We start from the raw sequence: 40735 nt of genomic DNA on the forward strand, positions 1-40735 counted from the left end.
CCCAGCGCCTCCCCTGGCCTGGAGGCCTTCAGCAGGGGCAAGATCATTACTCCCGGAACGCCGGCGCAACTCGGAGCCTTCGGTTTGTTCCTGCCGGCGAAGTCACAAGAGCGGATCCTTACCCCCACGACGCAACGGCTCACCGTCAAAGCGGCTGACGACATGCTCTGGGTCAGTTTCACGGAATTGTGCGGCGGCCTCATGTCGACGGCCGACTATCTGGCGTTGGCGGAGGACTACGGAACGTGGGTGATCGACGGCGTACCCTCGCCAACGCTCGAGTCGACTGCCGGGTCCGCACCGGCCTGGCAACGGTTCAACAATGTCGTCGATGTCCTGTACGACCAGGACATCACGCTCTTCCTGGTGGGCCACGGCCCCTTGGACTGGGACCTGGCCCAGGATCCGGCCCACCGGACCAGCACCCAGCCCTTTGATCTGGCAAGAATTGCGAGCCGCCTGTCGCTCCTGGGCCGGGTGGAAGACTCGACGCCTTTTGAAGAAGTCGAGGCCGGGGGCAGCTAAGCATGTCTTCCCCGCAAACACTGAGCGAGGCCGATCGTCGCCTCGTCGCAGCTTGGGCCGCGGACTGTGCTGAGCGGGTCCTGATCTTGTTCGAGACGGAGGCCCCGACAGATGGCCGGCCACGTGATGCCATCGCCCGTACTCGGGCGTTTGCTCACGGTAAACTCGACGCCGCCGGCGAGATTCGCCGGCGCTTCGTTGCTGGTCGGGCCGCGAACGCGGTGAGCTCTCCTGCGGCTGTGGCGGCCGCGCGGGCGGCTGGACAAGCCGCCGGCGTCGCACACATGGGCGCGCACGCTCTCGGCGCAGCCGCCTACGCCGCGAAAGCGGCCGGGCTGGCCGCTCGGGATCAGCCCACGGCAATCTCCGACGAGATCTCCTGGCAACTCGAGCACATGAATGCTCAAGTGAGGGCGACGCTTCAGCAGTTGCCGCCACTCGGTGAGGACTCAGCGGGCCCGCTCGGTTCCGGACTTCTCTCGTCGGGCCTTCTTGGGTCAATCATTCGGAAGATCCAGGCCGCTTTGGTCAGCGTCTCGCCACAGGAAGGTGTCCCATAGGCGACCGGCTAACGGGACTGCTCAGCGGCTCTAGGCGCCCGGCCATAAGATTGCGAAATGACCTCCGCCCAGACGGTGGCCGTGACTTCAACTGCGGACCGAACCCTGCACCAAGCACCCGTACTCTCGACGGTCTGGGCTTGCGCGGGAAGACCGTCGGCGGCGCGCCTTGCCTCACGGACGCCCTACGGCGAGAGCTGGGCTGGCCAACCAGGGCTGCGATGACGCCGAACGACAACGCCGGGACCCCCTTGTCACATAAGGAGTCCCGGCGTCGGAGTAAAAGTTCGTTGTTATACGCGTGACCTGCCGCGGATGAAGTGGAAAATCAGAACGACGACGGCAACAACCAAAAGCAGGTGAATGAGCCCGCCGCCGATGCCGCCGATAAAGCCGAGAAGCCAGAGAACGGCGATAATGATGGCTATCCAAAGCAACATGTGAGTCTCCTTCGTTTGTTCGCGTACCCAGGCCGGCGGCCTAGGGCATTCGTTACTAAGTATACTTACCAATGAGGGTAAGTGGGTGGATCAGTGCGGTTTTTCCATTTGGAAGCCGCACCGGGCCAGGACTGCGGCGACGAAGCCCGCTGTTGTGGACAGGACCCGGGCACCGCCGCATTTAGCACAGCTGAAGGCAACGGCGAGGGTTTCGCGGCGGCGGTCCATGATGGTGATGGAGTCCACGACGAGGTGCAGATCGGTGTCGCAGGTTGCGCACCAGGGCTGCTTGCCCCGGGGCTGGTGGGCGTCCAACGGGAGGTAGGTGCTCGAGATGGCGCTCATCGGTTCAGGCCAGGGCCGGGCAGCTTGCCAGAATGTAGTCGGCGGCGGCCGGGCCCGTCATTCGGAGCCCGTTGCCGGCGGGATGGATGCCTCTGGTCCTCAACTCCGCCAAAAAAGCGCTCTCGGGCTGCGGCACGGACTGTTGCAGCAAACACCAGCTCGTATATAGGCCGTAAAAGCGATCCCGCCCGAGAGGAGAATCGGACCGGTCGTTGGTGTTGATGGTAGCTTCTTCAAGGAATTGGTCGAACTGGATACTAGCCGTATTAGCCATGGGGCCCTTTTTGCAGGTGCGTTGTGTGCTGCCATGTGGCTATAGCAGCGAAGCCCCAATGCGTGCACACGGCACCGGAGCGGTCGCCCGGTTCTTTGGAACTCTGCGGTTCGGGCGGTCTGTGCGTTGTGCGCAGTCACGGGCTTCTGAAGCAGTACGCACGGCCCGTGGCCGTGCGCCGAAATCCGCTTCGTAAAACCTGCGTAGGAACTTGTCTACGATGTAGACTTTACGCGTAGACTACAAAGTAAGCAAGGTTTTCCGCAGAAACCAGCGGTAACGCGATCAGATAAGGATGGAAACCCGTGCCGCCCCCAAAGAGTCCGATCAATTCTTCAACTACCGGCGAGAAGACCGTCGGAGAGAAACCCAAGCTGAGCCGCGACCTTGTACTGTCCACCGCCCTGGAATTGGTGGACGCAGAAGGACTCGACGCTCTCACCATGCGCCGTCTGGGGCAGGAACTGGGCCGGGATCCGATGAGTCTCTACCGGTACGCGGCCAATCGTGCTGCGCTCCTGGACGGAGTGACGGAGCTGGTCCTGAAGGAGCTTTCCATCTTCCCGGACCGCCCGGATTGGCAGGCACAGCTCCGGCAGATTGCCCATGACCTGCGCCTGTTGGCGCTGCGGCACCCGAACGTCGTGCCATTGCTCGTGACCCGCCCGCTGTCGACGCCTTTGGGCCTGCGCCCCCTGGGCACGCTGCGCCCGCTTGAGCAGATCCTCTCGTTGCTGATCGACGCCGGGTTCACCCCGGCCGACGCGCTGCACGTCTACCGGGCTTACTATGGGTTCCTCTACGGCCACATCCTCAATGAGCTGCAGGAATTCATCGTGGATCCGGACGAAAACGAAGCACTGCTCCGCCTTGGTCTCCATCGTCTGCCGGCGAAAGAATTTCCCCGCCTCCGCGCGCTTGGCCCGGTTCTTGCGGACTACGACGGCGCGGCCGAACTGGATCAGGGCATCAGCATCCTGCTCGCCGGACTCGCAGCCCCCCTCATCCGCGAGAAGACCACCCCAAAGCAGTGACCAGGACACAGCCGCGGTTCGTTTCGAACCTTCCGGACCTCACCGATCACCGGCGCCCGGTCACACTCGATGCCGAGGACGCGGCGGCCACAGTCTGCGAAACACTGAAGCTCAACAATGTGGAACGAAGGATGGGACACGATGGACCCGTGACCACCCATGACGAGCAGCTCTTCCTGGCCTGAGTTGTTCAAGGACCTGGGAGTCGAAGTCCGCAACGAAGCCCGCGTGCACCTTTGGTACGAAGAGCACTTCGGCGTTCCGGCGATCCCCTTCACCAGCACCACCGATGCGGTGGATCATTTCGCGGCGAAGACCTGCTGCTTCGCCGTCACCTCAGACGAGGCCGGCGCCCTCAGAACGTACGCCCCACATGGCTACGATGACCTGTTCGCCCGGAAGATTGTGCCGAACCCGATACTCGCCCCTCAGGATGTGTACGAGGCGAAGGCCAGACGCTGGAGGACGGAATGGCACACGCTGACGGTGCTCCCGTGGCCGGCATGAGTTGTACGTGCAGAGTGAGGTTCTTTTTATCGGTGGCCGGTTTGGCGTTCGGAAGAGCGCTAAGGCGTCTGGACCGCGTCCGTCATTGCGCGACACCAGGTCGTGTGTTCATCCATTCGGCCCGAAGTATTGAAAATACCTCCTTGTCGTAACGCCTGTCGTCGTAGACCCAGCTACTGCGAAGAACGCCGTCCGAACGCATGCGCAGTCGCTGCGCGACAGCAACGCTACGGTCGTTGTCGGTGCGGCACCGCCATTCAACTCGGGACATCCCCCGCTCTACGAACGCCCACTCCATGAGCAGTTCGACCGACCGGGTGATGAGGCCGCCTCCGACAGCATCGGGTTCGAGCCAGCAGCCGATCTCGCAAATGCCCCAGACGGGGTCAAACATGACAAACATCACGCCTCCAACGATCTTGCCGTCGTCCCAGAGGCCATAGATACGCGCTCCATCATTCGCGGTGGCTGTGGCGTAACGCTGAAGGGTAGCGCGGGCACCCTCGACGGTGTCGGTGACAAAGGTCGGTCCGACCCACGGCCGGATGTGGTCTCGTGCCCTGCTCATATGCTCGGCAAACTCGCCGGCGTGCCATGTCTCGAGAGGCTTCAAGACGACCCCGTCTCGCACGACTGTTTCAAACATAGTTTCTCCAGAGGGTTTTCCCAGGGTTTGGTTGCCACTGGGTGTGGATCATTTCTCGGACGTGTGCGGCTCAGAACAACAAGACCAGCCCGACGCCGGCCGCGGCGGCTCCGACGCAGGCCGCCATAGTGCCCACTCCGTTGAGGAGGGCAAGACCGGTCCGGCCGCTTTGGACAAGCCTGACGGTCTCCAGGCTCGCCGTGCTGAAGGTCGTGTATCCGCCAAGGAAACCGGTGCCGAGAATCAGCTGGAGGGATTCGGGAGCCTGATGTGCCATGACCAATCCCGCGAGGATCCCCATGAGCAGCGACCCGGAGAGGTTGATGAAGATGGTGCCCAGCGGCAGCGCAGTCCTGGCCCGGGAACGGACCACCCCATCCACCACGAAACGGGCGGCCGCGCCTGCGCCGCCGGCGAGCGCTACGAGAAGGAGGGTCATGGCCGGGCCTTCTGCCCCAGTTGGGCGGACTTGTGCCTGAACGCGCCTAGCCAAATTCCCAGGGTGGTGGCCGCGACACCGCCTAATAGGCTGGCTACCAGGTACAACATCGCGTCCATCCCGCGTCCTGCTCCGAAGAGATGCACCGAGTCCAACGCCAAGGTGCTGTAAGTGGTGTACGCCCCGAGGAAACCACTTCCGATGCCCAAGCGGGCAATCCGGCGGAGACCGGCGTCGGGCCCGCTCCGGGCGAGCGCTTCGAGGAGCCAGCCAAGCGCCAGCGCGCCGGACAGATTGATAAGCAGAGTGGGGAGCGGCCACGCATTTGGCGCCGGGAGGGCCATACCGAACCCGTAGCGGCTCAAAGCGCCCAGGATGCCTCCGGCCGCGACGAGCAGAACGAACCGCCCGTGCAGGTGGAGCGGGCGGTGCGGGTTCCGGTCCGGTGGCGCCGTCTGGGCTTTGGCTCCCGGCGGGGCGGTGCTGCTTTCCTTCATTGATCCCTGCTTGGGTCGTGACGGCCCAAGGGAACCATGAGCACGGGGCAGTTTTGGCGATGTGCCAAATGCAAGGCTACCGATCCGGTGACCAGTCCTTCAAACTTCGGGCCGAGGCCGTGCTCCTTGGTTCCCACGACGATCATGGAAGCGTTGATACTCGCCGCATAACGGCCTAGTGACCGGGCGGGCTCTCCGGCGAGGGTCACGAAGGTCCACCGCACGCCTGTCCCGTCGAGTTGATCCGCGATGCGGGATCGGAGCGATTCCGAGATGGCCGCGGCGTCGTCGTCGATTCCGTCGGGATCGATCGGCTGGGCCGCCAGATGCCCATCCCGGTCCCCTGCCGCCGGGAAGCTCGTGACATCAGCGAAGGCCAGGACCAGTTCCAACCCGGTGCTGAGCGCTACTTCCGCGGCTTTCTCGATCACCGCGACGGGCTGGTGCGGAAGCACCCCTGCCAGCACGGGACCGGTCATGCGGGCTGGGCTGCCCTCGGGCGGCCGCGTGTCCTCGCTGCGAGGGTTGCTCATGGGGCCACTCCAAATGTCCGGGTTGTCAGGATGCAGGTTCTTCCGTCTTTGCTCCAGTATGGGCTTCGACGACTGGCGTTGTCCCAAGCGCTAAGCGAGAATGTCGATATGTGCGGTCGGTTCAGTGTCGGTTTCGAAGCAGACTATCTCTCGAGGAAGCTCGGTGCCGTGCTGCGCGGTGATACCGACTACCCCTCGCCGACGCTCCAGATCAACCCGACTGACCCCGTGGTCTTTCTGCAGGGACGGGCCGGGGACGGTTCGGTCGGCCGCGAGCTCGCTGCCGGCCGGTGGGGCTTGGTTCCGACATTCGCCAAGTCCTTCGATTCGAAGGTACCCACCTGGAATGCGCGCTCGGAAACCGCCGGGTCAATCCCCGCTTTCAGGGCGTCCCTGCCCAAGTGGCGGGCTGTCGTTCCGGCCTCTGCCTACTACGAGTGGAAGAAATCGGGTCCCGGCCGCAAGGATCCCAAGCAGCGCTACATCGTCGAACCGAAGGACGAGCTGATTACCTTCGCGGGATTGTTTGCGCCATGGCGCGACGAGAGCATCGAGGACAAGTCCGCGCCCGGCGCATGGCGTTTGTCCTGCTCCATCCTGACCATGGATTCCCCTCCTGAGGGCGTTCACGAGCGACTCCACAATTTGCATGACCGGATTCCGGTTCCGATCTCTGCGGACATGATCGACGATTGGATCGACCCCAAGGAAACCAGGGGCCAGGCCTTGTTGGGCGCCGTGCTGGGCGAGGCGTACGGCTTGTCGTCGGCGTGGACAATGAGGCCCGTGGAACTCGTCGAAGACAACACCAAGTTGGTGGACGTCGCGAACCCGGCTGCCTGACTCAACGCTCGTAGCGCAGTTCTGCCCTCACGTCCGTATCCTTTAGCCACGTCATTCTCGTGGCCGATCCGAAGGGATTCGGCCACCACTGGACCAGGACCTTGCCTTCCGACGTCCGGGTGACCATGGCCGGAACATATTGAAGGTACTTCGGCCAAACGAGCTTGGCGATAACGGGCACCCTTGAAACGGTCGATAACGGTTCTGTTTGCCGCGGAGGCGGGGCGCCGACTGAATTCAACGGCGCGGGGTATTCGGGCTGGTCAGGCATGCCCGAATACTACTGCGAGGCATCGACAATATGGAGGTCAGGAGATTCGAACTCCATAGCTCCATCATTCCGGCCACCGGGCATGCGACGGCCATTCCCCCATGTAGTTGGGAAATAGCCGCCGCTGGCTAAAGCCGCGCTAAAGCCGGGTGTCGAAGGAGTCGCAGAACACGTTCTCGTTGAACGTACCTTGGAACTCGGACTTGCCCTGGATTTTCTGGATGGTAGCCCGAATGGCCTCGCGGGTCCCCGCGTGGGCATTGATGGCCGTCTTGACCATCGGTACATCGATCAAGTGGTTCGGCTGGTTCAGCGAAACGAACACCGTGGGGACTTCCGTGACGTACCACGGGATTTCGGCCGCCATAGGGCTGGACCACTTGATGCGGATCGCCGCCTCTTGGGCAAAGCCCAAGACGCAAGCAAAAACGAACGCGGCATCGTACTTGTCCGCATAATCGCCGGTGGCTTCGTCCGAGATGACGCTCATGAAGTTCACGCCCGACTCCCCCGCAGCCTCACGTTGCTCCGCCGTCTTGAAGAGGTGGACCTCGAAACCGGCGGTTTCAAGTTCCTCCTTGACCGTATCCAAGTAGGCCAGCGGGTCCGCCCGGGTGAAATCGGAACCACCGGAGATGCCGTACAGGCGAATCCGCTTGTGCGTTTCCGGCGTGATGGGCAGGTTGCCGGCGGTGTCCTTGATCAACGTGACGGTCTTGTCGGCGATTTCGGCGGCGACGGCGAGGTGCGCGTCGCTGCCGATCAACCGCAGCGCTTCCGGCGACGGCGTCAATTCTTCCGGTAGTTTTTTGTGCAGCCCCAGGCTTGCCTTCAACCCCAGAATCCGGCGCAGTGCGTCATGCAGGCGCTGATCGGTGATCACGCCGGATTTGTAGCCGTCCATCATGTACTGGAAGTCCTCCGCCGGGTTGCGGAAGAACAGGAACATGTCGCAGCCCGCGGCGATGGTGGCCGGAACAAGGTCCTTGCGCTTCTTGGCCTGGGTGAGGCCGACCATTTGGGATGCGTCAGTCAGGATCAGCCCGTTGAAGCCGAGCTCGCCACGAAGCAGGTCCTGGAGAAGCTCCGGAGCGAGGGTGGCAGGCAGGATGTCCCTGTCCTCCGTTCCCGGACGGAAATGCCGCGTGAGCTCAGGCGCTCCGATGTGTCCGACCATGATGGATTGGACCCCGTGGCCGATCATTTCCCGGTACACGTGGCCGTAGCTCGCATTCCACTCGGCGTACCCTAGCGTGTTGTATGAAGTGACCACGTGCTGGTCGCGTTCGTCCACGCCGTCGCCCGGGAAATGCTTGATGGCACAGACTGTGGGCGATTCGCTGATGCCGTCGAAGTACTCCTTGGCTCGCTCCACCACAATTTCCGGAGTGTTGCCGAACGCCCGGGTGGAGATGACCGTGTTGCGCCAGTTGTAGTGGATATCCACGATCGGCGCGAAGGCCCAATTACAGCCCAAAGCCGCGGTTTCCACACCGGCCACCTGACCCATTTTCCGGGCGATGGACTTGTCCGGGTGGGAACCGGCCTGGAGGTGGGTCGACACGAATGTTCCGTCGTCGCAGCTTCCCGCTCCTCCCATTTCCGGGTTGGAGGCCACCAGAAGCGGGATGCGTGTTTTGGACTGGGCATAGCGGATGTGTTCTTGGACAGCGGCGGACGGGCCCGGCCGGTACCGCATGCCACCAACGTGATAGTTCTCCAGCACACCGTCGAGGTACTCAGGGGAGTAATCGTTGTTGTGATTGATGAAGAGCTGCCCGATTTTTTCCTCGAGGCTCATGCCACGGATGGTGGAATCCACCCACGCAACGGCGTCGTCGTCGAGATTGAACGGCGCCGCTTGGAGGTCGACGTCGAACTGCCGCGCCTGGGTGCCCGCGGTACCGGCGGGGCTGATGCCCGCCTGAGCTTTGGAACCTGCGACGGCCGCAATCCCGGCCAGCGCTTCGGCGACCACCTCGCTGACTGGGACGGCGATGTCCACAACGAACCCGGCCTCGTCGGCGTCGAGCGGTTCCAAGGTGGCGAGCTGCGAATCCAGCAGGGCAGGCGGCATGAAGTGGCCGGAACGCCCTTCTGTCCTTTCCCTAAGCACCTCTTTGCTGCCGTGCAGGTGCAGGAAGACGGTGTCCGGGGCTTTCTCACGAATGGCATCCCGGTAGCTGCGCCGGAGGGCGGAACAGGCGAGAACTAGCCCGCCGTCGCCAGCGTTGGCGAGTTCGGTGCCGACCGTCGCAAGCCATGGCCAGCGGTCTTCATCGGTGAGCGGGGTTCCGGCGGCCATTTTGGCGACGTTTTCCACGGGGTGGAGCGAATCGCCGTCGAGGAACGGAACTCCCAGCGCCCGGGCGACGAGGTCCCCGATGGTTGTCTTGCCGCAACCGGAGACGCCCATCACCACAATGCGGCGTGGCTTTTCCACAGCTGTATTCAGATCGGCTGGCATGGCCACGTTCCTACCAGTCATGGACGGTGCCGTCCACGAGGCGGTTGTAGGGCAGGTAGGCCTGCTGATACGGGAAGGAGTTGGCGGCTTCCTCGTTGAATTCGACGCCGAGACCCGGCTTGTCGCCCGGGTGCAGGTAACCGTCGGTGAAGGTCATGGACTGTTCGAAGACCGTGTTGGTCTTGTCCGAGTGCTGCATGTACTCCTGGATACCGTAGTTGTGGATCGCCAGGCCCACGTGCAGCTGCGCGGCGAAACCGACAGGGGAAATATCGGTCGGGCCGTGGAAACCGGACTTGATCTGGTACTGGGCGGCGAAGTCCATGACCTTTTTCAGTGGCGAGATCCCGCCGAAGTGCGTGGACGCGGCCCGGACGTAGTCGATCAGCTGTTCCTTGATGAGCGTCTGGAAGTCATACACCGTGTTGAAGATTTCGCCGATGGCGAGCGGTGTGGTGGTGTGCTGGCGCACAAGGCGGAGCCCTTCCTGGTTTTCGGCCGGGGTGCAGTCTTCGAGCCAGAACAGGTCGTACGGTTCCAGCGCTTTGCCAAGCTTGGCTGCCTGGATGGGGGTCATGCGGTGGTGACCATCGTGCAGCAGCGGGATTTCCGGGCCGAATTCGTTGCGCACCGCTTCGAAGACGGTGGGCAGGTGGCGCAAGTAGGCGCGGGTGTCCCAGTCCTCTTCCTGCGGGAACGCACCGCGGCCGGCGGGCTCGTAGTCGTAGCGCTCACCCGAAGCCTGCGCCTGGGCGGCCACGCCATAGACGGCCTTGATACCCGGGATGGCGGTCTGGATACGGATCGACTTGTAACCGAGCTCCAGGTGCTCCCGGACCGAGTCGAACAAGGACGGGATGTCCGCGCCCGAGGCGTGGCCGTACGCGCGGAGCCCGTTGCGGGAGGCGCCGCCCAGGAGCTGGTAAACCGGCAGTCCGGCGACCTTGCCCTTGATGTCCCACAGGGCCATGTCGACGGCGGCGATGGCGGCCATGGTGACCGGGCCGCGGCGCCAGTACGAGCTGCGGTACAGGAACTGCCAGGTGTCCTCGATGCGGTGCGGGTCCTTGCCGATCAGCAGCTGCGCAACGTGTTCCTTCAAGTACGCGGCCACCGCGAGTTCACGGCCGTTCAGGGTCGCGTCGCCGATGCCGGTCACGCCGTCCTCGGTGGTGATCCGCAAGGTCACGAAGTTCCGGGTAGGGCTGGTCACGAAGACTTCAGCAGCAATGATTTTCACAGCTGGTCCTTTCAGGGTTGCTGATCGAGGGCTGGCCTGGCCCGGATGCGACGTGCACCACAGGGCGGGTAAAGACGATCTTAGGATGGATGACAATTATTGGCAACCGGTTGCAGTATTATTTCGTCGAGATTTTTTCTGGCCCAGCGATTGCCGCGGCGGTTTCCGCGGCGGCCCGCTCGGCCGGGGTTGCGGCTGCGCACTCCGCGCCAAATGGCTCCTCGCCGGATGTTTCCAGGGAACGGCGCGCCTTGATCTCGCCCAGGATCTGGGCGTGGAACGCGTCGGTCAACTTGTACTTGGCCATGACGACAATCGCGAGGATGGTCATGATGGCGGGCAGCGCGCCTGCGGCAAACTGGATGGCCTGCAGGGATTCGGCGCTGTGCGTAGTGCCGGACTTGTAGCCGCCGGCCGCGAGTGTGTATGCGGCAAGGGCGCCGCCGACGGCTTGGCCGGTCTTGCGGGTGAAGGAGAACAGCGCGTAGGTGATGCCCTCAGTCCGGACACCGGTCTTCCATTCGCCGTATTCCACGGTATCTGCCTCCAGGGCCCACACCACGATGTTGACGGCCATGACGCCAAGCATGCTCAAGAGCAGACCGGAGAATCCAACCCAGACCATGGAGGCCGGAGCAAAGAAGACGATTGCGCCACCGATGATGGCGAGGAAACCGGCAGCCACATAGATGGTCTTCTTGCCGAAGTTTCGGACCAGCCTCGGCATGAGCGGAGCGAGGGCAAAGGTCACCACCAGCTGGACGATGGAGAGGACCGCGTAGAGATCCAGCCGCCCGAGGACGTCGCGCAAGTAATACAGCTGCACCGAAGACAGCGCCATGTAGCCGGTCAGGAAGAGGAAGGAGCTCAGGCACAGCATGAGCAGGGGACGGTTTGTCTTGAGTGTCGCCATGCTTTGCTCGAAGGAAACCTTGGGCACCGCACGGTGGACCCGCTCCTTGGCGGTCAGGAACGTGAAGAAGTACAGCGCTGCGCCGATCGCGACGAAGACCAGAGTGATGATGGTGAACGTGGACTGCAGGTTTGCGCCGGGCTTGATGAGCGGAGCAACGAAGATGCCCAACGCAGAACTGACCAAAAGAGCGCCGACCATGCGGGCTGAGCCCAGCTTGGCTCGCTCCCCCGGTTCTTGTGTCATCGCGCCGGCCAGCGAACCGTACGGGATGTTCACCAGCGAGTAAGCCAGGCCCAGGGCCGCGTATGTCACGTAGGCGTAGAGCAACATCCCCGTTTCGCCGACTTGCGGAATGGAGAAGGCCGCGACGCTCAGAAGCAGCAATGGGATCGAGCCGAACATGATGAACGGGCGGAATTTTCCGAAGCGCTTGCTGTAGGCGCGGTCAACCAGTCGTCCGGCGAAGACATCGGCGAAAGCGTCGAAGATCCTCACGGTAAGCAACAGGGTGCCGGCGGCCGCCGCGGATATGCCCGCGACGTCGGTGTAGTAGACAAGGAGGAACATGGTGGCAGTAGTGAAGGCAAGGTTGTTGGCGGCGTCGCCAGCCCCATAGCCGAGGATGCTGAGTTTGCTGAGCTTGTTCATTGCGGGCTCCTTTACCCTTGCCGGTACCCCATGTTCCGGCTTGCGATGATGGAAAAGCTTCGGCCGAACCAGGCCTGAAATTGTTGAAGCTTGATGTAATTCTAATCACCCTGGCAACCATTCGGCAATCGGTTGCCAAATGTTTCCATATAAACTTTTCAACGCCAGTGCAGTCTCAATGCCCGCTCAGAAGAAGCGAGCGAGCGTCCGTCGAAAATGCCATATAAGCGAGCGAGCGTCGGTCCTTCGCAACGCCCGCTCACCTATGGCGGGTGCCTGGCAAACGCTCGCTCACTTGTCAGGGGCAAAACGACGGCGCCTGCTGCCTTCACAAGGAAGGCAACAGGCGCCGTCGAAACTGCCTGTCGGATTAGCTGAGGTTTCCAGCGACCGCGAAGGTCTCGGCCAAACCCTCAACGAGGTCCACGATCGCCGCGTCGGCAACCAGGTCCGGATCCACGAGCCCTAGCAGAGCTTCGAGCCGGGGACGGGACGGGAGGAGGTTCGCGGCGGCGATTTCTGCCGCTTGCGGGTCCTGGAGACCCGTTGCCGTGGCAGTGTAGGCAGTCCAGGCCGCGATCATCCGAGCAGCCGCTCGGCCGCTGCGGCCCGCGGCGCGCTCGGCGCGGAGCACCGGCAGCGCCCGCATGCGCAGCTTGGTGGTGCCATCCATCGCTATCTGGGCCAGATGGTGGGCGATCCGGGAATTCCCGAAGCGTTCCAGCAGGGCAGCCCTGTACTCGGGGATGCGCAAATCCTCGCCATGCAGGCTGGACGCGGCCTCATCCCAGAAGTCCTCTACCGCCCGTCGGCAGGAATCGTCGGCGAGGGCTTCGGCCACGGTCTTGTGTCCGCGCAGCTGGCCGGCATAGGCGAGGAGCGAGTGTGCGCCGTTGAGGAGCCACAGCTTGCGGTTCTCGTACGGCTCGATCTCGTCCACGAAGACGGCGCCCGCGTCTTCCCAGTGCGGGCGTCCCGCTGGAAAGTCCCCGCTGAGGACCCAGTTGCGGAAGGGCTCGGCGACCACGGGTGATTCGTCGCGGTATCCGCAGGCGGCAGCGACGACGTCGATATCGGCGTCCGTCGTCCGCGGCGTGATGCGGTCAACGGAAGTACTGACGAAACTGACGTTGGCGTCGATCCAGGCGGCGAGTCCGGCGTCGAACGCTTTGGCCATCCCCATCACGGCGCTTCTGGCAACGGTCCCGTTGTTGGAGAGGTTGTCGCAGCAGACGACGGCGAGTGGACCGGCGTCGGCGTCGCGGCGAGCGGCGAGGCCCAGCACCAGGCGGCCCAGCGGCGTCGTCGGCTTGCCGGAAGCAGAGCCGCCAGAGAGCACGGCGAGGTCCGCGACGACGTCGGGCGCCTTGTTGTCCAACTTGCCGTCGGCCCCAAGCCGGTAGGCGGCCTCAGTAATGGTGAGCGTGATGAGCGAAGTCAGCGGCGCTGCGACAACTTCGACAAAACGCTCGACGTCGGCACCGTCGACGGCCTCGACAATGCTGCCGATGACTTCGAATGAATCACCCGCATCCGAACGCTCGACCACGGTGTACAGGCCGTCCTGGGCGGCCAGGACCTCTGCGGCATCCGGGCGGCGGCCGGTGAAGGAGGCAATGCCCCACTCAGCCGCGTCGCCTGAATGCTGGGTGTACCAGGCCTGATGTGATCGGTGAAAGGCTCCCAGTCCCATGTGCACAATGCGCACCGGGGCTTTGCCGATTGGCTTGATGGCACGACTCAAGCGGGGAAGATCCGCAGTCTGCTCGGGTTCGTTGCTCACAGCTTGAAGACCCTTCGGGGTGAGGAGTCGACGACGTCGACGATGATTTCATGGGCTCGGTCTTCGCTGACACGGTGCTCGGCCACGAGGCGGGCGAGGAAGGACGCTTCGATCCGGCGGGAGGCGTCGTGCCGGGCCGGGATGGAGCAAAACGCGCGGGTGTCGTCGATGAAGCCCGAGGACCGGGAGAAGCCGGTTGTCTCGGTAACGGCGGAGCGGAAGCGGAGCATGGCATCCGGTGCATCGAGGAACCACCATGGAGCGCCGAGGTACACGGAGGGGTAGAACCCAGCCAGCGGCGCCAGTTCGCGGGAGAACACCGTCTCGTCCAGGGTGAACAGCACCAGGTGGAAGTCCTTGGCCGTCCCGAAGTCTTGGAGCAGTGGCCGGATGGCTTCGGTGTAGTTGGTGGCAAACGGGATGTCGTGGCCGGTGTCCGCACCGTAGGCGTCGAAGGTGGGCTGGTGGTGGTTGCGGAAGGAACCCGGGTGGATCGTCATGACCAGGCCGTCTTCGACGGACATCCTGGCCATCTGGTACATCATGTGGGCTTCGAACGTGTTGCGGTCCTCGGCCGTGGCCTTGCCGGCGCGCGCAAGCTCGAAGATCCGCTCGGCGTCGCGCCGATCCAGCTTGAGCGTCGCCGGGGTGAGGACGCCGTGGTCCGCGGAGACCGCGCCATGGTCCACGAAATAACGACGGCGGTTTTCCAGGGCCTTGACGTAGCCGGTATAACCGGTTGCGCCGTCGCCGGCGGAATCGACAAGCCGCTCAACGTTGGCACTCCACGCCGGGTGGGCGATGTTCAGGTAGGCATCCGGACGGAAGGTCGGCAGCACGCGGCCGTTGAAGGAGGGGTCCTCGGCGATGGCCTTGTGGCTGGCCAGGCTGTCCAGGGGATCGTCTGTGGTGGCAAGGACTTCGATGTTGAAGTCCTTGAAGAGCTGGCGGGGACGGAAATCAGGCTCGACGAGCTTGGCGGCAATGGCGTCGTAGCTGGCGTCGGCAGGCATCTCGCCAAGGTCCGCGCCGAGCTTGAACACGCTGTCGAATTGCGTACGCAACCAGTACCCGGAGGCAGTGCCTTCGAAGAGGGGCCAGGCCTGAACGAAAGTCCGCCAGATCTCCCGCGATTCGGAGGAGTTGGCGCCTCCCGAGAGCAGCTTACCCATGGGGACTCCGCTGGCGTGGATCAGCCTGGTGACGTAGTGGTCCGGGCTGACCAGGAGCGCGGCCGGATCAGGGAACGGCGTGTTGTGCTCGATGACGGCGGCGTCAACGTGGCCGTGCGGAGAGATGATGGGCAGGTCCTGGACGCGCTCCAGAAGGGAGCGCGCAATGCTGCGCGTCCCGGGATCCGCGGGCAGGAGCCGGTCAGGATTGGCTGCGATCGACTGTGACATAGGTCAATTTTCAGTCGGAAGAATCAATCTGTCAACCGGTTGCCAACTATTGCCATGTCGTTGCAACTCCCCCGGGGATCGCTTGATGCTACGCGATCAGCCGTCCGCTGGAGCCGCGTACCACGAGCTCCGTGTCCACGCGAACTGCTCCCGCGGGCCCATCCTGGCCGAGCAACATGTCCAGCAGGAGGGCGGCAGCGCGGGAACCGCACTCCCGCAACGGCGACCTGACGGTGGTGAGCGCCGGCGTCGTGAAGTCTGCCCCGAAGATGTCGTCGAAACCCACAATGCTGATCTGATCCGGGACGTGTATGCCGGCGGCCTGAAGCTCCTGCATGAGGCCTATGGCGAGGAGATCGTTGTAGGTGATCACCGCCGTCGCACCACTCGCCAGGACGTCGCGCGCTACTTGGCGGCCGCCGTCGACGGTTGGCTTGGAAGATTCCAAGCGGACCGCCCCCAATTTGTACCAATCGCAGGCAGCTTGGACGCCTTCCCAGCGGCGGCGCGACATCCAGGACTGCGGCGGCCCCGCAACATAAGCGAGCTGCTGGTGGCCGTTGGCGGCGAGGCTCCGCACGGCCTGGCTAATCCCCTTGTTGACGTCCGGGACCACGCATGGCACTCCCTCTATTTCGCGGTTGATCACTACCACCGGCTTGTCCGCGGCCAGGGCACGGATCTTTTCGTCGTCCATGCGCGGACTCGCCAAAATGAGGCCGTCCACCGTGCTCAACATCCTGCGGGCCGCAATGAGTTCGGTTTCAGGCGACTCTGCAGACTCGGCCAGCACCAGGGTGTAGTCCCGGGCGGACCCCGTGGTTTCCGCACCGCGGATAATGTCGAAGAACGTCGGGTTGGTGATATCCGCGACGATCAGTCCGATCGTCTGGGTACGGCCGGTGGGAAGTGCCCGGGCGAAAGGGTTCACCTGGTAGTTCAGCTGCTCGGCGGCATCCTCGATGATCTTCTGGGTCTTGGCACTGACCCTGCCCGGTTTGCTCAACGCGCGCGAAACCGTGGATGGGTTGACTCCCGCGAGCCTCGCGATGTCGTAGATGGTGGGCGAGGATTTCTCCCCGCGGCCGCGCTTGGCGGGGAAAGTTGCTGCTCCGGAATTCGTCGCTTCAGTCACGGCTCCATCGTAATCTGGCTTGGCAACAAAAGCAGGACGGTTGCCAAACCATTCGGTCGGCGACCGCCCTGCTTAAATGCCCTGCTTGAGTGCCCCGCTATCTAGGACCGCTCGGCGAACTTGCCTTCTTCGCTGATGCGCTTGTTGAGCTCGCGCATGTACTCGTCCTCGTCGAAGTCCAGGGGGACTTCCCTGCCGGTCCAACTCGACAGGTGGATGGCGTTGGCCAGGCGGACGCCCTTGATGCCGTCCGAGCCGGGCGCCAACAAAGGAGTGCCGTCCAGGATGTTGGCCGCGAAGTTCTCCAGGACGCCCGCGTGCTGTCCGCCCCAGGCCGACTCGAACTCGATGACCTCGGTGGTGTAGTAGTCCTCGGCCTTCAACTCGCCCATGAAGAGCTTGCGGACATCGTCCATGTCCATGCCGTCGCTGAGTTCGCGCTCGGGCTTGACCAGCCGGGTGACCGTGGCGGTCTTGCTGTTTTCCACCACGATCTTGCCCTGATCACCCAGGATCTCGAAGCGGTCGGTGCCCACGAGGTCGTGCGTGGCCGTAACGAAGACGCCGCTGGCGCCGTTGCCGTAGTCCACGACGGCGGTGACCTCGTCTTCGACGGCGATGTCCCGGCGGAATCCGTACGCCACCTTGGAGTAGACGGACTTCGGCACGCCGCAGATCCACTGCCACAGGTCGAGCTGGTGGGGTGCCTGGTTGACCAGGACGCCGCCGCCTTCGCCGCCCCACGTGGCGCGCCATTCGCTGGAATTGTAGTAGCCCTGCGGACGCCACCAGTTGGTGATGATCCAGTTGGTGCGTCGGATGGCACCGATCTCACCGTTGTCGACGATCTCCTTCAGCTTCTTGTAGAGCGGGTTGTTGCGCTGGTTGAACATGATCCCGAAGGAAAGCTCGGGTTTGGAGGCCGCGAACTCATTGAGCTCCTTGACCTGCTTGGTGTAGACACCTGCAGGCTTCTCCACGAGGGCGTGAATGTTGCGATTGAGCGATTCGATGCCCATTTCCGGGTGCAGGTAATGCGGCACGCAAGTGACGATCGCATCGACGTCGCCGCTTTCAAGCATGGCGATGTAGTCGTCATAGAAAGGCGCATCGGGGTACCGGGAGGCTGCCAGTTCCTTCTTTGCGGAATCGGTGTCGCAGATAGCGCCGATCACCATGTTCGGGACCATTCCGTCAGTGATGAACTTGGCGTACGTGCCGCCCTGCTGGCCCAGGCCGATGATGCCAAGGCGTACTTTCTTGCTCATGAGTGGATCTCCGTTGTTGTGGGATTAGAAGAGGTCGGCGTGGCCCATGGCCACCAGGTTGTCGTAGGAAGTCTGCAGTGCTTCCCACACCGTGCGGCCGTAGAGCTCGTCCTGCTCCACGAGCAAGTACTCGGCGCCGGCAGCCTGGGCCGCGGGAATGATGGAGGGGAAGTCAAGGTTGCCTTCCCCTACTTCGGCGAACTGGACCACGTTCTTGAACTCGGCCATGAAACCCGCGATGTCCCCCGTTTCCAGGAGCCCGAAGGCTTGCTCCGGCAACTCGCCGATCCTATAGTCCTTCAGGTGCACCATGGCAGTACGTCCGGCGTATTTGGCAAGGGTCCGGACAGGGTCCAGGCCGCCGCGCTGCACCCAGTGCACGTCGATTTCCATGCCCATGGCCGGGGAGTTTTCGGCAATGATGTCCAGCATGTATTTGCCTTCGAACTTGGCGAACTCGATGTGGTGGTTGTGGTAGTACAAACCGACGCCGTAGTCCCGGAGCCGTTCGGCGTATTCGTTGGCTTGCTTCGCGAAGTCCACCGCGGCGTCGATCGACTTCATGGCCGGGAACGGCATCATGCCAATCCGCAGGAGGTGCGTGTCAAGTCGCTTTGCGTCGTCAACGATCTTGTCGAAGTGGTCCTTGAGGGAGTCCCCCGGCATGCCTTTGGGCGTCTCCATGGCGACCGAAAGCGCCGCGATGTCCATGCCCAGTTCGCTGCGGGAGCGGTCCAGATCGGCAACGTTTTCCGGTGTCATCGGGATCTGGGATATTTCGACGGCGTTGTACCCCATCGCGCTGACCTTGCGAAGCGTTTCAAACGCCCCGGCTTCGGCAAAACTGCCCTTCAGCATCATTGCCTGTACGCCGATTTTTGCCACTTTGTCCTCCGTTAGTTCCGGGCCTTCATGGGCCGGGTGGTTAGCCCACTTGCCCGGAAATCTCCGGGTAGCTTTGCGCGTAGATGTCTTTGACGATCCTGAGTGACTTTTCGGCTTCCGCTGGGCTGATCCAGAACGGCGCAGGATCCCCGAGCTTGGCGTAGAAGTCCTTGATCAGGAGCTCGTGTGATACGCCCCAATACGCGCGCCCACCCGATTCCAAGGACCGTTCCGGGATGGTTTCCACGGTGCCGTCGGCATAGCTGACAAAAAGGTCGCCCCTGAGGCTGAGGGTGGCCTTTTCGGTCACGATTTCCAGCGTCACAGGTGCATTGGTGGCGTTGGCCAGGGTGGCGTAAAAGACGCTAGTAGCACCGTTGGAGTGCCCGGCAATGAATTCCGCAGTGTCCTCCACCTCGATCACGCCGCCCAACGAGCGGGTGGAGGCATGACCCTCCACCTTGGTTACGTCACCTACCAACCACTGGAGCAGGTCTACCGTGTGGATGGCCTGGTTCATCATGAGGCCGCCGCCTCCTTCAGCCCAGGTGCCGCGCCACGGCCTGTCACGGTAATACTCGGCCGTCCGGTGCCACATCACGGTTGCCGAGGCGCCGAGAACCTGACCCAGTCCGCCGTCGTCGAGCAGTCTTCGCATGGCCTGCGACGTCGCGTTGTAGCGGTTCTGGAAACACACGGCGATCTTCGCCGTGCTCCGTTCCGCCGCCTCGACCAGCCGCCGCCCCTCTTCGAGAGTGTGGGCGAGCGGCTTCTCGACAATCACGCTCACCCCGCGCTCAAGGCAGTCTGCAGCCAGTGAGGCATGCAGGTGGTGCGGCGTGCAGATATGCACGACGTCGGGCCTCACCGCATCGAGCATCTCCAGGTGGTCCGTGTACCCGGCCGCGCCGTAGGCGGCGATTGCCGCCTGGAGACGTCCGGCGTCGGTGTCGCAGACCGCCACGAGTTCAACGTCGTCCATCTTGGCGATTGCTCCGAAGTGCACGCTCGACACATCGCCGCAACCGATGACTGCTGCTGTAGGCATTTTTCTCCCTCGAAAGATGTTTTCCTTTGAACCTACAGGCCCTCAGGCGAGGGCAACACCGTTCTTGGCTGCAAGTGCCGCAAAGGCGCGCGCCGCAGCGCCGAAGGCTACGGGTCCGGAGAATCCGCCCAGTTCGTGGGTGCTTGCAAGGTGAGGTTCGAGGGAAAAGAAGCCGGAAAAGCCATCGGCCTGGAGCGCGGCGATGGTGGCGTCCAGTTCGCCGTCGCCTTCGCCGGCAGGCACTACTTCACCGGTACCGGCGACGGCATCCTTGATCTGGAAGTACTCCAGGTAGGGGCGCAGCACGGCATAAGCCTCCGTGTACGGTTTGACGCCTACCTGGACAAAGTTGGCGCTGTCCCAGGCCACGCGCAGCGCGGGTGAAGCGACGGTCTCCATGATGTCCAGGACTCGCTCGGGCGTATCACCGTAGATGCCCTTTTCGTTTTCGTGCAGGAGGACGACGCCGGACGCGGCCGCCTCGTTCGTGAGTGCAGTCAGGCGCTCCATCACTGAGTCGCGGATGTCTTCGTGGCTCTGCCCTTCGGCCCGGTAGAAGGAGAAGATGCGGATGTACTTGGTGTCGAGGACCTTGGCCACTGAAATGATCTGGCGCAGTCGGGCGAGCTCATGTTCCACGGGAACACTGACGTCGATCTTGCCGATGGGGCTCGCGACTGCGGAAACCTTCAGGCCCTTCTCGTCCAGGATGGCCTTGAGCCGCTCGACCGCTTCGGGCTCAAGTTCTGAAACATTGGTGCCCCATGCGCTGCGCACTTCAATATGGCCGGCACCGAGGGCCAGCAATACGGCGGCCTGGACCGCGGGATCGGGATCTACTTCGTCGCCGAAACCGGACAGGCTCCACACGGCATTGGTTTCAGTCACGGAAATCTCCTTTGGATCCGTTCGCCCGCATGGCGGCATATGGCGCCAAGTGGTAGTTCACGGGCATGCGTTCGCCTCGAGTCTAGTCAGCTACGCACCGGATTGACAACCGATTGCCAAATATTGGCAACTTGCGATTTGGATTGGCGAAGACCGGGCCGTTACCGTCATAGGAGTACGTGGTGGCGCCTCCCGGCCGCGTGGAGCAGCTCCCGGCCCTGGAGCCGACCCAGCAGAGTTCGTCGGCGGCGTTGTGCGCGTTGTAGACGGTGTCGGTGGCCGAGCAGGAGGCCACCGTGATTCCGAGGCGCCTTAGGAGAGCCCGGTAGTGACGCGCTATCAGCTGCGAATTCATCTGCCTCCTCCGGATTGTGCGTTCCGTGCAGGCCAGCCTTAGGGGTGGTCTCGATCCACTCCCCACACGCCAGTGTCAAGTATTTTTCCACAATTGAGTGGCAAATGCCGGAAGTTGAGTATGTTAGGAGGTCAAATTGAGTGGTGTAATAGTCCGGAATTGAGTGGTAAGTAATCTCAGTTCATGACACTCCGAAAAGATCCGTTGTCCTGCTATTAAAAGGTCTTGACTAATTCGGCTTTACACGATTAGCTAAGGCACGCGCCGTAAGCAAACACGGCACTTTGCGCAAACGCCATCGGATATCGCCGGCTCGCGACAGGCATTCGGCGTGCATAGCGACAAGGAGTTTGGCATTCGGTTTGAACAAACAAGACAACGGCCTTTTATGTCATCGCATTACTGGGGCGTCAACAAAAAGGGATTCTTGCCATAACTCGATTTCAAATATATTCTAATTACTCAAGCTTTTTACGACATCAATTTAGGGGGAATTTTGTCTGTCAAAAAAATGCTAGCCGCCATGTTTGCATCAGTGGCGATAATATGTATTTCGGCGCCAATGGCGTCGGCCGATTCCGGTTCGGGAAAGGTCAAAGATGCCCAGGTCATCGAAACTCCAATGACCGTCAAGGGTTTCGACCGGGCCGTCGCTGAGGCCAACGGATTCCGTATCGAAACCGGGCCGGATGGCGTTGAAAGGTCCATTCCGGTGACCGCGAAGGCGAAAGCGCTTGCGGAAAAGGCTCGCGAAGCAAAGGCCCAGGCCAAGGGGATAAAGGTCGATCAAGTCATTCCTTATGGTTCAGTGAGCGGGTCCTGCGGCTCGTCGTTTGTCACGGCCGCCAAACTTTCCAATGACATTCTTGCCGTGAATACCGGCTATTCCGTCTACATGGGAGTATGGACGCGCAGCTGGTATGTCAACGCGGTCGGGTGGATTGACTCTGCAAGCTTTAACTTCAGCGGCGGTTCCACAGGCCCTTCGTGGTCAGCTCAAGGTGCCCAAACAGCGGTCGGTCCGGGAGTCGCCGTCGTCCCCATCTCCTCATACGTCATTCTCAATGACGGTTCGGCCTGCTACTCCGGAGGGCCAACTGCCGCCTACGGATAACCAATCACGGCGAAAAGAATGCAGGGAAGCGAAAGCTTCCCTGCATTCTTTTTTCTGGCGAATTTTTAGTTAGCGGAAAAATGATCCAGAGCGCTATCAAATAGCTCGGGCTCAGCGTACGTCGCGAAGTCTATTTCGATTGTGTGGGGGGAAAGCACTCGCGAAACAGGGCTCTCGTAAGGCAAGACGAGAATATTTGTCAGTCCCCTTTCCCAGGCACGTTTCAAGGCGTCAAAGCTCTTCCGTTCGGGTTGTTCGTCCAGCGGGTCGCTATGGAAGCTTCGCAGCCCGGCGCGCCAAATTTCAAAGTCTTCTTCCGGGAACAGGTCACCGTGGAGCACATCGTACCAAATAGGCGGCGCAGCGATCTTTTCGGTGAACTTCTCAATCCCTTTGGTGCTCTTCAAATCTTCCAACTCAAAAAGCCAGGACCTCAGCTCAGACCAGTGTCCGCTCCAATCCTTTGCGAAGGCGGATCTCTGGGCGTCAGTGATCTGAACAGGAGCCGGAGATGGGCCAAGCCCGGGGAGATTCTCAGATGCATCGAGACGCCAAGCATCACGTGCATACAAAAGCCTCAGCAGTTCCGGATTGTGCAGGTCCACTGCGATCCGCATTTCTGTCGGCCATGTACTGCCTTTGTCGGGCTCTGCCTTCCACATGCCAACACAGTAACCCAGATCACGATATGCCACGCCACGGTCTTCGCTATTTTTCGGTGTAGTAGTTGCCATGCCGATTAAAAGCCCATCGGCAAGACCCAGCAAGCACGGCTTCCACACCAACCGCTGACAAACGTAGATCCCGGCGCGCCCGGGTTCCGGCGGCCCGCCGCGTCTTTTCTGTGGACGGCTGGGCGCCGGCGGAGGAGCGCCGACCGGCTAGAAATCGGGTCGACTGGTTTGTTTCGCAAGAGCAGTGTCCGTAGCGTCTCAAACACGGACAGGGGACCTATCATGACTGATCAAATAGAGCGCAGCTCCGCCAAGCTCTGGAATCGCGACTTCAGCACGCTGTGGTGGAGCGAAGCGGTATCGTTCTTCGGAAGCCAGCTCACCCTGTTCGCGATTCCCATCGTGGCACTCCAGATCCTCGATTCTTCCGCCTCGGACGTCGCATGGATCAATACGGCAGCAGGGCTCGGAAGCGTGGTCTTTCTCGGGCTTCTGGGGCCCTGGACTGACAAGGTGCGCAGGACGCAGTTCATGTCCCGGATGTCGGCGCTTCGAGCATTGGTCCTCAGCGCGATGGCAGTTCTGTTCCTCACGGGAAACCTGTCACTGATGGCCCTCGTGATTGCGGCTTTCCTGGTGTCGGGACTGACCGGGCTCTACGACAGCGCCTTTGCAGCTCTCCTCCCGAGTGTCGCCCATCGTTCCAAGCTGACGACGGCGAACAGCTGGGTCGCGGGAATCATTCACCACGGCGATCCAGTCGGTCTATGTCACGCATGCACTGCGGAGTGGATCCATGACACCGGCCGAGATCGGAATCGCCGGAGCTGTCGGTGGAATCATCGGTCTGCTCTCCATGATGGCCGCACCCTGGGTCTGGGACAGGTTTCGGCCTGTCCAGGCACTCATGGCAACTTTCATGCTCCCAGCTCTCGCAGGCCTCGGCATGCTCGTACTCACGCCTGGACAAGTCATCGCGAACGTACTTCTCCTCGGGCTTTCGCTCGGCTTCTGGGCGACTTGCGTGATGGTCAACGTCACCGGAACGGAAACGCTCAAACAGCTTCTTATTCCCCACGAAGCCCTCGGAAGATTCTCATCCGCCAGCAGGGTCCTCACGTGGGGTATCGACCCGATCGGCGCTGCTCTGGCCGGTGTTCTGGCCCTGTTCCTTCCGACCGGTGCCGTACTCGCCGCGGCGAGCTCCGGCGTCGTGATTTCAGCTTGCTGGATTGCCCCCTCCGGTGCCGTTCGAGAATTGCCGCTCCTGTCCGCCAGCAGTGCCCCGAATGAGCCGTCGTCAGGCCGGCACTCCCTCCGTCTGGGCAGTGATCGGGGCAGCTATGTCCTCCAGCGACCGTCTTGCAGCCTCAACTCCGAATACGATCTCGACGACGCCGGCGGCGACCATCAGCACGGCGCCGATGACATAGCCGAAGGCCACGGACGGGATTCCCTCTCCAACGAATCGACCGAACAGGATGGGGCCGATGATGCCGCCAAGACCGGTGCCCACGGCGTAGAAGAACGCGATGGCCATGGCCCGGGTCTCCATTGGGAAGATTTCGCTGACTGTCAGGTAGGCGGAGCTCGCGCCGGCAGAAGCGAAGAAGAAGATAACCATCCAGCAGGCGGTGAGCCAGAAAGCATCAAGCGCTCCGCTTGCGAAGACGAATGCCGTGACGGCAAGCAGGACTCCAGACGCGATGTAGGTACCGGAAATCATCGTGCGGCGCCCGACACTGTCGAAGAAGCGGCCCAGGACGAGCGGGCCAAGGAAATTGCCGACGGCGATCGGGACCAGCGTCCATGGGGCGAGGTCGCTGGGGACGTTCAGCAGTTTCGTCAGCACAAGCGCGTAGGTGAAGAACACCGCATTGTAGAGGAACGCTTGGCCAACGAACAGCGACAGGCCCAAGACGACCCTCTTCGGGTAGCGCTGGACCGCCGTCTTGATGATGACGCCGAAGCCGATCGACTTGCGCTGGCGGACCTTGAGCGTCTCGTGGACCGTTGACAGCTTCTTCCCCGTGGCCTCCTCCACGTCGTCCTCGATCTTGCGGACGAGCTGATCCGCCTCTTTGTCCCGGCCGTGGATGAACATCCAGCGCGGAGATTCAGGCACGTTTCGCCGCACCAGCAGGATCAGCAGGCCGAGAAACGCTCCCAGGCCGAACGCGAGACGCCAACCGATGCCGGGCGCGAAGAAGGCTGGGTTGAGTAGGAGCACCGAAAGTGAGGCGCCGAATGCCGTCCCGAGCCAGAAAGAGCCGTTGATGGCCAAATCCACGACGCCGCGACGAGCGGCCGGGATGAGCTCGTCTATCGCCGAATTGATCGCCGCATACTCGCCGCCAATGCCGGCGCCGGTGAGGAAGCGGCAAATGAAGAACCACATCGGGTTCAGGGAGAACGCAGTGGCCACGGTGGCAAGCAAATACAGCCCGAGGGTGAGCAGGAAGAGCTTCTTCCGGCCGAACCTGTCCGTGAGATGGCCAAAAACGATGGCCCCGACGCAGGCGCCGGATACATAGACCGCGGCAGCCACGCCAATGTCCGCAGTGGTCATGCCGAGACCGCCATTCGACTGCGTGAGGCTGTCCCCAATCGCCCCCACGATGGTGACCTCGAGTCCGTCCAGGATCCAGACGGTGCCGAGACCGATGACGATCATCCAATGCCATCTGGACCAAGGGAGGCGATCCATTCGGCCGGGGATGTTCGTTTCGATGACGTCGCTTGCTGCACCTCTCACCACTGACATGGCCCTCCTCCTTGAGTAGATCATCAGTATGCTTTGTATATGCCGTTGACGGAAGCATTTCCGGCGCTGGGCGCCGAGAGAGCAGCTGCGATTCGCTATGGCACAGAGGCCCACGTGCTGCCAAGATGGGCTCCATGGACCCTCTTGACATGGCGACACCCCCTCTGGCCGAACCGGTTGTGCTGGTTGTCATGGGCGTTTCGGGCTCCGGCAAGTCCACGGTTGCCGCGCTCCTGGCGGGTCGACTTGGCTGGGCCTTCGAGGAAGGCGATGCCTTGCATCCCCAAACAAACATCGACAAGATGGCTGCGGGACATCCGCTCACGGATGGGGACAGATATCCCTGGCTCGAGAAGGTTGCCGAGTGGGTCGACCGGAGGCTGGATAACGGGGAAAACGGCGTCATTACTTGTTCGGCGCTCAAACGGTCTTACAGAAACATCATCAATCGCCGAGGTTCAGGTGTCGTCTTCGTTTTTCTGTCCGGGACGCCCGAGACCATCAGCGCACGGCTGGCCGAACGCCACGGCCATTTCATGCCCGCCAGTATGTTGGGGAGTCAGTTCGCGGACCTTGAGGAACTGTCCCCGGGTGAGCCCGGAATCCGGATAGACGTTGGTCCGGCTCCAGGAGTGATTGCCCAACAAATCATGGACAAGTTCGGCCTGCGGCCGAGCGGAACAGGACGAGAACCATGAACGGAATCTCCATCCTCAACAGGCCCTTCGCCGGGGTCGCCACCGATGCAACCACGGACGCGATGCATCAACCGTGGACCGGCCACGACACCCAAGTACTTGTGGTGGCGGCCATTGGCATCGCGATAGTCGTCTTACTGATCGTCTGGGCAAAGATGCATGCTTTCCTGGCTTTGAGCATCGGCGCCCTCTTCGTCGGCATTGCCTCGGGTATCGCCTTGGACAAGGTCACCACGTCCTACGAAAACGGCGTCGGCGGCGTGCTGGGCTACGTCGGCGTGCTCATCGCGCTGGGAGCCATGCTGGGCAAGCTGTTGGCTGATTCCGGCGGCGCGGACAAAATCGTCGACACGCTTCTCCATGGCCGGCCCGCAACGCTGCCTTGGAAGATGGCGCTCATCGCCGGCATCATCGGCATCCCCATGTTCTTCGAGATCGGGCTCGTGCTACTCATTCCCGTAGTGATGCTGGCTGTGCACCGTTCCAAGGGTCCGGCCATGCGCCTTGGCATTCCGGCCCTGGCCGGCTTGTCGGTGCTCCACGGGTTCATCCCGCCGCACCCGGGCCCGTTGGCGGCGATCGGCATCCTGCACGCCAATGTCGGTGTGACTCTTGCTTTTGGCCTGCTGATCGCCATTCCAACGGTCATCATCGCAGGTCCCCTCTTTGGCCGTCTCGCAGCAAGGATCGTGCCGATCGGAGCCGCTGGCGCAGGCCTGGCAGTCACAGTCGGATCCGGCGAGCACGCTGAACCGGCCAGGCCACAAGGCCCCGGCGCGAAAGCCGCCAGTTCACACGGCGACTCGCCGGTAGGCAAGGCACAGGATCCGCAAGCAACGCGCAGCCCATCCTTTGGCTGGACCTTGGTGACCCTGTTGTCGCCGTTGGTGCTCATGCTGATCAAAGCCGGGGCAGACATCTGGATGGACAAGAGCGCCGCACTCCGTCCTTTCCTGGACTTCATCGGTGATCCGGTCTTTGCCCTGCTCGTGGCCGTGCTTCTGGCAATGGTGACATTCGGTACACGGGTCGGCTTCTCCGCCTCCATCCTGACGAAGAAGATCGGCGAGAGCCTGTTGCCGATTGTCGGGGTCATGCTTATCGTCGGCGCCGGGGGCGGCTTCAAGCAGGTACTCGTCGACGGCGGTACCGGAACCGCGATCGCCAAGATCGCGGTAGCTGCCAGTCTGTCGGCCCTGGTGCTGGGCTGGATCATCGCAGTGCTGATTCGCCTCGCCACTGGCTCGGCGACTGTTGCTACGGTGACAGCCGCTGGCATCATCGCGCCGCTGGCAACCGGCTTGTCGCCCGCTCAGCTAGCGCTGGTTGTGCTCGCCATCGGTGCCGGCTCGCTGTTCTTCTCCCATGTCAACGATGCGGGCTTCTGGCTGGTCAAGGAATACTTCGGACTGACAGTAGGCCAGACGATCAAGACCTGGTCGGTTATGGAAACCATAATTTCCGTCGTGGGATTCGGATTCACCCTGCTGCTATCGGTTTTCGTCTGATCCCAAGCCGGACGACGGCCTTCCATTGGTTTCGGCAATCCCCGCCGCACCTCGCTTACGACTTTGAGTCGGCCCCGTGTGCGCAGATAGCCTGGACTTCGCCAGTCTTCACGCGGAGTTCAGATTGCCGCAACTTTCCGGACGTACGTTTGCAGGAAAGAAGATGTCTCGGTATTCAGGCGGGAGAAGAGCCATGGGCGGAGCGAGTTTTCGCAACGACTCACGGATTCCAGGAAGATTTGGACAGAACAACCTAGGGCCGAACCAGTTGCTGCTGATCCACTTCGACCGGGAGATCATGCTCTCCGTTCGCGTGGGCGAGCATCTGCATGGCCAGGGCGAAATCCTGGTGGGCTTCACCGCAGACGACTTCTTAGCCGGAAGTGTGCGATGTCTGGGCATTCGGTTCCGTGGGCGAAGGGTCCTGGGATCGTTCGACCTGCTGCGCGTATCGTCTGCCGCGCGCTTCAGCGGGTCGTTCGGGCGGGTAGACGGGTCAACTGATGCAACGTTCTTACTCGACGATACGGTTTCGGCGCTTTTCCCGGCGGCAGGACTCAAAGAATTGGATATCGGGCGGCTGTATCCGTTCAAGGTACGTGATGGCAGGCTTACTGGTGAGAGCCTTGGATTCGCACGCCTCGGCGTCGAAAGGTGACGCCGGACTACGGTTTTTGCGCAGCCAGTTCCCTGACAAGGTTTACGCCGGGGGCCCCCGATTCGGAGGTCACGGGGCGGAGCGACGGGAGCATCTGGGTGGGCGGCAAACCGCCGTTGTCCATTTGACGGCCGCTGTCTCCGACGGCACCGGCGATGAGCTTGACGAGTGACGGGGACGGGCCAACGCCGAATTCCTGTCTCAAGTCGGCGGAGAAGCTCCGATACGTTTTAAGGGCGGAGACAAGGTCGCCGGTCGCAAGGTGGGCCTGTATCAGCAAACGGTACGAGGACTCCCTGAAAGGCTCCAGGGCAATGGCCAGTTTGCTCGCAGCCTTGGTTTCCTCGGTGTTTCCCTGACTGAGGTGGTATGACGCGATGGAGTCGAGGGCCGCTGTACGAAGAGCCCGGAACCGTTCCTGTTCGACCAGAATCCAGTCCTCGTACCATCCGGGAAGAAGCTCCGCAGTCCGTAGCCGTTCCCATCTCGGGTACGAATCGCTCAACTCAGCTCCCGGGGCTTGAAGCTCGCGTTGAAGGTCCGTGATATCAACGAGCACGTGCTCACCGAGGGTGACGGAGACATCCGTAGTTCCGTCAGCATCGAGCAGGCCGGGGAGCTCGTGATTGATGTGCCAGATGCTCACCCTGAGACCGACGGCCGCCTGGGCCTCGGACGAGTCAGGCCAGAGAAGTCCGGAGAGGAACGTCCGCGGCCGCTCGCCGAGCAGGGCCAGCGCGGTGATAAGGCGTTGCTGCCGATGTGCTACCTTCTGCCGTACGCCATCCCGGCTCAGGGTCCAACCGTTGAGCAAGCTCAGGGACCACTGGGGATCTGGTGATGAAACCACGTCTCGTACCCCAATCTAAAGTCGGATTCCTCGTGGGCAAACGCTACGTCGTCCGACACTAGTCAGTTTTGACAAGGCCGGTCACGAGTGGCCACTACTTGAATCAAGGAACCCCGAAGGAAGTCCTACTTACTCGTAATCGAAAATTCCCTCGGCTGGCCACGCAGGCCTCCCCCGGCTGAATCCTTCACAACACGAGTCACGCCTCCTTGTAACGGTGCTGTAACGCGCCCGGTCCCATGCTCATGCCAACATCCACTTGACCTGGTGCATGTAATCGCGAGCGAAATGGAGGTGCCGTCATGAACCATCGAGGCCCCCTTTTCCGGCGACCGTCCAAAAGAGGGCGCCGGATGCTTCCCAGTTGGTATTCCGCATTCGTGCGGATAGATCGACGGGGGTGAGATCTGTGTCCATTGGACAGTTGGAGCCTGCCAGCGGCCGGACCCCTGCTGCTTCAGCTCCCGGGGCTTCGCTCCCGGCGGCTTCGATCAGCGTGGTGATTCCTACTCTGAACGAGGCGTTGAATTTGCCGTGGGTGCTCAGGCGGATGCCGTCATACGTTGACGAAGTCATCGTCGTGGACGGTCGATCCGAAGACCTCACCGTGGATGTGGCGCGCGCGCTTCGCTTCGACGTCGTCGTGGTGAACGAGCTGCATGCCGGGAAGGGCGCCGCCATGCGGGCAGGGTTCGCGGCGGCCACCGGGGACATCATCGTCATGCTCGATGCGGACGGGAGCATGGACCCGAGGGAGATCGGTTGGTTTGTTTCACCCCTTCAGCACGACCACGATTTCGTCAAGGGCTCCCGATATGTCACCGGCGGCGGTTCCGACGACTTGACGCGTTTGCGTAATCTCGGGAACCGTGCGCTCACAGGGCTGGCAAACAAGGCCCTGCACTGCAACTTCTCGGATCTTTGCTACGGGTATATCGCCTTCCGCAGGGAGTGCCTGGAGGTCCTTGAACTCAAGTCCGATGGTTTCGAAATCGAGACCGAGCTGGTGTCGCGGGCAGCCCGGGCGGGGCTTCGCATCGCTGAGGTGCCAAGCCACGAGTTGTCCCGCATTTCAGGCAACTCACATCTGCAGACCTTCCGCGACGGGTGGCGCGTCCTGCGAACGCTGACCCGCGAGTGCGTCGGATGGGATGCGCCGACGGCAGGGGTACGGCCGGAGGCCCTTCGGCGCGTGAAGTACCGGTATCCGGATATGAGGTTTCCTCATGTTCCAACCGACCCGAAGACGGTCCTTGCGATGCTGGCGGACGGCTAATGCCCAGCGGTGCCGGCTGGCTCAGTGTCAGCGTCGTGATCTGTTGCTTCACCGAAGCCCGGTGGGAGTTGCTGCTCCACGGGCTCGCGTCGGTTCAATCTCAAACACTTCGGCCGGAACAGCTTGTTGTCGTAGTTGACCACAATGAGGATCTGTACCGTCGATTGGGTCTGTACCGGCGACTAACGGGTGCGTTGCTGGGGGTTGAAGTAGTGGAGAACTCCGGGCCCCGGGGACTTTCCGGCGCTCGCAATACCGGAGTGAAGGCGGCAACCGGTGACATTGTGGCCTTCCTCGACGATGACGCCGAAGCCGCCCCGGACTGGCTGGCCCGGCTCATCCTGCTCTATGACGATCCGGATGTGCTGGCGGTCGGGGGCAGGGTTGAACCCGTGTGGGAATCGGGTCGTCCGGCGCACTTTCCCGAAGAGCTTGATTGGATTGTCGGGTGCACCTATAAAGGTTTGCCCAGAGTCGCGGCACAAGTGCGTAACGTGATCGGCGCGAACATGTCCTTCCGCTCCGATGTCTTTGAGCGGGTCGGCGGGTTCAACGCTTCCCTTGGCCGGCAAGGTGATCGTCCGCTTGGATGCGAGGAGACCGAATTGTGTTTGAGAGCATCCATGGGCTCCCCCGGCACCCGCGTGGTTTACGAACCGGCAGCCGTGGTTCGCCACCATGTGCCTGCGACGCGCGGTACCCTGCGCTACATGTTGTCGAGGGCCTGGTCGGAGGGTGTTTCGAAGGCTCAGGTGACCCGGCTTCTCGGGCGGAACCAAATCCTTGGACCGGAACGCCGATATGTCCGCCGAGTGCTCCCGCGCGCTGTTCTGGCCGGACTACGTTCCTGCGGGAGAGACGGTGACGTCGGAGGACTGGCCCGGGCGGGAGTGATCCTAGCGGTTCTGGCTGTCACTGCAATTGGCTATCTGCAGAGCCTGTGGCAGTCGTCATCGAGCCCCGTGCGTGCGTCCGGCTCCGTTTTGTACCGGCTCATTCGCGACAACAGCGGAGGCAAGCCCAGTGATTAACCAGCAGATCGTCACCTCACCCGCAGTTGCCTTCGACGTCCACGGACGAGTCGGAATCAGGGTGGCCCAGGGCACGCCGGGTGAGGCACAGCTACGTGACATGCTTGCCCCGTTCCTCGGCCCGTCGGCTTCAAACCTTCAGTTGAACATCAGCGGCGGCGTCACTCCGGTTCCCGCGCAGTCCCACGCCGAAGACGCCTACCGGTATACAGATGATTCACTGTTCCTCCCGGAGGACCGGGTTCAGGTTACCCGTGCGGAAAACGGCTTCATGGTCGAAGGGGCGGGCGAACTGTTGACGGCGATCGTGCCGCTGTTGGACCACTTGTGTATCAGGCAGGATACAGCAATGGTTCACGCGGCTATGGTGAACTACCGGGGAGCGGGCATCCTGATGCCCGCATGGGGCGGCGTCGGTAAAACAAGTACAGTCGCGAAACTTTTGGCCATGCCGGACGTCGGATTCATGGCCGATGACTGGGGATTCATCACTGCGGAGGGGACCCTTCTGTCCTACGCAAAACCGATGTTCATCAAACCCCACCACCGGCCAATCTATCCGGAACTGTTCCAAGGAATCCGCAAGCCCCTCGCGCCGGGCTGGCTGACTTCGACCATCAGCGGCGTGGCCACCGCTGTACACCCTGTCATCGTCCGCTATCCACGGACGGCCGCGTTCACGCGTCGGTGGTCACCCGAACACAGAATGGTCCACCCGGCAGACGTTTTCGGCCCAGGGAAGATCGTTCCGCAGGCGCCCGCCAGAATCGCCGTCTTCCTCGAACGCTTCGACGAAGCGGAAGCCCGGTTGGAGCGCCGGACAGAAGCCTGGATGGCAGCGCGCATTGTGGGCAACTTTCATTCGGAATTGCCTTTCGTGTCGCGGCGGCTCATCGAGGCCTTAGGGGCCACGGGCCTCGTGCCATTGGGCGAGCATTTCTCCGCAAAAACCTCTGTCATCACACGTTCGCTGAGTGATGTTCCTTGCTTCGTGCTGCGCCTTCCCGTGGCCTGGACCGCCGACCGGACCTCAGACTTTGTCGCAGGCACCGTCACCTCCATGGTGGACGGCCGGCCGTGAGCAGGAACGCGGGGTCTGGCAGCGTTCTGGACGTGTCTGTCGTGATCCCGGCCCGCAACGCTGCCAACTGGCTCGGCGAATGCCTGAAGTCTGTCTTTGACCAGAACCCCCGCGAGGTGATCGTCATCGACGGATGTTCAAATGACTCCACCGTGCAGATCGCCCGCTCCTACGGGGCACGGGTCATCTCCGACAAGGGGCGAGGACTTCCGGCGGCGCGGATGCTCGGGGCCAGGGCCGCGCACGCCGATCTTGTCGCGCTCATCGATGCCGACGTCGTCGTACCAGCAGGCGTCCTGGCAGACCTGGTGGAAGAGTTCAAAGCGGGCGGCTTCGATGGCTTGCAGTTTGGACTTGTGAGCGAGCCCGACGGCGCGGGCTATTGGGGGGCCGCCCTTGCCTGGCACCATAACCACAGCAGAGTCCGCTCATGGTTTGGTGTCAGCGCCACGCTCATGCGCCGTAGCGTTCTGCTCGAGGCCGGGTTCGATGAAAGCTTCCGCTCGGGCGAGGACATCGAGCTCAGGATCCGGCTTGAGGACGGTGGATACCGCATCGGCGTCTCCCCCACGACTTTCGTAAGGCACCGGTTCGCTGACACCTTTGGGTACGCCCGCGACCAGTGGCTGCAGGACGGGGCAGGCTTGGCACGCACAATGTGCAAGCACCCTGGCCGGGCCTGGTGGCTGGTGCTGTTGCCTTTGCTCGCAACGGCGCGAGGCGTCCTTCTTTCCTTGGCCACAGCCCCCCGGTACCTGCCCTACTGGGCGGGCTTCCTCGTATACAACTACGGGGCCTTTGGCAGCACTTTACTGCGCCTTCCCAAGCAAGGACTGTCCCTCGGCGGGAATGCCGTGTGGCTGGCCGCCGCCCGCATCACGCCAATGGCGGCCGGGCTCGTATTCTGGGCGCTTGCCGCGCTCATGATTCCTCCCGATCGCCTGGGGTTGGCCTCTGCGGTGGTCTCCGCAACGATGCTGACGGTACAGCTGGGAATGCTCGGGGTCGGCCCAGCGACCCTGACCTTGTTACCAGCCCAGTCAGATCAAGGCCGGAACCTGATACCGGCGAGCGTCGCGGCGGTGAGCTTTTCGTCACTTCTCACGGGTGCGGGATTAGTCGTTGTGACCTATTTCCTGGGATCCGGCGTCGGCACCGCCTGGAAAGATCCTGTCATGAGTGCAGGCTTTTTCGCGGCTGCGCTCCTCGCCTCGGTTGCGTACCAGCTCGACCACATTGCAGTCGCGCAGGCCCGGGCAGATCGTGCATTGACGCGCAGCCTGATCCAGGCCGTGTGCCAGCTCGTTACCTTGGCGGCTTGCCTGTTTGCGGGTTACCGCGCTCCAGCCGCAATCGTCGTCGCCGTAGCCATGGGTGCCTTGGCGAGCGTACTCCTGGGCCTGCACCAGCTTAGACGCACCGAAACGACTCCGGACTGGACACAGCTCAGCTGGCGTGAGGCGGCGAAAGTCTGGGGCCCGGGCCTCCGTCAGCATGCGCTGATGCTGGCCGACCGGGCACCCGGATACGTCCTTCCACTCGTTGTGGCAGCAGCATTGAACACGTCAGCCGCCGCGGCCTGGTACCTCGTCTGGATGCTTGCGTCAGCGATCTTCTTTGTGCCGCAATCAGCTGGCTACTCGCTTCAGACCGCTATCGCCGCTGACACGTCCGATAGCCGGTTCTCCTCGCGTGCAGGCTTGATTCGGCGGGCCTTGAAGATGAGTCTCCTCCTAACCGCCCTCGCCGGGGTTCTGCTGCTCGCCGCCGGCTCGCTGCTTCTGCCCCTGTTGGGATCCGGCTACGCATCGGCGTGGGTGCTGCTGCCTGTCCTCGTCCCGGCCCTGATGCTCACGTGCGTCACTCAGGTCTATTACGGCGTGTGCCGTTCCGCCGGGCGTTTGGCCGAGTCGACCGTGGTCGCGATTGCGGCGTTCGTGGTCTCAGTGGCGCCGGCCGCGGCGGTCGCCCAGCGCTACGGGCTCGTCGGAGTTTCCGTGCTCTGGCTGGCCTCCCAACTGGCCACGTCGGTGGTCGCCGCCGCGCGGCTGCATCGCTTCTCGCAGGAGCATCGCCTTGCCCCGGCCAAACACAAAGTCGAGCGCACATCCGGGTCACGGGCACATGGAGTGCCGGCTCCGTGATGGCCGTACAAACCCCGTGGCGGGTCTCCACTGCGCGATTGCACCGATCCGACGTCGGGGTGGTCCCTTTCCGCACGAGCGACAGGAAACATCTGCACCAAGCCCAGCATCGGGCCGACCGGCGTGACCCGCGGGTTATGGGCGCTCTCGCGGTCATGGCGGCGACAGCTCTGATCCTGGGAGTTTGGGCGCTCAAAACGGTCAACGTACAGGACATCGGCGGCGCTGGCCTGATCCAGGTCCTGCCCGTCGCCTATTTTTTTGCCCTGGGCCTAAGCCTGGCCGGTTTCGTCGGTTCCCTGGGTCTCAAGGTTCTTCGCCCGTGGTTGCTCGTCATTCAGCTTCTGGTATTGATCGTCATTCTGCACGGGGCAGACCCGATCATTCACGGTTTGCCCCGCCTGGAAGCCAGCTACCGCCACTTGGGCATCACCGATTACATCACGCAGTCCGGAGGCCTGGACCGGAAGCTGGACGCATATTTCAACTGGCCCGGGTTTTTCGGGTTATTGGCGATGCTCTCGAATACCACAGGAGTCCACGATCTGACCTGGGCTGCTACTTGGGCGCCGGTCGGCGTCAACGTCCTGCTCATGCCCGCCCTGCTGGCGCTGGCCCTGCGCCTCACCTCCAGCCGAAGGCAAGCGTGGGCGGGCGTATGGATGTTCTACCTTGCCAGCTGGGTGGGGCAGGATTACCTCTCCCCACAAGCCTGCGCCTTGCTGCTGCTGCTGACCCTGGTCGCCTGTGTCCTGACAGTATTCCCCGGGTGGCCGTGGAAGCCGGGGAATAAACTCGCCAGCCGGCTAAGGAATCTGGTGCGCCGGCTCGAACCCGGGAAACCGGCGCCGATACCGGCCGAACTGTCACGGTCAGCCTTCATCATATTGGCCGCGGTGTGTGCGGTGCTCTTGGCCGGAATGACGGTCGCCCATCAACTCACACCTTTCGCCGCGATTCCTATCCTGGCCCTGCTCGCCCTGAGCGGAAGGTGCCGGCTGCGGTTCCTGCCGGTTCTGGCGCTGCTGTTTCCGGTCTGCTGGCTGGTCCTGGCCGCCACGCCGTTCCTCATTGGCCACCTGCACACCCTCTTCGGATCCATAGGCAACATCAACGCCGCGGCTTCTGCCTCATTGCTCAACAGGGTGGGCGGTAACCCTGCCCACCAGTTCATTGTCTACTCCCGGCTCGCGGAGGGAGCCTTGGTCTGGGGCCTCGCGGGGCTGGGTAGCCTCCGGGGACGACGGCTGGGGACGCGCTGGCTGGCTGCTGCAATGGGGACGGTGGCACCTTTCGTCATGTTCCCGCTCCAGTCGTACGGCGGTGAGCTGTTGCTCCGGATATACCTATTCAGCCTGCCCTTCGCCGCGAGCCTCGTTGTGCTTCCGTTGCTTCCCGCTGGTCCCAGTCCGCCCGGCTTGCGCCAGCTGGCAGTGCTCCTCATGCTAGGTTCCGTTATCGCCGCGGGCACAGTCACCACCAGGTACGGCAATGACGCAATTGAGAATTTCACTCCCGACGAAATCGCCCTGGTCAACCAGCTTTATGCCACCGCGCCCCGTGGTTCGGTCCTCATCGAGGCAGTTCACGACACGGCGTGGCGGTATGAGCACTACACCGGATACCGGTACCAGACCGTCCTCCAAGCGGAGCCGGCACGCCCTGGCGACCCGCAGCCCGGCTGCGCATCGATAACCCAACTCGTCCCATCCGCAGGCGCCTTTTTGATAGTCACTGCAAGCCAGGTCACCGCAGCCGACCTTCTCAACACGGGGCCGAGCGAAGGCCTGCCGCACTTCATCGACAGGTGCGCCGTCCAAGGAGGGTGGACAGTGGAGTACCGCAACGCAGGCGGAGTCATCTACCACCTGCAAGGAGCACCGAATGGCATCTGAGGAAAGAACAGTCGGCATGATCGGCGCCATCGTGGCCGCCGTTGCGCTGGCTTCGATTCCCCTGTCCTTTACAGGCCCGGAGGCTCTACGCCTTGCCGTCATAGGACCGTTCCTTCTCTCTGGCCCGGGAACAGCGCTCATCCTGCTCCTGAAACCCGCCCGGCTCCGAAAAGGAACCGGATTCGACGCGCTCCCGTTGGCCGTCGCAATAGCGGTGAGCTTCAGCCTTGCCTCGGCAATCCTGCTCTCGACGGCGATGCTTTACTCCGGTTTCTGGCATCCATCGGCGGCTGTGTCCCTCCTGGCCGTGCTCACTCTCGTCCTCCTCGCCGTAGACCGACGGTCCCGGCGAACGGAAGCGGCGCGGTAACGAGACGCGGGCAATGCACCTACGCTTTCGCCCAAATTGCCACCCAGGCCACCTGCAGGTGCCCGACTGTTGCCGGTGCGGGGCAGCCGGTCAGGCAGGATTCGGTCTGGAGGATGTAATGCATCGGCTTGTCGGGGATGCCCACAGTGCTAACACCGATCGAGACACCATCGAGGAAGAACTCAACGCGCCCGGGCGTCCATTCGGTCGTCGCGGTATGCCAGGACGTGAACCGCGCACCCGACTGGATATTGCGGGAAATGTCCTTGTCCGACCCGGCCTGGTGGACGGCGCCGTAAAAGGACTTGGACAGATCACCCTCGGGGTAGTCGATCTCTCCGTCACGCGGCCACACTCCGCTATCGGGCCACAGCAGCCACGCCGTCTTGAACCCCTGCAATGCCTCGGACCTGAACCGTACCGAATACCGCCCGTACAACAGACTGTCGTACGGGCGCCCGTTGGCCGGATGCAGTTTCGGCGACGGTGCCGCCCCCATCGAGACACCATTCTCGGTGTGAAGGTACATGTCGAGCATCCCGTCCTTGACGCTGAGCACCTTCGATGGGTAGTACCCCGACCTGCCGCCGCTTTGCTGACCGGCCGTGTCCGGTGTGCCGTCAGCGTAGTTGACACTCCATTTTGCGCTGTACGCCGCACCGGGGAAACTCCCGACCGGGACGTCCCCCTCGCTGAAGTCTTCGCTGAATACCCGCCGCCATCCGGGCAAATCACCCACAGGCATCGGTCCCGTCACCTCGGACTGCCCTGTGCCGGCCCCCACTGTCGCAGTTCCCGCCGTCGAAAATCCCGCCGTCGAAGTTCCGGTCGGCGGGGTTCCAGCTATCCTGCTTGCCTCAGGAGACTGTTGTCCCTTCGACGCGTCGACGCATCCGGAGGAGGCCAGCGCCAAGGAAGCCACGAGCGCGATCGTCATAGCCGCGCGCTGAGCAGTCTTGAAACTCTTGCCGTTTCGCCGTTCCTCCACGTGCATGGGAGCCAGTGTGGCGGCAAACAGGCACCGAAACAAGGCCCCGCCCATTCCTCCATAGTCCGGGTTCCTCCATAATCCGGGCCCGGAGCCGCTGCATCTACGGCCCGCCTGCGAATTCACAGGTAACCCGAAGCCGGGAACCATAGCCCTGTTGAACTTAGTGTGCAAAAGTGTCCGCACCGGAACGCTTCCGCAATACCTGCTACCGCCAGAACGAGGCGTAACCATTCGGCGCAGACCTGCCGCCATGCCGGCCAGGGCCTCAGCCCGAGGTCGGCAGGAATTTGGAGGAGTAAGGGTCAGATGAAACTGAGAATGAAATCCGGCAGGAAGGTCCCGCGCCAGGACGGTCCGCAATACCGCCGTCCCCGGACTCGGCGCGTCGTCATGGCAGCTGCGCTCTTGGTGATCAGCACGGCTTGCCAAGGTCCATCGGGTGGCGGAACACCGGTTCCTGATCCCACCACGATCACCGGTTCCTCCGCGTCCCCGACGTCCGCCTCGCCTCCCGACAGTCCCGTACCATCGGCTGCAGCCGGGAAAGTCGGGCACATCTTCGTGATCAATCTGGAAAACCAGAGCTACAACAAGACCTGGGGTCCGGGTTCGGCAGCCCCCTACCTCTCCCAAACCCTGCGCAGTCAGGGCGTCCTCCTGACCCAGTACTACGGGGTCGCCCATCATTCCAACCCCAACTATCTGGCCCAGATCTCCGGGCAGGCATCCAACCCGATGACGCGCAACGACTGCACGACCTACGCTCCGTTCATCCAAACCGGAACCGCCGACCCGGGACAAGTGCTCGGATCGGGCTGCGTCTACCCCGCTTCAGTCCCGACTCTTGCCGGGCAACTTAGCGGCGCCGGGAAAACCTGGAAGGGATACATGGAAGATATGGGAACGCCGTGCCGCCACCCGAACCCGGGTGCAAAGGACGACTCCCAGAACGCCAAAATCAATGACCAGTACGCCACGCGCCACAATCCCTTCGTCTATTTCACCAGCATCACTTCCCTCCCTGGCTGCCAAGACAACGTAGTGGACTACTCCAACCTCGCGAGGGACCTGCAGTCCGCCGCCACCACTCCGAACCTTGCTTACATCAGCCCCAACCTCTGCAACGACGGCCACGACAGCCCCTGCGTCGATGGACAACCCGGCGGACTGGCGACCGCAGACACTTGGCTCAAGGAACAAGTCCCAGCAATCCTCAACTCACCGGCGTATCGGCAGGACGGCCTGCTCGTCATCACCTTCGACGAGGCGGACGGTAACGCAACCGGCCCCTCCGGTCTGCCAGGCGGAACAGCTGGCGGCCTTATCGGCGCGCTTGTGCTCTCCCCGTTCACCAGTGCGGGCACCAGCAGCTCAAAGATGTACAACCATTACAGCCTGCTCGCCACGATGGAGGACATCTTCTCCCTCCCCCGCTTGGGCTATGCGGGGGCCCCGGGGCTGTCCAGCTTCGGTCCGGACGTCCTCAGCGTGCACCCCTGAGCTTGCGGAGGTCAACAGGTCATGCCTCCACTCCACCGCCGTCATCACCTACCCCAGGGATTTGGTAACGCTCCTGTAACCGCCCCCATGGTGCCATAGGTTCTCGACCGCGTTGCCGGGTGCCTGGGCCACGAGCCTCCGCACTTACCGGCAGCTATTCGGCACCACGGTGGTGGCGGACGTTGACCGAAGTGGGAGGACAGATCAGTGAAACGACTGCTTAGCTTGAGCTTCATCAGCGCACTTGCTGTGCCCGTAATGGCACTGGCCTTTGCGTCCGGTCCGGCAAGCGCAGCCGCCCCGCCGCCGACCACTTGTTCAGCCGGAGTTCCAGCTCCCACGAACACTTATCCTGGAACTACGGTTGTGGCCAACAACTTCGAATCCGGAACCCTTGACGGCTTCACGGTCAATACCGGAACAACTGGAACGGCCACCATCGACAACTCACAGGCCCACTCCGGATCATGTTCGGCCCACCTGCATGTGACCACCGACCCCGGTTCTCTGGCCAACTTGGTGACCACGCTCCCTGCAAATTCCAATGACGTTTATGCGGACGCCTGGTTCAATATCACCACCGCGGGCGTCGCCGGAAACGATGTCCCCTACTTCCGGTTCTTCTTCGACACCACAAGGTTCGTTGACATCTACCGCTACAACAGCAACGGCCAAATTTGGCTCCGGGTAACATCCTCGACGGGCTTTACTTACACCAAGCTGGTGTCGGGCGCCATTGCGCTGAATGCGTGGCGGCATGTTGGAATGCATGTCATAGCAAACGGCGCCGCGTCCACGGTTGAAGTCTGGGTTGACGGAACATCAATCTTTTCAAGCAACCAAGTCAATACGACAGCGACCACAGTGTCGGCGCTCCAGCTCGGCGCTGAGCATCTGACGCAAATGGGAGACGAGTACATCGACGATCTCGTCATCAAGGTTGGAGGAACGTCTGGAGGGACACCGGGCGCGGACGCCATTGCAGCAGCAGCCGCGGTTCCTCCGGGCGCCGGTACGGCAACCGGAGCGGTTGTGTGCGGGCTCACCGCCGGTGGGTGCTATCAGAACTACACCGGAGGCGTGATCCATTGGACGGCGACCACCGGCGCCTTCATCACCAAGGGCGCCATCGACGCCGCTTGGGCCGCTCAAAACTGGGAGAACGGCGCCCTCGGGTACCCCACCAGCAATGAAATCGGCGGCCTCACCAACGGAGGCGCCTACCAGACCT

The 40735-nt window shown here is 62.4% G+C and carries 40 protein-coding genes (1 of these 40 running past the window's edge); 19 read left to right on the top strand and 21 right to left on the bottom strand.

The window, feature by feature from the left end; all coding sequences use genetic code 11:
• Both zapE and AC4CS3_RS02520 read left to right on the top strand, forming a co-directional pair.
• Nucleotides 1-525 carry the 3' portion of a cell division protein ZapE gene (gene zapE / locus AC4CS3_RS02515; protein WP_490782056.1) on the top strand. 378 nt of this gene lie to the left of the window's left edge, so the window shows 525 of its 903 coding nt (coding positions 379-903); its start codon lies off the left edge, out of view; it ends in the stop codon at nt 523-525.
• A gap of 2 nt (nt 526-527) precedes the next feature.
• Entirely contained in the window at nt 528-1085 is a 558-nt protein-coding gene (locus AC4CS3_RS02520) for a putative immunity protein (RefSeq protein ID WP_490782057.1), read from the top strand.
• Between the two features lie 293 nt (nt 1086-1378).
• Here AC4CS3_RS02520 and AC4CS3_RS02525 read toward each other — a convergent pair whose 3' ends face one another.
• Entirely contained in the window at nt 1379-1525 is a 147-nt protein-coding gene (locus AC4CS3_RS02525) for a lmo0937 family membrane protein (protein ID WP_345449193.1), read from the bottom strand.
• A 90-nt stretch (nt 1526-1615) separates the two neighbouring features.
• Nucleotides 1616-1870, bottom strand: coding sequence for a hypothetical protein (locus AC4CS3_RS02530; RefSeq protein WP_490782058.1), 255 nt, complete (start codon nt 1868-1870; stop codon nt 1616-1618).
• Between the two features lie 579 nt (nt 1871-2449).
• On the opposite strand from AC4CS3_RS02530, the gene AC4CS3_RS02535 reads away from it, so the two are divergent.
• From AC4CS3_RS02535 to AC4CS3_RS02545, 3 genes are read left to right on the top strand one after another with little or no spacing between them, the layout of a single operon-like run.
• Complete coding sequence (locus AC4CS3_RS02535; RefSeq protein ID WP_490782059.1) at nt 2450-3178, top strand: TetR/AcrR family transcriptional regulator C-terminal domain-containing protein; 729 nt, start codon at nt 2450-2452, stop codon at nt 3176-3178.
• Nucleotides 3175-3363 (top strand): hypothetical protein, encoded by a 189-nt coding sequence (locus tag AC4CS3_RS02540; RefSeq protein ID WP_490782060.1) that lies wholly within the window; start codon nt 3175-3177, stop codon nt 3361-3363. The genes AC4CS3_RS02535 and AC4CS3_RS02540 overlap by 4 nt, the downstream gene beginning before the upstream one ends.
• The gene (locus AC4CS3_RS02545) at nt 3338-3685 is read left to right on the top strand and encodes a nucleotidyltransferase family protein (RefSeq protein WP_490782061.1); all 348 of its coding nucleotides are present in this window, start codon (nt 3338-3340) and stop codon (nt 3683-3685) included. The genes AC4CS3_RS02540 and AC4CS3_RS02545 overlap by 26 nt, the downstream gene beginning before the upstream one ends.
• An 82-nt stretch (nt 3686-3767) precedes the next feature.
• Here the strand turns inward: AC4CS3_RS02545 and AC4CS3_RS02550 are convergent, their stop codons facing one another.
• The 4 genes from AC4CS3_RS02550 to AC4CS3_RS02565 all read right to left on the bottom strand — a co-directional run bounded on the left by AC4CS3_RS02550 (nt 3768) and on the right by AC4CS3_RS02565 (nt 5800).
• Nucleotides 3768-4331 (bottom strand): GNAT family N-acetyltransferase, encoded by a 564-nt coding sequence (locus tag AC4CS3_RS02550; RefSeq protein WP_490782062.1) that lies wholly within the window; start codon nt 4329-4331, stop codon nt 3768-3770.
• 70 nt (nt 4332-4401) lie between these two features.
• Nucleotides 4402-4770, bottom strand: a complete 369-nt coding sequence (gene crcB, locus AC4CS3_RS02555) for a fluoride efflux transporter CrcB (protein ID WP_490782063.1) — start codon at nt 4768-4770, stop codon at nt 4402-4404.
• On the bottom strand, nt 4767-5267 hold the full coding sequence (locus tag AC4CS3_RS02560) for a fluoride efflux transporter FluC (RefSeq protein WP_490782064.1): 501 nt from the start codon (nt 5265-5267) through the stop codon (nt 4767-4769). The genes crcB and AC4CS3_RS02560 overlap by 4 nt, the downstream gene beginning before the upstream one ends.
• A complete protein-coding gene (locus AC4CS3_RS02565) occupies nt 5264-5800 on the bottom strand; it encodes a universal stress protein (protein ID WP_490782065.1) in 537 nt (178 codons plus the stop codon). The genes AC4CS3_RS02560 and AC4CS3_RS02565 overlap by 4 nt, the downstream gene beginning before the upstream one ends.
• 108 nt (nt 5801-5908) lie before the next feature.
• Here AC4CS3_RS02565 and AC4CS3_RS02570 point away from each other — a divergent pair, with 108 nt between their 5' ends.
• Nucleotides 5909-6643 carry an SOS response-associated peptidase gene (locus AC4CS3_RS02570; RefSeq protein WP_490782066.1) on the top strand — a complete coding sequence of 245 codons (735 nt, stop codon included), beginning with the start codon at nt 5909-5911 and terminating at the stop codon, nt 6641-6643.
• 1 nt (nt 6644) lies between these two features.
• On the opposite strand, the gene AC4CS3_RS02575 is transcribed toward AC4CS3_RS02570, so the two are convergent.
• The 11 genes from AC4CS3_RS02575 to AC4CS3_RS02625 all read right to left on the bottom strand — a co-directional run bounded on the left by AC4CS3_RS02575 (nt 6645) and on the right by AC4CS3_RS02625 (nt 20595).
• Nucleotides 6645-6914 carry a hypothetical protein gene (locus AC4CS3_RS02575; RefSeq protein WP_148667388.1) on the bottom strand — a complete coding sequence of 90 codons (270 nt, stop codon included), beginning with the start codon at nt 6912-6914 and terminating at the stop codon, nt 6645-6647.
• 139 nt (nt 6915-7053) lie between these two features.
• Entirely contained in the window at nt 7054-9381 is a 2328-nt protein-coding gene (locus AC4CS3_RS02580; RefSeq protein ID WP_490782067.1) for a gluconokinase, GntK/IdnK-type, read from the bottom strand.
• Nucleotides 9382-9391: 10 nt separating this feature from the next.
• On the bottom strand, nt 9392-10621 hold the full coding sequence (manD, locus tag AC4CS3_RS02585; protein ID WP_059387443.1) for a D-mannonate dehydratase ManD: 1230 nt from the start codon (nt 10619-10621) through the stop codon (nt 9392-9394).
• A gap of 118 nt (nt 10622-10739) precedes the next feature.
• Nucleotides 10740-12185 (bottom strand): glucuronide transporter, encoded by a 1446-nt coding sequence (uidB, locus tag AC4CS3_RS02590; protein WP_490782068.1) that lies wholly within the window; start codon nt 12183-12185, stop codon nt 10740-10742.
• 370 nt (nt 12186-12555) lie between these two features.
• Nucleotides 12556-13878 carry a mannitol dehydrogenase family protein gene (locus AC4CS3_RS02595; RefSeq protein ID WP_490782106.1) on the bottom strand — a complete coding sequence of 441 codons (1323 nt, stop codon included), beginning with the start codon at nt 13876-13878 and terminating at the stop codon, nt 12556-12558.
• An 86-nt stretch (nt 13879-13964) separates the two neighbouring features.
• A complete protein-coding gene (gene uxaC / locus AC4CS3_RS02600; protein ID WP_490782069.1) occupies nt 13965-15371 on the bottom strand; it encodes a glucuronate isomerase in 1407 nt (468 codons plus the stop codon).
• An 88-nt stretch (nt 15372-15459) separates the two neighbouring features.
• Entirely contained in the window at nt 15460-16506 is a 1047-nt protein-coding gene (locus AC4CS3_RS02605; protein ID WP_490782070.1) for a LacI family DNA-binding transcriptional regulator, read from the bottom strand.
• Nucleotides 16507-16607: 101 nt separating this feature from the next.
• Entirely contained in the window at nt 16608-17774 is a 1167-nt protein-coding gene (locus AC4CS3_RS02610; protein WP_490782071.1) for a Gfo/Idh/MocA family protein, read from the bottom strand.
• 24 nt (nt 17775-17798) lie between these two features.
• A complete protein-coding gene (locus AC4CS3_RS02615; RefSeq protein WP_490782072.1) occupies nt 17799-18659 on the bottom strand; it encodes a sugar phosphate isomerase/epimerase family protein in 861 nt (286 codons plus the stop codon).
• Nucleotides 18660-18699: 40 nt separating this feature from the next.
• Nucleotides 18700-19707, bottom strand: a complete 1008-nt coding sequence (locus AC4CS3_RS02620; protein WP_490782073.1) for a Gfo/Idh/MocA family protein — start codon at nt 19705-19707, stop codon at nt 18700-18702.
• Between the two features lie 42 nt (nt 19708-19749).
• Nucleotides 19750-20595, bottom strand: coding sequence for a sugar phosphate isomerase/epimerase family protein (locus AC4CS3_RS02625; protein WP_490782074.1), 846 nt, complete (start codon nt 20593-20595; stop codon nt 19750-19752).
• An 878-nt stretch (nt 20596-21473) separates the two neighbouring features.
• On the opposite strand from AC4CS3_RS02625, the gene AC4CS3_RS02630 reads away from it, so the two are divergent.
• Nucleotides 21474-22064, top strand: coding sequence for a hypothetical protein (locus tag AC4CS3_RS02630; protein WP_490782075.1), 591 nt, complete (start codon nt 21474-21476; stop codon nt 22062-22064).
• A gap of 65 nt (nt 22065-22129) precedes the next feature.
• Here the strand turns inward: AC4CS3_RS02630 and AC4CS3_RS02635 are convergent, their stop codons facing one another.
• Nucleotides 22130-22831: a hypothetical protein gene (locus AC4CS3_RS02635; RefSeq protein ID WP_490782076.1), complete on the bottom strand. Its 702-nt coding sequence runs from the start codon at nt 22829-22831 to the stop codon at nt 22130-22132.
• 189 nt (nt 22832-23020) lie between these two features.
• On the opposite strand from AC4CS3_RS02635, the gene AC4CS3_RS02640 reads away from it, so the two are divergent.
• Complete coding sequence (locus tag AC4CS3_RS02640) at nt 23021-24031, top strand: MFS transporter (RefSeq protein WP_490782077.1); 1011 nt, start codon at nt 23021-23023, stop codon at nt 24029-24031.
• Nucleotides 24032-24038: 7 nt separating this feature from the next.
• On the opposite strand, the gene AC4CS3_RS02645 is transcribed toward AC4CS3_RS02640, so the two are convergent.
• Entirely contained in the window at nt 24039-25502 is a 1464-nt protein-coding gene (locus tag AC4CS3_RS02645) for an MFS transporter (RefSeq protein ID WP_490782078.1), read from the bottom strand.
• Between the two features lie 149 nt (nt 25503-25651).
• Between AC4CS3_RS02645 and AC4CS3_RS02650 the strand changes: the two genes are divergently transcribed.
• The 3 genes from AC4CS3_RS02650 to AC4CS3_RS02660 all read left to right on the top strand — a co-directional run bounded on the left by AC4CS3_RS02650 (nt 25652) and on the right by AC4CS3_RS02660 (nt 28366).
• Nucleotides 25652-26200, top strand: a complete 549-nt coding sequence (locus AC4CS3_RS02650; protein ID WP_490782079.1) for a gluconokinase — start codon at nt 25652-25654, stop codon at nt 26198-26200.
• Between the two features lie 62 nt (nt 26201-26262).
• Nucleotides 26263-27708 (top strand): GntT/GntP/DsdX family permease, encoded by a 1446-nt coding sequence (locus AC4CS3_RS02655; protein ID WP_490782107.1) that lies wholly within the window; start codon nt 26263-26265, stop codon nt 27706-27708.
• 193 nt (nt 27709-27901) lie between these two features.
• Entirely contained in the window at nt 27902-28366 is a 465-nt protein-coding gene (locus AC4CS3_RS02660) for a hypothetical protein (RefSeq protein ID WP_490782080.1), read from the top strand.
• 7 nt (nt 28367-28373) lie between these two features.
• Here the strand turns inward: AC4CS3_RS02660 and AC4CS3_RS02665 are convergent, their stop codons facing one another.
• Nucleotides 28374-29216: an AfsR/SARP family transcriptional regulator gene (locus AC4CS3_RS02665; protein WP_490782081.1), complete on the bottom strand. Its 843-nt coding sequence runs from the start codon at nt 29214-29216 to the stop codon at nt 28374-28376.
• Between the two features lie 409 nt (nt 29217-29625).
• On the opposite strand from AC4CS3_RS02665, the gene AC4CS3_RS02670 reads away from it, so the two are divergent.
• The 6 genes from AC4CS3_RS02670 to AC4CS3_RS02695 are packed head-to-tail and all read left to right on the top strand — an operon-like array spanning nt 29626 to nt 37013.
• Nucleotides 29626-30492 carry a glycosyltransferase family 2 protein gene (locus tag AC4CS3_RS02670; protein ID WP_345449214.1) on the top strand — a complete coding sequence of 289 codons (867 nt, stop codon included), beginning with the start codon at nt 29626-29628 and terminating at the stop codon, nt 30490-30492.
• Nucleotides 30492-31523 (top strand): glycosyltransferase family 2 protein, encoded by a 1032-nt coding sequence (locus tag AC4CS3_RS02675; RefSeq protein WP_490782082.1) that lies wholly within the window; start codon nt 30492-30494, stop codon nt 31521-31523. The genes AC4CS3_RS02670 and AC4CS3_RS02675 overlap by 1 nt, the downstream gene beginning before the upstream one ends.
• Entirely contained in the window at nt 31516-32604 is a 1089-nt protein-coding gene (locus AC4CS3_RS02680; protein ID WP_490782083.1) for a hypothetical protein, read from the top strand. The genes AC4CS3_RS02675 and AC4CS3_RS02680 overlap by 8 nt, the downstream gene beginning before the upstream one ends.
• A gap of 32 nt (nt 32605-32636) precedes the next feature.
• Nucleotides 32637-34748, top strand: coding sequence for a glycosyltransferase (locus AC4CS3_RS02685; RefSeq protein WP_490782084.1), 2112 nt, complete (start codon nt 32637-32639; stop codon nt 34746-34748).
• Complete coding sequence (locus tag AC4CS3_RS02690; RefSeq protein WP_490782108.1) at nt 34748-36643, top strand: hypothetical protein; 1896 nt, start codon at nt 34748-34750, stop codon at nt 36641-36643. The genes AC4CS3_RS02685 and AC4CS3_RS02690 overlap by 1 nt, the downstream gene beginning before the upstream one ends.
• A complete protein-coding gene (locus tag AC4CS3_RS02695; RefSeq protein ID WP_490782085.1) occupies nt 36633-37013 on the top strand; it encodes a hypothetical protein in 381 nt (126 codons plus the stop codon). Before AC4CS3_RS02690 ends, AC4CS3_RS02695 begins: the two co-directional genes overlap by 11 nt.
• 19 nt (nt 37014-37032) lie before the next feature.
• Here the strand turns inward: AC4CS3_RS02695 and AC4CS3_RS02700 are convergent, their stop codons facing one another.
• Entirely contained in the window at nt 37033-38007 is a 975-nt protein-coding gene (locus AC4CS3_RS02700) for a glycoside hydrolase family 16 protein (RefSeq protein WP_490782086.1), read from the bottom strand.
• Between the two features lie 303 nt (nt 38008-38310).
• Here AC4CS3_RS02700 and AC4CS3_RS02705 point away from each other — a divergent pair, with 303 nt between their 5' ends.
• Both AC4CS3_RS02705 and AC4CS3_RS02710 read left to right on the top strand, forming a co-directional pair.
• Entirely contained in the window at nt 38311-39504 is a 1194-nt protein-coding gene (locus AC4CS3_RS02705) for an alkaline phosphatase family protein (RefSeq protein WP_490782087.1), read from the top strand.
• Nucleotides 39505-39870: 366 nt separating this feature from the next.
• Nucleotides 39871-40735, top strand: an 865-nt coding sequence (locus AC4CS3_RS02710) for an LGFP repeat-containing protein (protein ID WP_490782088.1), incomplete at its 3' end; no start/stop codon positions are given.

It is taken from the genome of Arthrobacter sp. SE2 (assembly GCF_058244265.1).

Bases quoted from the DNA above. Each gene is read 5' to 3' on its own strand.
- AC4CS3_RS02520 (WP_490782057.1), top strand. From the start codon at position 528: ATGTCTTCCCCGCAAACACTGAGCGAGGCCGATCGTCGCCTCGTCGCA.
- AC4CS3_RS02570 (WP_490782066.1), top strand. From the start codon at position 5,909: ATGTGCGGTCGGTTCAGTGTCGGTTTCGAAGCAGACTATCTCTCGAGG.
- crcB (WP_490782063.1), bottom strand. From the start codon at position 4,770: ATGACCCTCCTTCTCGTAGCGCTCGCCGGCGGCGCAGGCGCGGCCGCC.
- AC4CS3_RS02690 (WP_490782108.1), top strand. From the start codon at position 34,748: ATGGCCGTACAAACCCCGTGGCGGGTCTCCACTGCGCGATTGCACCGA.
- uidB (WP_490782068.1), bottom strand. From the start codon at position 12,185: ATGAACAAGCTCAGCAAACTCAGCATCCTCGGCTATGGGGCTGGCGAC.
- AC4CS3_RS02630 (WP_490782075.1), top strand. From the start codon at position 21,474: ATGTTTGCATCAGTGGCGATAATATGTATTTCGGCGCCAATGGCGTCG.
- AC4CS3_RS02580 (WP_490782067.1), bottom strand. From the start codon at position 9,381: ATGCCAGCCGATCTGAATACAGCTGTGGAAAAGCCACGCCGCATTGTG.
- AC4CS3_RS02565 (WP_490782065.1), bottom strand. From the start codon at position 5,800: ATGAGCAACCCTCGCAGCGAGGACACGCGGCCGCCCGAGGGCAGCCCA.
- AC4CS3_RS02660 (WP_490782080.1), top strand. From the start codon at position 27,902: ATGGGCGGAGCGAGTTTTCGCAACGACTCACGGATTCCAGGAAGATTT.
- AC4CS3_RS02675 (WP_490782082.1), top strand. From the start codon at position 30,492: ATGCCCAGCGGTGCCGGCTGGCTCAGTGTCAGCGTCGTGATCTGTTGC.
- AC4CS3_RS02620 (WP_490782073.1), bottom strand. From the start codon at position 19,707: ATGCCTACAGCAGCAGTCATCGGTTGCGGCGATGTGTCGAGCGTGCAC.
- AC4CS3_RS02650 (WP_490782079.1), top strand. From the start codon at position 25,652: ATGGCGACACCCCCTCTGGCCGAACCGGTTGTGCTGGTTGTCATGGGC.
- AC4CS3_RS02545 (WP_490782061.1), top strand. From the start codon at position 3,338: ATGACGAGCAGCTCTTCCTGGCCTGAGTTGTTCAAGGACCTGGGAGTC.
- AC4CS3_RS02700 (WP_490782086.1), bottom strand. From the start codon at position 38,007: ATGCACGTGGAGGAACGGCGAAACGGCAAGAGTTTCAAGACTGCTCAG.
- AC4CS3_RS02560 (WP_490782064.1), bottom strand. From the start codon at position 5,267: ATGAAGGAAAGCAGCACCGCCCCGCCGGGAGCCAAAGCCCAGACGGCG.
- AC4CS3_RS02695 (WP_490782085.1), top strand. From the start codon at position 36,633: ATGGCATCTGAGGAAAGAACAGTCGGCATGATCGGCGCCATCGTGGCC.
- AC4CS3_RS02575 (WP_148667388.1), bottom strand. From the start codon at position 6,914: ATGCCTGACCAGCCCGAATACCCCGCGCCGTTGAATTCAGTCGGCGCC.
- AC4CS3_RS02645 (WP_490782078.1), bottom strand. From the start codon at position 25,502: ATGTCAGTGGTGAGAGGTGCAGCAAGCGACGTCATCGAAACGAACATC.
- AC4CS3_RS02655 (WP_490782107.1), top strand. From the start codon at position 26,263: ATGCATCAACCGTGGACCGGCCACGACACCCAAGTACTTGTGGTGGCG.
- AC4CS3_RS02550 (WP_490782062.1), bottom strand. From the start codon at position 4,331: ATGTTTGAAACAGTCGTGCGAGACGGGGTCGTCTTGAAGCCTCTCGAG.
- AC4CS3_RS02595 (WP_490782106.1), bottom strand. From the start codon at position 13,878: ATGGGACTGGGAGCCTTTCACCGATCACATCAGGCCTGGTACACCCAG.
- uxaC (WP_490782069.1), bottom strand. From the start codon at position 15,371: ATGTCACAGTCGATCGCAGCCAATCCTGACCGGCTCCTGCCCGCGGAT.
- AC4CS3_RS02705 (WP_490782087.1), top strand. From the start codon at position 38,311: ATGAAACTGAGAATGAAATCCGGCAGGAAGGTCCCGCGCCAGGACGGT.
- AC4CS3_RS02640 (WP_490782077.1), top strand. From the start codon at position 23,021: ATGACTGATCAAATAGAGCGCAGCTCCGCCAAGCTCTGGAATCGCGAC.
- AC4CS3_RS02530 (WP_490782058.1), bottom strand. From the start codon at position 1,870: ATGAGCGCCATCTCGAGCACCTACCTCCCGTTGGACGCCCACCAGCCC.
- AC4CS3_RS02525 (WP_345449193.1), bottom strand. From the start codon at position 1,525: ATGTTGCTTTGGATAGCCATCATTATCGCCGTTCTCTGGCTTCTCGGC.
- AC4CS3_RS02610 (WP_490782071.1), bottom strand. From the start codon at position 17,774: ATGAGCAAGAAAGTACGCCTTGGCATCATCGGCCTGGGCCAGCAGGGC.